Source organism: Nonomuraea sp. NPDC049400, from assembly GCF_044466425.1.
Classification (GTDB): domain Bacteria; phylum Actinomycetota; class Actinomycetes; order Streptosporangiales; family Streptosporangiaceae; genus Nonomuraea.
The window spans coordinates 55,431-109,732 of the sequence record NZ_JBITMP010000009.1 but is presented as its reverse complement, the minus strand read 5'-3'; the positions used below and the strand labels follow the sequence as shown (position 1 = coordinate 109,732).

Genomic DNA, 54,302 nt, shown 5'->3' with positions numbered 1-54,302 from the left:
AGTCGCCCACCTTGTCGCCCTCGTAGGTGAAGGCCACCGACGTCACGCCCCCCGAGCCGCCGCTGGTCGCGGTCGGTTTGGCGGTGGTGGGCCTCGTGGTGGGCCTCGACGTGGGCTTTCCGGTGGGCTCCGTCGTGGGGTGGGTGGTTGCGCTGGTCTTGGGGGCCTTCGGGGTCTTCGTGGTCTTGGTGGGGCGGGGCTTGGAGGTCGGGTGCGGGCTTTTGGTGGCCTTCGTCGTCCCAGTGGCGGGGGCGGAGGGAGTAGGGGTCGGGGTTGTGACGATGGCGGCGGTGGTGGTCCGGCCGGGCCATATGGGTGACCAGAGCCAGGCCGCCGCCACGGCACCGGCCACGACGACCGCGGCTCCGCCGGCCAGCAGGGCCGTTGTTCGCCTGTTGCCGGGATTCGCTCGAACGGGTCCGGTCTGGAGGTGGTGGACCGGAGGCTGCCGCGGATGCCCGGGACCGACGCCCGGCCCGGGGAAGGGCGCGTGCGAAGGGCCGCCCGGGAAGGGCGCGTGCGAAGGGCCGCCCGGGAAGGAGGCGTGCGGAGGACCGCCCGGGAATGCCACGTGCCCGGGTCCGCGGCCCGGGGCTGGGGGTGGAGGTGTCTGGCCGCCGATGAGCCGGAAGAGGACGTCCTGCATGGCCGGGCGAGCTGCGGGGTCCTTGGCGAGGCACGCGTACACGATCGAGCGCAGCGGCTCGGGCACCCCGTCGAGGCGCGGCTCCTCGTACTGGATCCGCCTGAGCACCGCGGGCACGGAGTCGTTGCCGAACGGCGGGGCGCCGGTGGCCGCGTACACCATGACGGCCCCCCACGCGAACACGTCCACCGCCGGGCCGGCGGCGGCCCCCATGAACTGCTCGGGCGCCATGTACGCGGGCGTCCCCACGATGCTGCTGGTACGGGTCAGCGAGGCATCCATCGCCCGGGCGATGCCGAAGTCGATGACGCGCGGCCCGTCCCGCCCGAGCAGGACGTTGGCGGGCTTGAAGTCCCGGTGGACGACGCCCGCGCGGTGGACGGCGGCCAGCGCCGTGGCCGTCGCGACCGCCAGTCGCTGCAGGTCGGCCCCGGCGTGGAGGCCCGCGTTCTGGAGCGAGGGGCCGTCGACGTACTCGGTCACGATGTACGGCCGTGCGCCCAGGGAGGCGTCCAGTACCTGCGCGATGCAGAACGGCTCGACCCGGCGCGCGGCCGCGATCTCCTTGGCGAACCGGCCGTCACCGGGCAGCCCCTCGCGCAGCACCTTGACGGCGACCCGGGTGCCGTCGGGGGCGGTGGCCAGGTAGACCACACCTTGGCCACCCTCGCCGAGCTGCCTGACCACCCGGTACGGGCCGATGGCCTCCAACGTCATGAGTTTTCTATGTCGCAGACGTTGAACGAGACGCTCTTCTGCGTCACGGACGGCGCGGTGACCTTGAGGGTGACGGTGTGGCGCCCGGCCTTGAGCATGTACATCCCGGACGAAATGAACGCGGTGTATTGGTCCTTCGGCACCCACGACCTGTCTCGCGCGATCGTCCTGCCGTCGACCAGCCAGGCGGCGGAGACCCACACCTCACGCCGGGTCGACTCCACATTCGTCTGGAAGTGCACCGGCGGCATGTAGCAGCCCTCGGCGTGGTTCTGGCCGGGACCGCCGGACAGCTCGATCGCGAGGATGCTGGCCCTGGCGGTCGTGGCCGGTCTCTTGGTGGTGCGGGTAGCGGTGGGGGTCTTGGTCGGGGTCTTGGTCGGGGTCTTGCTCGGGCGCGCCGTGGTGACCTTGGGGGTGGGGGTGGCCGAGGGCGTGGGAGTGGTCTTCGGAGTGGTCTTTCGCGCGGTGGGCGTATGGGTGGGCTTGCGGGTCTTCCGCGGCGGGGGCGTCGTGGCCGGGTTTTTCGTGGTCCGGGTGGCGGAGGGGCTCGTGGAATCGGCGGCGAGGGACGCCGAGGTGGCCGGGTTCGACCAGGGGGCCAGCCAGACGACGCCGCCGACGAGCGACACCACCACGACACTCGACACGCCGACCGCCACCGGAATGCCGATCTGCCGGCCACCCGCCGCCCGAGCCCGCCGCCCCGGCCCTCGCCCCGCCCCAGGGACCGGCCCGTGGCCCGGCATCGGCCCGTGGCCCGGTGTCGGTGCCTGACCCGGCATCGGTCCGTGGCCGGGTGCCGATCCGTGGCCGGGCACCGGCCCAAGCCCCTGACCCGGCATCGGTCCGTGGCCGGGTGCCGATCCGTGGCCATACATTCGCTCAGCTCCGTACCCAGCCCCAGCCCCCGGCCGCGGTCCGAAGAGTCCTTGCGCCTGTGCCTGTGCCTGGAAGTCCTGGTGGTACGGGGGAGGGCTCGGGACCGCGGAGTTCTGCCCGCTCAACAGCCGCAGGATCACGTCCCGCATGGTCGGCCGGGCACCGGGATCCTTGGCGAGGCAGTCGTACACGATCGACCGCAACGGTTGCGCCAGGTCACCGAGCTGCGGTTCGTTGTGCAGGATGCGGTTGATGATGGCAGGCAACGTGTCCTGCCCGAACGGCGGCGTCTCGTTGGCCGCCCACGCCATGACCGACGCCCAGGCGAACACGTCGGTGGGCGGCCCCACCGGCTGCCCTGCCAACTGCTCGGGAGCCATGTACGCAGGCGTGCCGACGATGCTGCTGGTGTGCGTGACGGCGTCGTCCATGGCCCGGGCGATGCCGAAGTCGATGACGCGCGGCCCGCCGGGGCCGAGCAGCACGTTCGCGGGCTTGAAGTCCCGATGCACGATGCCCGCCTGATGGATGGCGGCCAGCGCGGTGGCCGTCGCGACCGCCAGCCGCTGCAGGTCCGCCCCGCTGTGGCGACCTGCCTGCTGCAGGGAGGGCCCGTCGACGTACTCGGTCACGATGTACGGCCGTTCGCCCAGCGAGACGTCCAGCACCTGCGCGATGCAGAACGGCTCCACCCGCCGCGCGGCCGCGATCTCCTTCGCCAGCCTGTCGTCGAAACCCGCGCCCTCGCGCAGCAGCTTGACCGCCACACGCTGCCCGTCGGGCGTCTGCCCGAGGTAGACGGTCCCCTGGCCGCCCGCTCCCAGCCGGCCGAGCAAGCGATATGCGCCTAACGCCGCTGGGTCATCCTCCCGGAGCGGTTCGACATGCGCCATGAGAGAAGTGACTCCTGAGACGGGGGCGGGTGATCTTTACGTACCATAGCGACTGCAATACGGATTTGTAGTGATGTTCCGCTGTCGTCGAAAACCTTTCGGTTGCCGCAATATGTGGCCCAGTTGGCGAGACGTACGGGGCCAGACCCAGGTCAACGACGCTGCAAAGCGAGCAACTCTGAGACCGTGACGAATCGGTATCCCTGGTCACGGAGGCCAGTGATCAGGCCTTTGACGGCCTCGCGAGTGTTCCGCCCATTGGCATACCAGGGGTGGAGCAAGATGATCGACCCTGGCCTGGTCTCCTCGCGCACAGTCGCGACGATCTCGGTGGCGGTTGGAGTCTTGCCCGAGTCCGGTTCCACATCCCACATCACCGTGCGCCTCTGGTTGTCGGCCAGATACAGCGGTAGCAGCAGCAATTTCTTGCCCGTCGGCGGACGGAACAGGATCTCGCCGCGCTGCCCCGCCCTCCGGATGGCCGCGTCGGTGCGTTCAACCTCACTCGCCACGGTGGCGGGCGAAACGAAGACCATTCGCCGATGGGTGTAGGTGTGGTTGGCGAGCTGATGGCCGGCGGCGACCAGCGCCCGCGCGTCCTGCGGCCGGGCCTCGACCTGTGCGCCGATGACGAAGAACGTCGCGCGAACGCGCTGCTCGGCGAGGATGTCGATGATCTCGGGGGTGTTCTCGTCAGGGCCGTCGTCGAAGGTCAGGGCAACGACCTTCTCATCGGTCGCCACACGGTCGGTCAGTTCTCCCGCCAGTTGGAAGGTCCGGGCGTTCATCAGCTGATACAGGCCCATCGCGCCAAGGAGAAGGATGGCGAGAGGGGCCACGAGAAGCTTGATCCATCTTTTCCGCACAGTCGTTTCGGCTGCGTTCATGGATGATCATGGAATCACAATCTCCGCGTTGCTCCGCCCAAGAGTCACTGAGTGGGGCGCGGCAGCGACGCGGTCACGATCAGGCCGCCGCCCTCCCGCGGCTGCGCTCTGACGTCCCCGCCGTGCGCGACCGCCACCGACCGTACGATCGACAGCCCCAGCCCCGCGCTCCTCGCCGTGACCACGCGCTCGGCCCCGTGCCGGTGGAACGGCTTGAACAGCAGCGGGATGTCGTACGGCGGCACACTCGGGCCGGTGTTGCTGACCTCGACTTCCACCTTCCCGTCGGACACGGTGCGGCTCGCCACGCGCACCCACCCGGTCCCGTCGTCCACGTTGTGCCGGATGCCGTTCTCGACGAGGTTGTGCACCAGCCGTTCAAGCAGCAGCGCGTCCCCGGTGGTGGGCGCCTGGGCGGTGACCTCGTACACGGTGACCTTCGCCTCGTGAGCGTCCCCGGCGGTCTGCGCGACCACGTGCGTCACCACGTCCGCCAGGTCCACCGGCGAGCGGTCCGCGATCTCCTGTTCGGAGCGGGCCAGCAGGAGGAGGCCGGAGATGAGCCGTTCGTGGCGGGCGTTGATCTCCAGCAGGCTCTCGCCCAGCTCCTTGATCTCGGGAGGGGCCGTACGGCGGTGCATGGCCAGCTCGACCAGCGCCCGGTTCAGGGTCAGCGGCGTACGCAGCTCGTGCGAGGCGTTCGCCACGAACCTGCGCTGCCCGTCGAAGGACTGGTCCAGCCGCTCGACCATGGTGTCGAACGTGTCGGCGAGCTGCTTGACCTCGTCATCGGGTCCTTCCAGCGCGATCCGCTCGTGCAGCCCGCGCTCGGCCATGGGGGCGGCCGCGATCCTGCGCGCCGTGTCGGTCACCCGGTGCAGCGGGGCCAGCGCCCGGCCCGCGACCACCCAGCCGAGCCCCAGCGCAGCGCCGCCGACCACGACCAGCGCGATCGCGCCCTGCGCGATCAGCGACGTGACGGCCGCGCTGCGCAGCTCTTCCTCCTGCTGGCGCAGCCACTCCACCGCGGCGTCGCCGGTGACCACGACGCCGTCCCGGGCCAGGAGCAGCTTCTTCATCCTGCCGGGCTCGGGCTCGAACCGGCTCTCGAACGACTGTGTCAGCTGCTGGTTGAACAGGAGATAGGTGACGCCGAGCAGGGTGAGCCCGGCGACCAGGAAGAGGCCCCCGTACATCAGCGTGAGGCGCAGCCGGAGGGTCATGCGATCCGGTACCCCACCCCCGGCACGGTCTCCACGACCGGCGGGTCGGCGAGCTTGCGGCGCAGCTTGAGAATGGTGAGCCGGACCGCCCCGGTGAACGGGTCCGCGTTCTCGTCCCACGCCTTCTCCAGCAGCTGCTCGGCCGAGACGACGCTCCCGTTCGCCCGCAGCAGCTCGGCCAGCACCGCGAACTCCTTCTTCGACAGCGGCACGAACCGCCCGTTCCTGAACACCTCCCTGCGCGCCGGGTCGAGCGTGATCCCGGCCCGCCGCAGCACGGGCGGGACGGCTGGGCGCGAGCGCCGCCCCAGGGCCAGCACGCGGGCGGCCAGCTCGGGGAAGGCGAACGGCTTCGTCAGGTAGTCGTCGGCTCCCAGGGACAGGCCGGTCACCCGGTCGTCGAGCTGGGCGGCGGCCGTCAGCATCAGCACCCGCGCGTCCCGCTCCGACTCGACCAGCTCCCTGCACACCTCGTCGCCGTGCACCCGCGGCAGGTCCCGGTCCAGCACGACCACGTCGTAGTCGTTGACGGCGATCCGTTCCAGCGCCGCCTCGCCGTCGTGCGCCAGATCGACCGCGTGGGTCTCCTCACGCAGCCACTCGGCAATCGCGTCGGCGAGCAGCCGCTCGTCCTCAACCACCAGCACCCGCATGGCGCACCTTTCATTCGCTTACGGAGCTGAGTGTGGCCTAGGCGGCATTTGCTCAAAATAAGCGCGAACGGAAACGCTGAGGAAACAGCGGCCCCTATTGCATCTCCCCTCGAGACGGCATCCATCCGACAGAGGGAAGATCTCATGCGAGTACGAGTCCTCGGCGCGCTGGCGGCGGCCGCACTGTTCCTGGCCGGCTGCGGTGCGGACGACGGCGGCGGAGCCGAGGTGGCGTCGGTCAGCGGCACCGGCACCCAGGCCGCCTCCAGCGCGAAGCCGAGTGAAGACCCGCACCAGAAGATGCTCAAGTTCGCCCAGTGCATGCGCGAGAACGGCGTGCCCATGGACGACCCGCAGCCGGGCAAGGGCATCATGATGAAGCTCGACGGGAGCATCCCGAAGGAGACGGTCGACAAGGCCCAGGAGACGTGCAAGGAGTACGCCCCGAGCGGCGAGCGCGCCGGCCAGCCCGACCCGAAGCGCGGCGAGGCGCTGCGCAAGCTCGCGCAGTGCATGCGTGACAACGGCGTCGAGAGCTTCCCCGACCCCGACGGCGGCGCCATGCGCATCACCGGCGAGGTCGGCAAGGACCCCGACTTCAAGGCCGCCCAGCAGAAGTGCCAGAAGGAGTCCGCCGAGGCCGGTATGGGAGGTCTTTGATGGGCCCGGTGACAGACGGGGCCACCCTTGGGGGGAGGGCGGAGCCGGACGCGCCGGCCTCCAGGCCGCGCCGGCGCCGCGGCCGGGGCAGGCTGGTCGCCGGGCTCCTGACCGTGGTGGCCGTGGCCGGAGGCGGGTTCGTGGCCGTCAACAGCGCGGGCCTGCTCCAAGGCAGCGCCGGCCCGACCGCGTCGGCCGGCGCCCTGCCCCCGGCCACCACCACGGTGACCAGGCAGACCCTGAACGACACCAGGGACGCCGACGGCGAGCTCGGCTACGGCCCGGTGACCACGGCAATGAGCAGGAAGCCCGGCACGGTCACCTGGCTGCCCGACAGCGGCGCGCAGATCACCCGCGGCAGGTCGCTGTACCGGGTGGACAACAAGCCGGTCGTGCTCATGTACGGCTCGACGCCCGCGTACCGCGACCTCAAGGTCGGCGTGGAGGGCAAGGACGTCGAGAACCTGGAACGGAACCTCAGCAAGCTCGGCTACGACGGGTTCACGGTCGACGACGAGTACACCTATGACACCGCCGAGGCGGTCATGGAATGGCAGGAGGACCGCGGCCTGGACGAGACGGGCGTGGTCGAGCTGGGCCGGGTCGTGTTCGCCCCCGGCAAGGTGCGGGTGGAGAGCCTGGAGTCCGAGGAGGGCCAGCCGACCGCTCCGGGGCAGAAGGTCCTGACTTATACGGGCACGTCCAAGGTGGTCACGGTCAAGCTGGAGGCCGAGGACCAGCGGATGGCCAAGAAGGACGCCAAGGTCGAGGTCACGCTGCCGGACGGCAAGAGTGTGCAGGGCAAGGTCACCGAGGTGGCCACGGTCATCGAGCCGGCCGAGAGCCAGAACGCGGACCCGGAGACCCGGGTGGAGGCGCTCGTCTCGATCGGGGCCGCCAAGGCCGCCAAGGGGCTGGACAAGGCGGCGGTGGACGTGACGTTCACGGCCTCCAAGCGCAAGAACGTGCTGACCGTGCCGGTGGCGGCGCTGGTGGCGCTGCAGGAGGGCGGGTACGGGCTGGAGATCATCGAGGGGGGCAGGTCACGATATATCAAGGTTGAGACAGGTTTGTTCTCCGGGGGGCGGGTCGAGGTCAGCGGCGACGGGCTGGCCGAGGGCATGACCGTGGGGATGCCGAAATGACGTATCCCATGATCGCTCTGACGGACGTGTGCAAGACGTACCCGGGCGGCGTGGCGGCGCTGGCGTCGGTGTCGTTGCGGATCCAGCACGGCGAGCTGGTCGCCATCGTCGGCCCGTCCGGGTCGGGCAAGTCGACGATGCTCAACGTCGTCGGCACCCTCGACCGGCCCACGTCCGGGTCCATCCACATCGACGGGTACGACGTGTCGAAGCTGTCCGACAGTCAGCTGTCGGCGCTGCGGGCCACCACGATCGGGTTCGTGTTCCAGTCGTTCCACCTCGCCGCGAAGGTCCCGGCGCTCGACAACGTGGCCGACGGCCTCGTCTACACCGGCCTGGGCAGGTCGGAGCGGCGCCGCCGCGCGGCCCAGGCGCTGGAGCGGGTGGGGCTCGGGCACCGGACGGACCACGAGCCGCACGAGCTGTCCGGCGGCGAGCGGCAGCGCGTGGCCATCGCCAGGGCCGTGGCGGGCGACCCGCCGCTGCTCCTGGCCGACGAGCCGACCGGGGCCCTGGACTCGGTGTCGGGCACGGGGGTGATGGAGCTGCTGCACGAGCTGAACGCGAGCGGCACCACCATCGTGATCATCACGCATGACCGGGAGATCGCCGCCAGCCTGCCCAGGCAGGTGCGGATGCGCGACGGCCAGATCATCTCCGACACCGCGCGGGTCCCCCTGGAGGCGGTGTGATGTCCATGGTGGAGGTGGCGCGCCCGAAATTGCGCCCGGCCAGGATGCGGTCCCGCGACGTGATGCGGGTCGGGGCGGTGGGCCTGCGCACCCGGCCGCTGCGGGCGTTCCTGTCCGCGCTGGGCATCGCCATCGGCATCGCGGCCATGGTGGGCGTGGTCGGACTCTCGTCCTCCTCGGGCGCCGAGCTCGACCGTACGCTCTCCGCGCTCGGCACCAACCTGCTCACGGTCTCGTCCGGCACCACGCTCACGGGCGAGGCCGCGCAGATGCCGAAGGAGGCGGAGTCGATGATCGAGCGCATCGGCCCCGTCCAGGCCGTCTCGTCGATCGGGCGCATGGGCGACGTCAAGGTCTACCGGTCGGAGGAGATCCCCGAGGCCCAGACCAGCGGCATCGCCACGTACGCGGCCCGCCTCGACCTGCCCGCCACCGTGGGCGCGACCCTGCGGAACGGCACCTGGCTCAACGCGGCCACCGAACGCTACCCGGCCGCCGTGCTCGGCTCCTTGGCGGCCCAGCGGCTCGGCGTGGGCTCGGCCTCGCCCGACACGCAGGTCGTGGTGGGAGGGATCCGCTTCACGGTCATCGGGGTCCTGGAACCGGTGGCGCTCGCCACCGACCTGGACAGCGGCGTCCTGGTCGGCTGGCCGGTGGCGGAGTCCAGGCTGGGCTTCGACGGACACCCGACGACGCTCTACACCCGCTCCGACGAGGCCAAGCTGGAGGCCGTACGCCAGGTGCTGGCCGGGACCGCCAACCCGGAGGCGCCCAACGAGGTGGACGTCTCCCGGCCCTCCGACGCCCTCGCCGCCAAGCAGGCGACCAGCCAGGCGTTCGCCAACCTCCTGCTGGGGGTGGGCGCGGTGGCGCTGCTCGTGGGCGGGGTCGGCGTGGCCAACACCATGGTCATCTCGGTGCTGGAACGCCGCGCGGAGATCGGCCTGCGCCGCTCCCTCGGAGCCACGCGCGGCCAGATCCGCACCCAGTTCCTCGCGGAGTCGCTCCTGCTGTCGGCTCTTGGCGGGGGTGGGGGGATCCTGCTGGGGACGGGTGTCACGATGGGGTACGCGCTGTACAGCGGCTGGCCCTCGGTGGTGCCCGCCTGGGCCACCGTCGGCGGCCTCGCGGCGACCCTGGTCATCGGCGCGGCAGCGGGGCTCTACCCGGCGATCCGCGCCTCCCGCCTGTCCCCGACCGAAGCCCTCTCCACCCCCTGACGCCGCACGGCCCCCGCACTCGCACACGACCACGCCGCTCGGCCCCCGGCCCCGCGCACTCGCACTCGACCACGCCGCACGGCCTGGGTGCGCCGTCTCATGCGCGTCGGGGGCTCGGACGCGACGCCTGGCTCGGCTGAGCGGTCACTTGTCCGGCCCGGCCCAGGCGAGGGCGTTGCGGAGCCGGGCGATCAGGCCCAGGTCGTCCACGAACCGGCCCAGGCCGAGGGCCACGCACTCCAGGGGCCGCTCCGCCCTCCGTACCGGCATTCGCAACGACGCCCGCAGCCGCCGCGCGAGCCCCCGCAGCAGCGCGCCGCCTCCTACCAGCACCGCGCCCCGCCCCCCGAGGTCCGCGGCGAGCTCGGCCGGGCATCGCTCGACCGTGTCCATCGCCGCCCGCACGATGGCCTCGACCGGCTGCCTGGTCGCCTCGTAAACCTGCTGGACCGGCAGCCGTACCTCGCGCTCCTGGCCGGTGTCCGGGTCACGGGCACGCATCGTCACGTGCCGGTTCAGCGGTTCCCACTCGGCGCCGATGTGGCGTTTGGCCGACTCGGCCTCGTGCTCGTCGAGGAGGAGGCAGTGTTTGTGCTCGACCAGGCGGACGATGGCCCTGTTGACGGCCTCGCCGCCGCCGGGGACGGCCGTCGTGGCCACGGCGGCCCCGGAAGAGAGCACGGCGATCCTGGCGGAGTCGCGCCCGATGTCGATCACCATGTGCCCCGCGAAGCTGTCGACCGGCAGTCCGGCGCCGAGCGCCGCCGCGAGCGAGTGCGGGATCAGCTCGATCCGCCTGGCGTCCGCCTCGAACGCCAGGTCGCTCAGCGCCGTCCGCTCGATCGGGGTGGAGCTGTCGGGCAGCGCCATGACCAGGCGCGGCCTGGCGAACGGATTGCGCTGCACCTTGCTCAGGAAGTGCCTGACCATGCGCCAGGTGAGCTCGCCGTCGACCGGCAGGCCGCCGCTGACCGGCCAGCACGTCTCGCCGTCGGTCGCGTCCGCGCCGTACGCGATGACCTTGCCGGTGCGGTCGTCGAGCACGACAGCCGAGGGCTCGTCGAGCACGATGCCCTTGCCCCGGGCATAGATGCGCGTGCTCGTGCCTCCCAGATCCACCGCCAGGTCACGGCCGAGGAGGCTCATGGCAGGACCGGGGGCTTGACCATCATGCCGGGTCTATTTCCTGAGCTGCTCCAACCCAACACCAGGAACCGAACGGTTCCCTTTTACCTAGGCGTATCTTGTCCGGCAGCACCCCGACGCCAGGAGGACCGGCAGTGCTCGACTACGACCTCGAGGCCGAACACTACGACGAGACCCGGGGCGGGCTGCCGCGTGCCGTGGCCGCCGCCGACGCCGTGCGCCGCCTCGTATCCGGTGGCACGCTGCTCGACATCGCCTGCGGCACCGGGCTCGTGACGAGGGAGCTGGCCGGTCGGGGGCTGCGGGTGCTCGGGGTGGACGCCTCCGCGGGGATGGCGCGGATCGCCGCCGGGCGCGTGGACGTCGTGCTGGGCGACGCCCGTACGCTGCCCGTACGCGACGGCTCGGTCGACGCGGTCACCACCATCTGGCTGCTGCACCTGCTGGACGACGCCCGCCCGGTGATCGCCGAGGCCGCCCGCGTGCTGCGGCCAGGCGGAGTTTTCGTCACGACGGTCGACAAGGGAGCCGCGCACGGTACGGGAGGGCGCAGGGAGCCGTCCGACCGGGCCGGCCTGGTCGTCGAGGAGGCGGCCAGACACGGGCTCCGGCCGAGCGGCGAGACCCGATTCGTGGGACACGGGCAGGGCTGCTCAGGCCCGGACCCGGTGTTCCGCCTGATGGCGTTCACCCTCGACTGAACGTTGTCGGGTGGGTGGCAGTGCAGTCCCGCAAAGCCGGTGGGGAAGCCGGTTTCGCGTCATAAGCGGGGCCATGCGAAGCTGTGACTGTCCCCAACACCATGGAGGTCCTCATGGCGGATACACCGGAGCAGGAAGTCAGCGAAACTCCCGAGGACGAGATGAAGCGCAAGTTCCGCGAGGCGCTGGAGCGCAAGCGCAACCAGCACGCGGGCTCGGGCGCGGGTGGCAGGGGCGGTGACCCGTCGAAGATCCATGGGTCGCACGGTCCGGCTGCGAGTAAAAGATCGTTCAGGCGCAAGAGCGGCGGCTGAGGCTGGGATTTCCCAGGGGGGTACGGCACTGCCGTGCCCCCTTTTTTCTTTGTGCGGGAAGGTAGATCTTCTGCCCGATTCATGACGAAGTGTTTGCGTATGTCCGGAATGCGTGGTTAGAGTGTTGCCCAATTCACAGCCGGTGGCGTGGACCTCACCCAGGAGGGACAGCCGGCTGGCGCCGAATCCCGATCACTCGGGAACCGGGGACCCATCGCAGTTGGGGTGAATCCGACCACGTGTCGGTAGGGCATCTCCACGCCCGAACCCGCCAGCTAACCCGGTAGGCGAGATGGAGAGGACATATGAACCGCATGCCCGACCGCGTCGCACCCCCGGACAGCGTGATAGCCGCCGCCTACTGAGCGGTCCCTTCCTCAGGCTCGTTTCGCGCTCCGCGTAGCTATCTCCCCTTTGCCAGGTGCTCTGCCTAGCTACGCCCTTTTTCGAGCGAGCGCAACTCCCTGCCCCCGTCGCGAAGGACTTTACTTTTCATGTCTGCACGTTTTGGCCTGCGTTCTCTTGTCCTGCTCACCGCCTGCACCGTAAGTGCGCTCGCCGTCGCCGGCACCGCGGCTCACGCCGACTCGAACGATGATGAGAAGGTCCTGCTCAAGGGCTCGACAACGGCTTCGTACTTCTGGGACGACGCCTCCGGCCGCGCAGGTGACACCGGGCTGCCCGCCAGCGGCAAGCCCATGCAGAAGGGCCTGGCCGCCAGCCCGAGCTGGCCGCTCATGACCGAGGGTTACGTGGTCTACAAGGGCAAGAAGATGCCGTTCTTCGTCGGCGACCGCGGCCCGGGCGTGCCCTCCAACCGCGGGATCATGCTGGACCTGGACGCCAAGACGTTCGCGGAGCTCACCGGCGGCACGTTCAACTCCGACACGCTGCATGTCGACGGCAACGGTGGCCAGGGGCACATCAAGGTCGACTACGTCATCACCAAGTGGGGCAAGGGTCCGGGCAAGAAGAACTACCCCGTTCCGTTCTCGACCCGCGCCTGGGCCGAGCAGGACAACAACCCGGCCGAGCCGCCGCCCGCGGCCGCTGAGACCGCGCCCACCGAGACCGCGCCCACCTCGTTCTCGAAGACCACGGCCGCCGTCCTGGCCGGCGCCGTGGCCGTGGCCGGCGGCAGCGCGGCGCTCACCAGCGACCGCATCCGCGGCCTCATGAATCTCTGACTTCACGGGCTTTACGGGTCGCTACCAGAATGTCATTCTGGTCCTCGTGACCACCCGGGTAGCCGCGAACGGCATCGAAATCGCCTACGAGAGTTTCGGTTTGCACGAGGGCCGTCCCCTGCTCCTCATCATGGGCCTCGGCGCGCAGCTCATCCACTGGGACGAAGGGCTCTGCGAGCTGCTGGCGGAGCAGGGACACCACGTCGTACGGTTCGACAACCGCGACGCGGGCCTGTCCACGCACTTCCACGACAAGGGCGCTCCCACTTTTGGGGCGCCCTCGCCGTACCTGCTGGACGATCTGGCCGACGACGCCGCGGGGCTCATGGAGGCACTCGGATGGCCCGCCGCGCACGTGGTCGGCGCCTCGATGGGCGGCATGATCGCCCAGGCCCTGGCCATCCGCCACCCGGACCGGGTGCTGACCCTGACCTCGATCATGTCCACGCCCGGCCCCTCGGTGGCCCCGCCGACGGAGACCGCGCTCGCCGCCCTCATGGCCAGGCCCCCGGCCGACCGCGAAGCCGTGCTCGCCCAGGCGGTGCAGACCTGGTCGGTCCTCGGCTCGCCCGGATACGAGCTGGACCGCGAGAGGATCCGCGAGCTGGCCGGGCTGGCGTTCGACCGCTGCTTCGACCCCGACGGCACGGCCAGGCAACTCGCCGCGATCATGGCTTCGGGCGACCGCACGGCGCTGCTCGCGGGCGTACAGGTGCCCACGCTGGTGCTGCACGGGGAGGTCGACCAGCTCATCCCGGTCGCCGCCGGCCACGCCACGGCCGCCGCCGTCCCCGGCGCTCGCCTGGTGACCTACCCGGGCATGGGCCACGACCTGCCGCGCCCGCTCTGGCCCGCCATCGTGGCGGAGATCGCCAAGCTCACCGCCGCCTAGCCCGGTTCCGTGGGGGAGCGGGCCTAGCCGAAGTGGGCGCGGGTCTCGGCGAACGCCTGATCCGTGCCCTCCAGGGCCTTCGCCACGTCCGCCTCCGTGTGCGCGGCCGACATGAACCAGTTGTGCCACGGGTGCAGGTAGACCCCGTGCCGCAGGCAGGCGTCGCTCCAGTACATCGCGACGGAGAGATCGGCGTCCCCGTCGAAGCTGAGCCACGGGATCGTCACCGGTCCCGTCTGGTTCACCACGAACCCGTGGGACTTGGCCTGCGCGTACAGCCCCTCGCGGAGCTGCGTGCCGGCCCGCTCCATGGCCCCGATGCCGTCCGTGTCGCGCAGGGTCTCGATGGTCGCCTTGGCCGCCGCCATGGCGACCGCCGAGAACCAGAACGAGCCCGTGGAATACAGCGTCTGCGCCGGTCCGCGCAGCGCGTCTGTGCCGGTGACGGCCGCGATCGGGTAGCCGTTGGCCATGGCCTTCGACCAGGCCGTCAGGTCGGGGCGTACCCCATAGGGCTCCCAGGAGCCGCGCAGGTCGATCCGGAACCCCGCCCGCACGTCGTCGATCACCAGCGCCGCCCCGAGCCGGTCGGCCAGCGCGCGGGCGCCGCGCGCGAAGACGGGCTCCACCAGCTCCTGGTCCTCGAACGAGTCGTGCTTGAACGGCGTCACGATGATCGCCGCCACGTCCCCCTCCGCGGTCGCCGCCGCGGCCTCCAGCGACTCCAGGGAGTTGTACGTGAACTCCACCAGGTCCGCCCGCTCGTTGGGCGTCGTGCCCGACAGGGACGGCGTGCACCAGGGGTCCGCCCCGTGATAGGCGCCATGGGCCATCAGCACCTTGGTCCGGCCCGTGGCGGCCCTGGCCACCATGAGCGCCTGGGTCGTGGCGTCGGTGCCGTTCTTGGAGAACATCGCCCAATCGGCGCTGGGCACGGTCTCCACGAGCAGTTCGGTCAGCTCCACCATGATCGGGCCTGGGCCGTTGAGGCAGTCGCCGAGCGCGGCCTGCCTGGCGGCGGCCTCCTCCACACGCGGGTGCCGGTGCCCGAGCACGACCGGGCCCCAGCTGCACATGAAGTCGATGTACTCGCGCCCGTCCACGTCCCACTGCCGGCAGCCCTCGCCGCGTTCGAAGAACTGCGGGAAGCCCGGGGCGAAGAGAGCGGCGTTGAGGTGCCCGTACATGCCGCCGGGGACGACCTTCAAGGCCCGTCGGCGGAGTTCTGCGTCGGTCATCCGAGGATCCTTAGAGTCGAGTCGAGGTCGGTGAGGCCGGCGTCCGAGCCGAGCCCCGTGGCGACGCGGGCGGCGGCGGCCGTGCCCCAGCGGGCCGCGGTCAGCACGTCCTGTCCGTGCAGGAGCCCCGTCAGGAAGCCGGCGCAGTACGCGTCTCCGCAGCCGGTCGTGTCCGAGACGTCCGTCTTGATGGCGGGCACCGGCTCCGTGCCGTCGGGAGTGACCACGAGGCTGCCCGACGCGCCGAGCGTGACCAGCACACCGCGCGGCCCGTCCGCCAGCAGCGTCTGAGCGGCCTCCTGGACGTCGGAGCAGCCGGTCATGAGCAGCGCCTGCGACTCGTTCGGCAGCACGTAGTCCACGTGCGGCAGAAAAGCTCGGGCCATTCCCAATAAATCAGGCATCTCTGAAAGGAGGTCCATCGTGACGATGGTGCCCGCGGCCCGTACCGAGTCCAGGAGGGCGAAGAAGGCCGGGTCGCCCAGGCCGAACGTGACATCCATGCCGCCCAGGTGGATCGCCCGCACGCCGCGCAGCAGCTCGGCGTCGAGGTCCGCGTACGTCACCGTGAGGTTCGCCCCGGGCACGTGGAAGCTGGGCCGCCCGCCATCCGGCCTGATGGGCAGGATCGAGGCGGCCGTCTGCTCGCCCGCCCTGCGCACGAGACGTGAGGCGTCCACGCCGCGCTTGGTGAGCACCGCGACCAGGAAGTCGCCCAGCTCGTCATCGCCGATCGCGCCCATGGTGACCACGGAGTTGCCCAGCTTGACCAGGTCGACGGCCGTCCCGGCGGCGGCGCCCGCGGCGGTGAGGCGGATCTGGTCCACCAGCACGGTGTCCTGGCCCTGGGGAATGTGATCGACGGGCCTGGTGAGGATGTCGACGATGTGGACGCCGACGGTGGCGACGGTCATAGTCTAAATAGACAGACGTCCGAATAAAAAGTCAATGGAGGAGCCGATGCCCAAGATCGTCGATCACGACGAGCGCAGGCGCGAGTTCCTGTCAGCCGCCCGCCGGGTGATCGTCAGGGACGGCATCGACGCCGCAACCACGCGGGCCATCGCCAAGGAGGCCGGATACTCCAACGGCGTGCTCGCCCACTATTTCGCCGACAAGGACGAGATCCTGCTGTCGGCGCTGCGCCAGTCGCACCAGCGCATCCGAGACCGGCTCACCAGCAAGGTCGAGGGCGTGACCGGGCTGGCCGCGCTGCGCGAGCTGCTGCTGGACAACCTGCCGCTCGACGCGGAGCGCACCCAGGAGACCCGGCTGGAGGTCAGCTTCTGGAGCCGCAGCCTGGCCTCGGAGCGCCTGGCCGAGGTGCAGCGCACGGAGGCGGGCGAGCTGCGCGCCGCCGTACGTGACCTGCTGGGGCAGGCTCGCGCGGCCGGCGAGCTCCGCACGGACGACAACCTCGACGACCTGACCGAGCACCTCCTCGCCCTGATGGACGGCCTCAGCCTGCACCTGCTCCTCTATCCGGGGCGGCTCAAGCGCGTCGACATCGAGCGGCTCATGCTCCAGGCCCTCGACCGCCTGTGAGGGAGCGCCAGGATTGCTGTAATTCGGACGACCGACTACATTCGAAACGCATGAGCCTGCGCGAGCAGTTGTGCGAGTACGGCCGCCGCGCCGTCGAGCTGGGCCTGGTCATCGGCACGTCGGGCAACCTGAGCGTGCGCCAGGGGGAGCTGGTCGCGGTCACGCCCTCGGGGGTGGCGCTCGACCGGCTGACCCCGGAGATGTGCCCCATCGTGGACGTCGAGGGCCACCTCGTGGAAGGCGAGCTCCAGCCGTCCAGCGAGACCCCCATGCACCTGGCCGTCTACGAGACCACGGACGCCCAGGCCATCGTGCACACGCACTCGGTGTTCGGGACGGTCGTGGCCACCACCATGACCGAGCTGCCGCCCGTGCACTACAACGCGCTGCTGCTCGGCGGCACGGTCAGGGTGGCCGCGTACGCCACCTACGGCACCCCCGAGCTGGCCGCCAACGTGCGGGCGGCGATGGCGGGCAAGCGGGCCGCCCTCATGGCCAACCACGGCGGGGTGACCATCGGGGCGACGATGGAGGAGGCGTTCGAGGCCACCCGGCTGCTGGAGTGGCTGTGCGAGGTGTACGTGCGGGGGCTCAGCGTCGGCAAGCCGACCGTGCTCACCGACGAGCAGCTCAACGCGGTGGTCGAGCGCGCGCTGAACCCTCCCACGTTCCCGCGCCGCCGGTGACGGCGCGGGAAATGACAGTGCGGGTCATGACAGCGCCACCTGCTCGGCCAGCCCCAGGGGCAGGCCGCCCGATCCGGCGATCCGGTCGTGGAACTCCTTGAGCGACCCCTTGAACGACTGCCGGATGCGGTCGATCTCGATCGCGCCCGTGAGGTAGGAAGGCGCCTGCGTGGGCCAGGCGCAGTAGCGGTTCACCTCGCCCTGGGCAGTGCCGGGGGACAGCGACGCCTTGCTCGCCATGAACGTCTCCGCCTCCTCGATCGACATGTCCTCGCAGTGCAGCGCCGTGTCCACGACGATCCTGGCGGCGCGGAAGATCCGGCAGTCCAGGTGGGCCAGCTCGGTGGCCGGGGTGTCGAAGTAGCCCTGCTCGTGCAGGAGCTTCTCGACGTACAGGGCCCAGCCCTCCGCGAAGTACGGGGTGCGGAAGACCTTCCTGACGGTACGGGGGTTGCCCGCCATGTACGACAGGTGCCAGTGATGCCCCGGGTAGGCCTCGTGCACGGCGATCGAGGGCATCTGGGCCCGTGAGTTCGTCCGCAGGCGCTGGCGTACCTGCTCGGGGGTGAAGTCGTCAGGCGTGTAGGGGACGAAGAAGACGCCCTTGCGCGAGGCGCTCAGCGGGGGCGGCGCGAGGTAGTGGGCGACGGCCAGGATCGGGCGGGTGTACTCGGCCGAGGGGAGCACGTCGCACTCCTCGCCCTCGGCGAACGTGACCAGGTCCCGTTCCCGCACGAACTCCCTGGCCCGCCGGGTCTCCGCCGCGTACTCGGCCCGCATGTCGGCCAACGTCGGCGGATGGTCGTCCATGAGGAACTCCATGGCCGCCCGCCAGTCCGCGCTGCCGTTGACCTTGACCGCCACCTCGCGCATCCGCGCGTCCAGCTCGGCCCAGGCGGCCTTGCCCTTCTCGTGCAGCTCGGCGGCGCCGTACCCGAGCAGCTCCTTCTCGCGCAGCAACGTGGAGTAGAGCCGCTCGCCCATCCGCCAGGTGCCGCCGCACTGGAAGCCCTCGAGGAACGTGACAATTTCGTCGAACGCTCGCGCGGCCGGTTCGGCGGCCTCGGCCAGCCTGGCGGCGAGCTCGGGGTCCTCGACCATCGACGGGATCGTGCGGGTGAGGAAGTTGCGGCCGGTGCGCGCCTGGCCGAGCCCGCGCTTGATCAGCAGCGGCGCGGCGAGCTCGGGGTCCAGGTTGGCCTGGCAGGCGGCCAGCACGCCGGGCACCTCGGCCAGCCGGGAGACGGCCGACGACACCAGCTCGGGCTCCGGCTTGAGCCGCCGCTGGAACGGCGTGTACATCGAGGTGAAGATCGCCACGAGGTAGACGGCGGGGTCGCGCCGCCACTCGGGCCAGGACGCGAGCGCGATCGAGCCCCTCAGATGCGAGAGGACCAGTTCCTTGTCGATCGCGTCGTCCAGGGACGTCGTCCGGATGCTCGAGAGGTGTTCGAGCCAGCGGACCTCCTCCCGCGCGCGGGCGGTCCAGGCGGAGGCGGTGAAGTCGCCGAGGGTGTGGTCGTAACCGTCGGCCCCTAATGAGGCGGCCACGACGGGACGGTCGGAAAAGTACCACTTGAGAAACTCGTCCACCGATGCACCATATCCTGAGCAAATGCCCCTGCAGATCACCGGCGCGCTAGGCGATCCTGACCTGATCCGCCTCCCCTGGGAAGTGCCGCTCCAAGACTGGCCCGAGTACCATCTCGTCGATCTACCTCGCGGCATATCACGGCACGTCGTGCGGTTCGCGCGGCTGTCCGGCAAGGTGTACGCGATCAAGGAGATCAGCGAGCGTTACGCCAAGCGGGAGTACCAGTTGCTCTGGGATCTCGCCCGTCTCGACGCCCCCGCCGTGGAACCGGTCGCCTACGTCACCGGCCGCGAGGAGGGGCTGGACGCGGCGCTGATCACCAGGCACCTGCAGTTCTCGCTTCCCTACCGGGCGGTCATGTCGGGCACGCTGCGCCCCGACACGCTCACCAGGCTGCTGGACGCGCTGGCCGTGCTGCTGGTGCGGCTGCATCTGAACGGGTTCTACTGGGGCGACTGCTCGCTGTCCAACACGCTGTTCCGCAGGGACGCGGGGGCGTTCGCGGCCTACCTCGTGGACGCCGAGACCGGTGAGATGCACCCGATGATCAGCGAGGGCCAGCGGCTGGCCGACATCGACGCCGCGCACACGAACATCTTCGGCGAGATGCTCGACCTGGAGGCGGGCGGGCTGCTGCACCCGTCCATCGATCCCATGGACACCGCCGAGGACGTCGTCGCCCGCTACCACCGCCTGTGGGACGAGATCACCCAGAGCGAGATCATCGACGAGGTCGACTGGCACCGGGTGGAGCAGCGGATCCGGCGGCTGAACCTGCTCGGCTTCGACGTGGCCGAGATGATGGTGCGGCGCAAGGTCGGCACCGGGCGGCTCATCGTCCGGCCCAAGGTCGTGGACGCCGGGCACCACCAGCGGCGGCTGCTCCGGCTGACCGGTCTCGACGTGGAGGAGAACCAGGCGCGGCGGCTGCTCAACGACCTCGACGGGTTCCGGGTGGCCAAGGGGCTGCGGCACGAGGACGAGGCCATCGTGGCGCACCGGTGGCTGGCGGAGGTGTTCCAGCCGACGGTCGATGCCATTCCCGCGGAGCTGCGCGGGAAGCTGGAGCCCGCGCAGCTCTTCCACGAGATACTCGATCATCGCTGGTACCTGTCGGAGGAGCAGGGCGCCGACGTGGGGCTGGCCACGGCCGTGAAGTCGTACGTGGACAACGTGCTCGTGCACAAGCCCGACGAGAAGGCGCTCCTCCCGGACGAACCGCCTCAGTAGGCCACCGTGATGCGCTTGCGCGGGTGGGCGCCGTTCTCCAGCTCGTCCGCGACGGCGACCGCGTAGTCCTCCGCCCAGATGAAGCTGCGGCCCTCGGCGTCGGCCAGCAGCGTGTCGCCGCCGATGCGGTAGACACCGGTACGCTCACCCGGCGCGATCTCGGCGGCGGGCGAGATGTAGGTCCAGTCGAGGTCCGCGACGTCCCGGTAGAGGCCGAGGGCGGATCTCTGGGCCAGGGCCTCCTTTTTGTAGATCTCCGGGAAGCCGGGCGTGTCGACCAGGTCCTGGCCGGGCCCGACCTGGAGGCTGCCGGCACCGCCCACGACGATCAGCCGGCGCACCCCGGCCGCCCGCACACCGTCGATGAGGGCGCGGTTGGCGTCGAGGAACGGCGGCTCGGGCTCGGTGCCGTCGCGCGGCGGGGCGATGGCGGAGACGACGGCGTCGTGGCCCTTGGCCAGCGTGGCGGCGTCGTGGACGTCGCCCTTGACCGGGCCCTTGCGGCTGACGGCGGTCACCTGGTGGCCGCGGTCGGTCAGCTCGGCGGCGATGCGCTGACCGATCATGCCGGTCGCGCCAAAGAGCAGGATCTTCATGTGCGCCAGAGTATCCATCGGATACTGGTTACTTCATCGTGCTATAAGTACCTTATGGATACCGGCGATGTCTTCGACCCTAACTGTCCGACGCGAGTGGTTTTGGATCGGATTGGCGATAAGTGGTCGGTGCTCGTGCTCCTCAGCCTCACTGAAGGGCCGATGCGCTTCACCCAGCTCAGGGCACGCATCGGCGGGGTCACGCCGAAGGTGCTGACGCAGACGTTGCGGGCCATGGAGCAGGACGGGCTGGTGACGCGGGAGGTGTTCGCGGAGGTGCCGCCACGGGTGGAGTACGAGCTGACCACGCTCGGGCGGTCGCTGCGCGATCCTGTCTCGGTGGTGGCTTCGTGGGCCGAGGAGCACGTGGGCGAAATCCTCAGCTGCCGCGCCCAGTCCGCCTGAACCGTGCAGCAATCGGTAACGTGACGCCATGGACAAGAATCTGCCCGAATGGCGGCGCGAGGGCGACGAGATCCGGCGCACGGTCACCGCGCCCGACTTCCCGACCGCCATCCGCATCGTCGACGAGATCGCGGTGAAGGCCGAGGAGCTCAACCACCACCCCGACATCGACATCCGCTGGCGTACCCTCCATCTGACCCTCACCACCCACGACAAGGGCGGTCTCACCGACCTCGACTTCACGCTGGCCGCGATCATCGACGACATCGCGGCGAAACACGGCGCCTGAGCGCGAATACGAACCGTAGTAGGTCGGTTACTCGTTAGAGTGGGTGCCCTCCCGGAGCCCGCAGTGCCGTCAGGGCTCGAACCATGGAGGGTTTCATGCGCATGCCCGCACTCCTGCTCGCCATGCTCGCCACAGCCTGCGCGGGGCCGCCCGCCTCGGTCCACGGTTTCGCGGGCCCCAGCGAAGCCCCGACGGGGGAGGTCAAACTGTCCGGTGGGGGCGAGTTCAGCACCTCCGACACCTCCGCCATCGCCTACGATCGCAAGCTGGCCCCGCAGGGAGCCCAGGCGAGCGTCACCGTCGAGTCGTCCGGCAACAAGACCCGCACCGCTCTCGTGGTCGAGGGCCTGCTGCCGAACCATCACTACGGAGTCCATCTCCACACCAAGCCCTGCGGCGCCAAGCCCGACGACTCCGGGCCCCACTACCAGCACCGTCGCGGCGAGATCAGCCCGAGCAGCGAGGTCTGGCTCGACGTGACCACGAACGGCGACGGCGGAGGCCGCTCGACCGCGCGCAACGACTGGGCCCTCGACCCGGCCAACCTGCCTGGCTCGCTCGTCCTCCACTCCCAGCCCACCAAGACCTCGGGCCCTGAGGTGGGCACCGCCGGGGTTCGCGTCGCCTGCCTGACCCTGAAAAAGGCCTCCTGACCGCCAGAACCCGGGCATAATTACACAATTACATAGCGAAGTCAGGAGTAGTTGTGACCCAGTGGCAGCCCCCCAGATTACGGCTGTTCGAAGACGTGCACCGCCGGGCGACCTGGCTGGAGCTACTCTACGACCTTGTCTTCGTCGTGGCCGTCGCCGAGCTGGCCGACGTGCTCACGGAGAGCCCTCTGGCGTTCGTGGGCCTGTTCGTGCCGGTCTGGTGGGCCTGGGCGGGATACGTCTTCTACGCCAACAGGTTCGACACCGACGACGTCAGTCACCGGCTGCTCGCGTTGCCGCAGATCCTGGCCGTGGCGACGATGGCGGCCAGTGTCGGCGACATCGGCCAGCGTTCAGGGCTTTTCGCCATCTCGTACGCCGTGGCCAGGGTGCTGCTCGTCGTGGCCTATGTCCGCGCCGGCCGCCACGTCCCCGAGGCCAGGCCGCTGACGACCCACTACGCCGTCGGGTTCACGGTGGCCGGGCTCATCTGGCTGGCCTCGCTGGCCGTCGAGCCGCCCCAGCGTTACGCGTTCTGGGCCGTCGCGGTCGTGATCGACCTCGCCACGCCCCTCCTGGGCAGGCGCCACCAGGGCAAGCTGCCGCCGCAGACCGAGCACCTGCCGGAGCGCTTCGGCCTGTTCGTGGTGATCGTGCTGGGCGAGGTGGTGGCGGCGGTCGTCGTCGGGCTGAAGGGCCACGACGTCACGCCGGGCACGCTGCTGATCGCCCTGGCGGGAGTGGCGATCGCGATGGGGTTCTGGTGGCTGTACTTCGGCCACATCGACGAGTCCGTCGTGCTGCGTACCAGGCTGGCCGGTCAGGTGTGGGTCTACGCGCACCTGCCGCTCTCGCTGGGCCTGGTGGCGTTCGGGATCGGGATCGAGCACGCGATCGAGCACCCGGCCTCGACGAGCTGGTCCGTCGGGCTGCCCGCCGCCCTGGTGCTCGCCGTACTCGGCCTGCAGCATCTGTGCTCGTCCGACAGGCGCGCGGGCACGATCCGCCTCGCCGCGGCGGCGCTCACGCTCGCCACCTCGGCGCTTCCGACCGTGGCCGCGCTCCCGCTCATCCTCCTCTACGCTGCGGCGCAAGTGACGTACGACCTGATCAACCGCTCCCAGCCGGAAGGTGCCGCATGACCGCCCAGGACCTGTTCGACCGCCAGCTGGCCGCCATCGCCGACCGCGACCTGGAGGCCCTGCTGAGCCAGTATCACGACGACGCCACGGTTGTCCGCTTCGACCGCGTCGCCCGGGGGCTCGCCGAGATCAAGGACCTGTTCGCCGCGTACTTCTCGGTGGAGCCCCGGGTCGACGAGATCGTCTCGGCGCGGACGACCGACGACGTGATCTTCTACAACGCCCTGATGACGATCAACGGGAACCGCGTCACCACGTACGGCACCCTGGTGATCAGGGATGGCAAGATCTGGCGCCAGACGGCGGCCGCCATGCCGCTCACCTGATCGCCGCCGCCATCGGCTGCCATGGCGCCGCGTCGAAGATCAGCATGATCGTGGTGATCTTGCCGTCGTGCAGCCTGAAGTGCTCGGCCGTCCGCTGGATCCCGGCGGGCGTCGCCGTGTGCACGGCCAGCTCTCCGATGCTGAGGCCGTCGTCGCCGGCGGCGCTCAGTCGCAACAGGACGTCCATCGCCCCCGAGCTGAGCCCGCGGGCCCTCGCTGCCGTGGGAGCGAGGGCGTTCGATGGCCTGGAAGGCGGTGCGCACGGCGGCCGCGGCCTCGAAGGCGAGGGTGTCGTCCAAGTCCGGTCAGCGCCCCTTGGCGAGGTTGAACGCGCCGCGGGTCAGGGCGAGGAGCTCCTGGGCCGCCTTCGTGTCGTCGAACGGCCTGCTCGGGTTGATCGCCATCGTGGTGACGAAGTACTTTTCGCCGTCCGACGTCCGAGCGAGGAAGCTCATATCGAGCACGCCCGGCTCCGAGCCGCCCTTGAACCAGACCGACGGCCACCGGCCCTTGTCCAGCCGCAGCCCGGCGTCGTTGATGGACAGCACCTGGCCGATGTGCTCGTCGGGCAGCTTGGCCAGCCGGGAGTAGACCTCGCAGAGGCCGGCGGGGGAGCCGTACCACTCGATCGTGTCCAGCTCGCGCGGCGCGGTCCACGGAGTGATGCCGGACAGTGGCACCTTGGCGACGACCTCGTCCAGGTACGCGCGCCGCTCCGCCGTCCCCAGCGACAGGTAGCGCTTGGCGTGGCGGGGATAGCCGGCGCCCTTGAGCACGAACAGCTCCCTCGTCGTGAGGAAGGGCATGTTGCGCTTGTCGTGCCCGCCCCAGGCCCGCATCGTGCGCTCGACCGCCTTCCGGCCCACCTTGTGGATCAGCAGGTCGGTGGCGGTGTTGTCGCTGATGGAGATCATCAGCTTGGCGGCCTCCAGGACGGAGACCTTGCTGCCGTCCGGGCGGTCCTGCAACTGGCCGGACGGCAGGCTCTTCAGCTCGGGCGTGATCGTGAGCTGGGTGTCCCAGCCGAACGCGCCCCCGCGGATGCGCTCGGCCACCGCGCCCAGCACGTACAGCTTGAACATCGACCCGAGCGGGCGCGCCACGCCGCGGGCGGCGGCGTGCACGGGGCGGCAGGCGCCGCCCTTGCCGAGCTCGGCCGCCATGAAACCGACCTGGGGTGCCACCTTGCGGAGGCGTTCGTCCAGCTCGGCCCAGCTCTTGGGCACCGGGACGCGGAACTGCAGGCCGTTGATCAGGCCCGCGGCGTCCACGAAGAGCGGGACCTCGTACGACGTGCCGCCCGCCACGACCACCGCCACCAGCGCCCGGTCCTGCGACTGCGCGAGTCGTTCCAGCCGCATGCCCTTGTAGGCCGACAGGACCTGGTTGATCTGGTCGGCCGGGATGTCTTTGAGGAAGTCGGCGGCGAAGTGCCCGGCCAGCTCGCTCTCGGCGATCGGTGTGCGGGAGGCGGCGTCGAGCAGCCAGCGCAGCTGCCTGCCTGCAGGCGTGTCGGGGATCTCGGGCGCGGCCACGGCGGCGGTGGTGGTGACGGTGGCCTGGACCGGGACGGGCTGATTCACGCACGCGGTCATGGTGACCGCCACCGCAGCCGCCGCCAGAACGCGGGTGGGTTTCGACATCAGAGGCTCCTCCTTGACTCGGACTTCGCGTATCCAGCGAACCGGGGCACGAGGTCGCGGGCCACCAAGCAGGCCGCCGTTCTGGCAGGTGAGGATGGCCGCAGGAAATATGCGGATAACCTCATAGACGATCTCCCGAACGCCCGCGACGATGGGGGCCTATGAGTTCCAGGCTGGTGGCCGGGCTGCTGGCGACGATCGCGGCCGGGAGCATCGTGACCGGCACGTTGCTGGCGAGCAGGTGGCCTGTCCCGGCGACCGAGTGGATGTTCATCGTGCTCGGCCTGGTCCTGCCCGCGCTGGGCTGGTTGCTGGCGTTCAGGCGTCCGGAGGTCCGCTACGGCTGGCTGCTGCTGGCCGGCGGGTCATGCCTCGGGCTCGGCACGCTCGGCGTGGGGTTGTCGGTCCGCGGCGGCTATCCCGAGCTCCTGGTCACCCTGCTCGGCTGCATGTCCGCCGGATTCTACGGCCTGACCTGGATCTTCGTACCGCTGCTCTTCCCCGACGGGCGGCTGCCCTCGCGCCGGTGGCGGCCCGTCGCGTGGATCTCGGGCGTCGCCGTCGCCGCGCACTCCGCCGGGGTCGCCTGGATCGGCATCAGCCCGTACGGCATGGTGGACGTGTCCCCGGCGGCCGCTCTCCTGGCCGGTGGCGGGCAGTTCGTCACATGGATCATGGCGGCGATCGTGTTCTGCGGGCTCGTGGTCCGCTGGCGACGCAGCGAGCGGGCCGAGCGCGGGCAGTACGCCTGGATGGTCGGGGGCGTGGCCGCGACCATGGCCGGAGGCGTGCTGGTGTTCAGCTCCGGGATGGGGGTGTTCGGGCTGGCGGGGGTGATGATGTTGATCGGAGCGCTGCCGGCGGCCATCGGGGTGGCGCTCGTCCGGCACCGGCTGCTCGACATCAGGATCCGCATCAGGGGATCGCGGCTGCTCCTGATGTTCGACGTGCGCCCGACGGTGGGCGAGGTGCTGTCCGACCTCGGCACGGCGCTCGACGACGCGCCCGAGCCCGTGGAGCTGCTCGGCAGGCTGGCCGCGGCCGTGCGTACCGGTCTGGAGGTCAGGTGGGCGGCCGTGGCGCTCGCGGACGGCCGGCGCGTGGTCGCGGGCAAGGAGGAGGGCGCGGCGGTGCTGGCGGTGCCGGTGCGCGGGGGTCTCGGGCAGATCGAATGCGGCCCACCGCTCGTCACGGGCTCGCTGCCCGGCTCGTCGCCCCGCTCGCTGACCCGTGAGGACCGGCGGCTCCTTGAGGCCCTGGCCGTGCCCGCCGGCCTGGCCATCCAGAGCGCCGGGCTGGTCACCCGGCTGGTCAACGCGCAGGAGGCGGAGCGCCGTCGCATTGAGCGCAACATCCACGACGGCGTGCAGCAGCAGCTCGTCGCGCTCATCGCCGGGCTCGAGCTGGCCCGCGCCACGGGAGCGGGCCCCGACATGTTCGCCCACCTGCGCGAACAGGCCCGCCAGACGCTCGCCGACCTGCGCGAGCTGGCGGCCGGCATCCATCCGTCCGCGCTCAGCCAGGGCGGCCTGGTGGAGGCCGTGGAGGAGCGCTGCTCCCGCCTGCCCGTGCAGACCACGGTGACCGTTCCGCCCTCCTTGCGCTCCAGGCGGTTTACCGACGAGATCGAGGGCGCCATGTACTTCACCGTGAGCGAGGCGGTGGCCAACGCGCTCAAGCACGCGGCGGCCGCCACCATAGACGTACACCTGTCGCAGGCGGACGGGCGCCTGTGTGCCACGGTCGCCGACGACGGCACGGGCTTCGACCCGTCCGCCACGGATCGCAGAGGATTGGCGACGCTGTCCGACCGGCTGGACGCCCTCGGCGGCGGCCTGACCGTGGACAGCTCGCCGGGGAAGGGGACACGTTTGACCGCGTGGGTGCCGGCCGATGAATGACCTCGCGCGCATCCGTACGGTGGTGGCGGACGACCACTACCTGGTACGCGAGGGCACCCGTCAGTTGCTCGACACGTCCGGCGAGGTGACCGTCGTCGGCGCGGTGGGCGACGCCGACGAGCTCATGGACGCCGTCCGCCGCCTCGCCCCCGACGTCGTGATCACCGACATCCGCATGCCGGGCGGGGACTGGCGGCCCGGTTTCGAGGGCATAGACGCGGCCCACCGCATCCGCGCCGCCCACCCGGCGGTCGGGGTGGTGGTGCTCTCGCAGTTCTCGGACACCTTGTTCGCGTTCGAGCTGTTCAAGCACGGCACGGCGGGTTACGCGTATCTCCTCAAGGATCGGGTGGGGGACCTCGACGAGCTGCTGGGAGCGATCAGGGCGGTCGCCTCCGGCGGCTCGGTCATCGACCCGAAGGTGGTGGAGGGGCTCCTGGCCAGGCGCGACGTACGAGGGCAGCGGGAGGCCCTGACGGCGCGTGAGCGGGATGTGCTGAGGGAGATGGCGCACGGGCGCTCCAACTCGGCCATCGCCCGGGCCCTGCACCTGTCGATCTCGTCGGTGGAGAAGAACGTCAACGCCATCTTCACCAAGCTCGGCCTGGAGAACAGCGGCGACGTGCACAGACGGGTGGCCGCCGTGCTCGCCTACCTCGGGCCTGACGTGGCCTGAGCAGCCGTTCCAGAAATCGACCGACAGGCCCCTAGCCGGTCACCTCGGCCGGTTGAACGGCTCGATGTCCAGCTGCTCCGGCGTGGACAGCGGCCGCCACACGCGGAAGCCGGCCGTCGGCACGAAGCCGATCAGCTGCTTCTGCATGACCGGGCTCAGCCTGCTCCACTGGGGAACCAGGGAGATCAGCCCGTTGCGCAGCGCGACGTAGCCGCCGAACGACGCGGACGACTCGACGATCTGCCAGCCGGACTTCACCAGCGTCGCCGCCCACGCCGCCCCGGACGCGCCCTGCAGGAGGCCGGCCCCGAACTCCCACTTCGTCGCCGCCAGCCTCGTGCCGAGCAGCCTGGCCTTCCCGGCCGCACCGAGCGCGCCACCGACCGTGCCGAACGAGGCCGCGGCCGTGGAGATCCTGGCGGCCTGCGCGAACGACGTCAGGTTGAGGTTGAAGATGCTGTTGCCGGACAAGCCCTGCCCCAGCATCTCGGTGCCGATCACCGCGGGACCGAAGGCGATCTTCCACGTCTTCTTGAACGTGGCGAGGTTGGTGAGGAACTTCTGGGTGAAGATCTTGTCGAACTCCGCGCCCTTGCCGGCCAGACCGCGCGGCGCGACGTTCAGCCGGCCCAGCCTGGCCAGCCTGCTGATCTTGGGCAGGGCGCTGAGCGCCAGCCTGAGCGAGCGCATCATCAGGCCGAGCTTCTCCAGCAGCGTGACGCCCTGCCAGGCCACCTCCATGGCCCGCTTGTACTGCGCGATGGCCGAGAACCAGGCGGACACCATGGACAGCGCGTAACCGATCGCGATGGCCTCCAGGACCGCCCTGATGATCTCGATGACCGCTTCCCTGGTCTGGTGCGCGGCGTACGCGGCCTGCTCCAGGACCTCTGCGACCTTCTCGCTGCCCTCGATGACGTCATCGAGCACCTTCGTGTCGGCGACCTTGCGCCAGTGCCGCCTGAACTCGTTCGCCGCCGCGCCGCGCCACTCCTTGAGCGCGTTCATGACCGGGTCGATCCGGAGCATGTCCAGGTCCCGCGCGAGTTGCCGGTGGGCCTGCGCCGCGTCCTTGAGTCGCTGCTCGTCGCTGGCGTCGCCGAGGTTGGACACCGCGGCGATGAGGTTGATGACGAGGTCGCGCAGCGGGGTGAGGTCGAAGGTGTTCATCGCGGCTATTTGACCTTGTCGTAGTTGCGCTTGCTGGCTGCGATGCCCTCGGCTGCCTCCTTCATGGCCCTCTGCAGATCGTCCAGGTACGCGCAGACGTCGGCGTGGCGCTCGTGGTAGGCGTCGGCTAGATCGATCGTGCCGGACACCATCGCGAAGTTCCACGTGCTGAGATGGGCGTCTTGCTTGAAACGCTCGGCGATGATGCGCATCGCCTCGCCCTCGTCCAGATAGCCCTTCATGCCGTCCAGGAGCCCGGACGCCGAGTACGTCAACCCGTCTTCGCGATCCGCCACAAAAGCCCCCTCTGTCGCATCTGTCGCATTGGTGGCATATGTAGCATATTCACGGCCGCTCTCAGCGGGCTAGTGGGACATTTTTAACCTGGCGATTACATTTGAGATGGTCTCGCGCGCTGGAGCCGCGGCGCGGTGCGCGTGCGGGCGCCTGTCGTCAGCCCGTCTGCCCACAGCCAGGGATCAGCCGAAGACAGCTGGTGGAGGGACCGGGGTCAGGACCGGGTCGCCGTCCTTGATGGGGGAGGCGCCCGCGATGAAGTTCGTCAGCGCCTCCCCGTGCACGCATCGAGCCTGCGTGAGGCCGCCCGCGGCGCGTCGCGTCAGCAGGTCCACGGGCAGCGCCGTACGGGAGGCCGCCACGATCAGGTTGCCGAAGCGGCGGCCACGCATGATGCCCGGCTCCGCCAGCAGGGCCACGTGGCCGAACGTGCGCGTCACCGTGGCGAGCAGGCGCTTGGCGAAGGCGAGGCCCTTCCCGTCGGCCATGTTGATCAACAGGGTGCCGGACGGCCGGAGGACCCGGGCGAGGTCCCCCATGTACTCCAGTGTGGCCAGCTCCACGGGCATCGTCGCCCCGGTGAAGGCGTCGAGCACCACCAGGTCCGCCGATGCGTCCCAGATCTTGCCGGTGCCCTCCCTGCCGCCCTCCACGATGACCTTCAGCTTGGGCACCGACCGCAGGTCCAGCTGCTCGCGTACCAGATTGATCAGGAGACCGTCGGGCTCGATGACGATGTGGCGGGAGCCCCGGCGGGTGGCGGCGATGTAGCGGGGGATGGTGCAGGCGCCCCCGCCCACGTGTACGCAGCTCAGCGGCCCCTCAGGCAAAAGGTCGATCACATCCGCCATGAGTCGTACATACTCAAATTCCAGAAATGTCGGGTCTTGTAGATCAACGTACGACTGAGGTACGCCATCTTTGGACAGCACCCAGCCGTCCTGCCTGTCCAGATCCCGGAGCAGCTCGATCTCGCCGAACGTCACCGGATACAGGCCAGGCATCGGTTCCCGCTGTCCACGTGCCACGCTGATCCCCTCCTGGGAGAAACCGTATGCGACGACGAAGGCTGATTGTGCTCGTTATCGCTCTTGTCGCGGTAGTTGGGGCGGGTGCTTTCGCCGTCATGGCGTCGGACCGCGTCAAGGGCAGCGCTTCCCAGACCGCCGCGGCATACTTCGACGCTTGGCGCAAAGGTGACGTGTCTCGCATGGCGCGCCTGGCGTACCAGCCGCCCGCGGACTTCGCCGTCCGGCATTACCGGTTGACGGAGGACCTCCACGTCGAGTCCATCAAGCTGACTCCCGGGCAGTTGAAGAGCACGGGGGAGGGGGCGGCCGAGGTGCCGTTCGCGGGGGTGCGGCAGCTCGCCCAGTTCGGGGCGTGGCCGTTCGACAGCACATTGCGGCTCGGCGTACGGGATCGGGCCTGGAAGGTGTTATGGGCCCCGGAGACGCTGCACCCCCTGCTCAAGGACGGCGGCACGCTGGAGCTGGACGAGATCGACGCCGCGGCGGCCGAGCTGGTCACCAGCGAGGGCGACAGGATCCCGAACGACAGCTACGCGGACTCGTACCTCAACCAGCTCAAACCCGAGTTCGCGCAGGCCGGGCACGGCTGGGAGCTCGTCTCGAAGATCCCGGGACAGCCCGTCAGGCAGCTGATGACCCGTCAGCCCAAGGCGAACGTCGAGCGCACCACCCTGTCACGCAGCGTCCAGGCGGCCGCCGCCAGGGCGCTGGACGGGGTCGACGACTCCACGATCATCGCCATCCGGCCGAGCACCGGCGAGATCCTCGCGCTGGCCGACCGCCTCAAGGACAACTACAGCGCCGTACGCGACGTCTTCCCGCCCGGGTCCGTCTTCAAGACGATCACGGCGGCGGCGCTGCTCGCGAACGGGCTCGACCCGGCGGCCCAGGTCCAGTGCCCGGGCACGTACACGATCCCCTTCCACCGCCCTTTCGACAACGACGGCAAAGTGGACCGCGGCCTCGTCAGCTTCACCGACGCGTACGCCTACTCCTGCAACACGACGTTCGTCGAGCAGGCCACCACCAGGCTCACCGCGGACCAGCTCCGCGAGACGGCCGACGAGTGGGGATTCGGGCGGCCGATCGCGACCGGCATCGGCGGCACCTGCGGCACCATGCCGGACACCGACGACCAGGACGTGTTCGGGGCGGACGCCATCGGCCAGGGCCAGGTCGTCGCCACGCCGCTGTGCATGGCCGCGCTCGCCGCCGCCGTGCAGAGCGGCACCTGGCGCTCGCCCAGGCTGCTGTCGGAGTCGCAGGTACGCCGCATCGACGGCGCTCCGCACAAGGACGTGCCGATGGACGGGCAGGTCGTGGCGGCGCTCAGGGGCATGATGGCCGCCGTGGTCGATCACGGCACGGCCAGCGACATGGGGCTGCCGGAGGGCGTGGCGGGCAAGACAGGGACGGCCGAGGTGGATGACGGCGACGGGTCGCATGGGTGGTTCATCGGCTACCGGGACGATCTGGCCTTCTGCGTCTTCGTACGGCACGGCGGCTCGGGCCGCCAGGCCGCCGTCCCTGTCGCCGCCCGCTTCCTCAACGGCCTCTAGCGCGAGGCCTTTGTCACAGATACCAGCGTCATAACCTATGGTGGGCCGCGTTCAGCGGTCCGCCACAGGTAGCGAATTTCGCACCTACGGTACCGTAGGTTTCATGACGACCATCACCGTGAAGCCGAGGCTGCGAGGCTGGTTGCACACCGGAGCGCTGCCCGTGGCGCTGCTCGCGGGGTTCGTGCTCGTTGCCCTCGGCCCGACCCTGCAGGCGCGGCTGGCCGCCGCCGTTTACGCCATAACGTCCGGTTTGTTGTTCGGGATCTCGGCCACCTATCACCGGGGCACGCTGGGTCCGAGGTTGGCGGAGTTCCTGCGCCGGTTCGATCATGCGAACATCTATCTGATCATTGCCGGCACGTACACGCCCTTCGCCCTGCTGGCGCTGGACGGGGCGGCGCGGATCGCGGTGCTCTCCGTGATCTGGGGCGGGGCCATGGCCGGGGTGCTGTTCCGGGTGCTCTGGATGGGCGCGCCGCGCTGGCTCTACACCGTGCTCTATCTGGCGCTGGGCTGGACGGCGATCTTCGTCATGCCGCAGTTGCTGCAGGGCGCGGGCGTGGCCGCCGTCGTGCTGGTGGCCGTCGGCGGCGTCTTCTATTCGGCCGGAGCCATCGTGTACGGCCTGCGCCGCCCGGACCCGTCGCCCCGGTGGTTCGGCTTCCACGAGGTCTTCCACGCGTTCACCGTCGCCGCGTACCTGGTGCAGTACATCGCGGTGTCGATTGTGGTTTATTCGCACATGTGAATCTCGGGACAGAGCAGTACATCTCGGTGACGACGTACCGCAGGGACGGCACGCCTGTCGCCACCCCGGTGTGGGCCGCGCAGGACGGAGACGCGGTGGTCATCTGGACTGTCGCCGACTCGGGGAAGGTCAAGCGCATCAGGAACAACCCGGAGGTCAGCGTGGCGGGGTGCGACTTCAGGGGCAATCTCAGGACCGAGCCGGTCAAGGGGCGGGCCGTGGTGCTGGACGCCGCGGAGACCGAGCGCGTGCGCGGGTTGCTGCGGCGCAAGTACGGGCTCATGGGGCGGATCACCCTGCTCGGCAGCAAGCTCCGCAGGGGGAGCACCGGCACCGTGGGAGTCCGCATCACCGACATTTGACCCCGTGCTGGTCTGTTTCCGGGCACTGCTCGGAAAGCAGATCAGCATGGGAGATATCGCTCGATCGTGGTGGCTGCTGCTCCTGCGCGGCCTCGCGGCCATTCTGTTCGGTTTCCTGGCGCTCATCTGGCCCGGGATCACGCTGTTCGTGCTGGTGATCTTCTTCGGTGCGTATGCGCTGGTGAGTGGAGTGTTCGAGCTGTTCGCCGGGTTCCGGCACGGGGCGAGGTCGAGGGCCTGGCTCATCATTTCTGGAATTATCGGCATATTGATCGGCATAGCGACGTTCGTCTGGCCGGCCATCACCTCCCTCGCCCTGCTTTACCTCGTGGCCTTCTGGGCCATCGTCACCGGCGTTCTGGAGATCGTCGCCGGGATCCAGCTGCGCAAGGTCATCGACAAGGAGTGGATGCTCATCGTCGGCGGCATCCTCTCGGCGATCTTCGGTGTCCTGCTGCTCATCTGGCCTGGCGCGGGCCTGCTCAGCCTCGTCTGGCTGGTCGGCGTCTTCGCGATCCTGCACGGCATCGCCGAGATCGCCCTGGCCTTGCGTGTGAAGAACTTCACTCCTGGGGTAGGTATCCCGTAAATTTTATGTAGATGCCCGCCTTTCACAAGAGGAACATAAGCTGTTCGACGCACGTGGAGTCGCCATGGACGTACACGCCCGCCTTGCCCGCCACCTGCTCGTCGATGGATACCGCCTCGTGCTCGACCTGGAGCTCAGCCGTGGCTCCTGGCTGGTCGACGCCCGAAACGGCCGCCGTTACCTGGACTTCTACACGTTCTTCGCCTCAGCGCCGCTCGGCGTGAACCCGCCCTTCGACCCCGACTTCGCCCACCTGCTCGGCCAGGTCGCCCGGAACAAACCGGCTAACCCCGACATCTACACCGAGCACCTTGCGGACTTCGTCGAAACCTTCGTGCGGGTGCTGGGCGATCCGGCGCTGCCGCACCTGTTCTTCGTCGAGGGCGGCGCGCTGGCCGTCGAGAACGCCCTCAAGACCGCCTTCGACTGGAAGAGCCGCCGCAACGAGGCCGCCGGCCGCTCGCGCGACCTGGGCACCAAGGTTCTGCACCTGACGAAGGCCTTCCACGGCCGCAGCGGCTACACCCTGAGCCTGACCAACACCGAGCCGGGCAAGACCGACCGCTTCCCCAAGTTCGACTGGCCGCGGATCGACGTGCCCGCCATCCACTTCGGCGACGTCGAGGCGGCCGAGGAACGTGCGCTGGCGCAGGCGCGTGCGGCGTTCGAGCGGAATCCGCATGACATCGCCTGTTTCATCGCCGAGCCCATCCAGGGCGAGGGCGGCGACAACCACATGCGGCCCGAGTTCCTGCAGGCCATGCAGCACATGTGCCACGAGTACGACGCCCTGTTCATCCTCGACGAGGTCCAGACGGGCGGCGGCACGACCGGCACGCCGTGGGCGTACCAGCAGCTGGGTCTTGCTCCGGATGTGGTGGCGTTCGCGAAGAAGATCCAGGTGGGCGGGATCATGGCGGGGCGCAGGGTCGACCTGGTGCCGGACAACGTGTTCCAGCAGAGCGGGCGCATCAACTCCACGTGGGGCGGCGGCCTGGTGGACATGGTCCGCAGCCGGGGCATCCTGGAGATCGTCGAGCGCGACGGCCTGATCGCCCGAGCCGGCACGCTCGGCACCGCGCTGCTCGACGGCCTCACCAAGCTGGAGGCCGAGCGCCCGGAGCTGGCCTCCAACGTCCGTGGCAGGGGCCTGATGTGCGCGTTCGACCTGCCGGACCAGGCCACGCGCGACGCGCTGGTGACCCGGCTCAGGGAGGATCACGGGGTGCTGGTGCTGCCCTGCGGTCCCCGTTCGGTACGCGTGCGCCCGGCGTTGAACATCCCGGAGGCCGATGTCGACCACGGCCTGCAGGCGATGTCGGAGGCGCTCACTGAGTGACGCTGGTGGCCGCGCGGCGGGGGCCGAAGTAGCGCCAGAAGAAGTTGAGCAGCACGGTCATGCGGTTGCGGCCGCCCAGCAGGTATGCCAGATGCACGAAGATCCACACCAGCCAGGCGGGCAGCCCGTGCACGGTGAGCCCGTTGGACAGCTGCAACACGGCCTCCGCCTTGCCCACGGTGGCCATGATGCCTGGATCGCGATATGAGAACCCCTCCAGCGGCCGCCCCTGCGCGGCCGCGAGGATCTGCGTGGCCACATGCTTGCCCATCTGCATCGCCGGCTGGGCGAGCTGTGGCAGCGGGTTGGGCGGCCCGGCCAGGTCTCCGGCCACGAAGATCTCGGGATGCTCGGGCACGTTCAGCGCCTCCGTGACCCTGATCCTGCCGCCCTTGCTCTGCGGCAGGCCCCAGCTGCCCACCTGCTTGGGGGCGGCGACGCCGAGCGCCCATACGGTCACGTCGCTCGGCAGCCGCGTGCCGTCGGCCAGCACCACCGCGTCCGGCTCGACGGACGCCACCGTGGCGCCCAGCCGCAGTCGCACCCCACGCCGGCGCAGCGCCCGCGCCGCCGTGTCCCGCAGCCTCGGCTTGTACGGCGCCAGCACGTAGTCGAACCGCTCCACCAGCGTCACGCTGGTCTGGTCAGGGCGGATCTCGGGATGAGTCAGCGGCAACGTGCGCCGCCGCAGCTCGGCCAGCGTGCCGGCCATCTCGACCCCGGTCGCGCCCGCGCCGACCACCACGACGTGCATGCTCTTGCGCCGGCCCGACGCGGTGTCCTCCAGGTGGTGCTGGAACCGGCGGCGCAACGTCGCCGCGTCCCTGAGCGAGTAGATCGGCAGCGCGTTCTCCCGCGCGCCCTCGATGCCGAGCCAGTTGGTGGTGACGCCGGTGCCCAGCACGAGGTAGTCGTAGTCGACCACGCTGCCGTCATCGAGCTCCACGCGCCGCTCGGCCGGGAGGATCTTGCTCAGGGCGGCCCGGCGTGTCCGCACGTTCGGCCACTTGGCGGCGAACGTGCGGATGGGGTACGACACGTCCCCGCTGCCCAGGCTGGCGGTGGACACCTGGTAGAGGAGCGGTTGGAAGGTCGCGTACGGGTTGCGGTCGACGAGCGTCACCAGCGCCCCCGCCTTGGCCAGCTCCTTGGTGGCGGCCAGCCCGGCGAACCCCGCCCCCACCACCACGACTCGCGGTCTCTGCACCATGTCAAGGTCCATGGCCTGGTCGGCGCCTCTTAAACCAGCGTGCGACCTTCTTGCCTAAAAGGCATTTTTGCCCTTTCGGCAAGATCTGTTACGGTGACGCCATGCAGACCAGCAACGGGTTGCGCGAACGCAAGAAGCGGGAGACCCGAGTCGCCTTGAGTCTCGCCACGATCCGCCTGTGCGTCGAGCGCGGCTGGGACAACGTCACCATCGAGGACATCGCGGCAGCGGCCAACGTGTCCGTGCGCACCTTCCGTAACTACTTCTCGAACAAGGCTGAGGCCATCGCCGCCGCCCACGTCGAGCGCACGCTGCGGATCGCGGACGAGATCCGCGCCAGTCCGCCCGGCGAACCCCTGTGGGAGTCGGTCGTGGCCGCGGTGCGGGCGAACTTCGCACCGGGCGACAGCACGGGAGCCGAGTTCGGGCGCTGGCGGGACGGGGTCGGGCTCATGCTGGCCGAGCCGGCGCTGCAGGGCGAGGTGCTCAAGGCGAACGCGGTCGCCCAGGACGAGCTGGCCAGGGCGATCGCCGAGCGCACGGGCACCGATCCCGCGCAGGACGTCTACCCGAAACTGGTCGCCGCGGTGATCGGCGCCGGCAGCGCCGTGGCCATCGAGCACTGCCTGCGCGCCGAGCGGCCAGAACCGCTCGACCAGGTGCTGCGCGAGGTGTTCGACCGGCTCGCCGCGGGTCTTCCCATCCCGTCCGACACAGGAGAACACCGTGATCACTGACGTCGTCATCGCCGGCGGTGGCCCCAACGGGCTCATGCTGGCCTGCGAGCTGACCCTCGCGGGAGTCCGCCCCATCGTGCTGGAACGCCTGGCCGCGCCCAGCACGGAGCCCAAGGCGAACGGCCTGCTCGGCCAGGTGGTGAGGTTGGCCGACCGCCGGGGGCTCCACGAACGCCTCAGCGGCATGCAGGGACCGCCGCAGCCGAATTCCGCGTACTTCATGTTCGCCGCGATGGGTCTGGACCTGAGCGTGCTGGCGGACAGCCCGATCTACGGCCTGGCGGTGCCGCAGCTCCGCATCGTGCAGGTGCTGGAGGAGCGCGCCCGCGAGCTCGGCGTGGAGATCCGGCGGGAGCACGAGGTCACCGGCCTGGCGCAGGACGACGACTCGGTCACGGTGGACGTCTCGGGGCCGGACGGGACGTACCGGCTGCGCGCCCGTTACCTGGTCGGCGCGGACGGGGCGCACAGCATCACGCGCAAGCTGGCCGGCATCGGCTTCCCCGGCGTCACCTACGACCGGACGACCGTCCGGTCGGCGCACGCGACCGTTCCCGCGGAGTGGGTGGACCCGGCCACCGGCGCGCTGAACGTCCCCGGCTACGGGACCGTCCCGCCGTTCCTGCCGCACCGCACCGAGCGCGGCGGGTTCTCGTACGCGCCCTTCCCCGGCCACCCGCCGCTGATCAACACCACCGAGTGGGACCAGCCGGAGCCCGAAGTCCCGATGAGCCTGGAGGAGTTGCGGGAGAGCATCGGCCGGGTGCTCGGCGTGGACGTGCCGCTCGGCCCGCCCGCCGGCGAGGGGCCGCACGTGCTGCGCCGGCTGACCCGCGGCAACACGCGGATGGCCGAACGGTTCTTCGACCGGCGCGTGTTCCTGGTCGGGGACGCCGCCCACGTGTACGCCGCCACGGGCGGCGGCCCCGGGCTCAACCTCGGGCTGCAGGACGCGGTCAACCTCGGCTGGAAGCTCGCCGCCGAGATCGCCGGCCGTGCCCCTGCCGGGCTGCTGGACAGCTACGAGACCGAGCGCAGGCAGGCGGCGAGCCGCATGATCATGAACGCCCAGGCGCAGTCCGCGCTGATCGGGCCGGGCAGCGACGTCACCGCGCTGCGCGAGCTGTTCACCGAGCTGCTCGGCCACCGGGACAACGTCCAGCACCTCGCCGAGCTCATCGCGGGCGCCGACGTCCGCTACGACATGGGGGAGGCGGGCGCGCACCCGCTCGTCGGCCGGTTCGCGCCGGACATGTCGCTGCTCACCCCGGACGGTTCCGTCCGGCTCGCGGAGCTGACCCGGAACGCGCGGCCCCTGCTCCTGGACCTGACCGAGTCCGGGCAGCTGTCGGGAACGTTGTCCGGACGGCACGAGACGGCCGTGGACCTCGTGACGGCCCGCCCCGAGCCTCCTGCGCCCGGTGCCACCGCCCTCCTCCTCCGGCCGGACTCCTACGTGGCCTGGGCGTCGTCCTCGCCCCGCCCGGAACCCGAGGAACTGAAGGCCCTCCAATCAGCCCTGGAACGCTGGTTCGGCTGACCCAACCCCCTATTCCACGGCCACCACCGGGCGTGCGCATATCGCCCCTCATGCGCACCGACGCCCCCAAAGGCGCCGCGACGGGGGGACGTCACACAGCCGAGGCAGGCGCCCCGGGGACGCGTGGGCGTGGCGGCGCGGCGAGACCCCTCGGCACACGGAAGCAGACCGGCGGAGCGGCTCGTGTCTCGGGGACGGACCGCTGCGCCGGGTGGGGCGATCCGGGGTCACTCCTGGCGGGACAGCCACAGCCCGATGGCGGTGACCCGGGAGTCCACGCCCAGCTTGGCGTAGATGCGGTTGACGTGGTTCTTGACCGTTTTCTCGCTGAGGAACAGCCGTTGCGCGATCTGGCCGTTGGACTGGCCGGTCGCGATCAGGTCCATGACCTCGGCTTCGCGCTTGCTCAGCGACGTGAACACGCTATCGAACGCTGCGTCGTCGACTCTCATCCGGCCTCCGGGGGCGCGCAGACGGTCAGATCGCCGATGGCCCCCGTGCTTCCGGCGTGAGCGGTAGACAGCGAGCATAACTCGCATTGTCGTGTTTTGGGGCCATTGTCGGGAGAAAACGCCAACGGCCGGTCCTGAAGGACCGGCCGTTGCACCTGGGGTGAGTGAAGGGACTTGAACCCTCGACATCCAGGACCACAACCTGGCGCTCTGCCAACTGAGCTACACCCACCATGAACCGCCCTCGCGTGGCGGCACAGGAAAAGTGTAGCGGGAATCGGGAGTCTTTACGCCACTCCTTTAGCCGCTGACATGCTCTGCCAGCGATCTCGCGGTCGCCGAGTCGGGTCCCGGCTGCGCCACGAAGATCGCCGCGCGGTAGTAACGCAGCTCCCTGATGCTCTCCGTGATGTCCGCCAGCGCCCGGTGTCCGCCCTGCTTCTCCGGCGCGGCGAAGTAGACCCGCGGGTACCAGCGGCGGACCAGCTCCTTGATCGACGAGACGTCGATCATCCGGTAGTGCAGATAGCCATCGACCCCCGGCATGTCACGCGAGATGAACGTGCGGTCGGTGCCGATCGAGTTGCCGCACAGCGGCGCCTTCTTCGGCTCGGGGATGTGGCGGCGGATGTAGTCGAGCACGAGCGACTCGGCCTCCGACAGCGTCACCCCACCGCCCAGCTCGGGCAGCAGCCCAGAGGCCGTGTGCATCTCGCGCACGATCTCCGACATCTGCTCCAGCGACTCCGGCGGCGGCTTGATGACCACGTCGACGCCCTCGTCCAGCTGATTGAGCTCGCTGTCGGTGATGACGCACGCCACCTCGATGAGCGCGTCGCGGCTCAGGTCGAGCCCGGTCATCTCGCAGTCGATCCAAACCAGCAAGTCACTCATTCGATCTCCTCGCCCAGCGGCTCGGAGCAATCCGCCCGCTTGTTACCCCACCAGCCTAGTGCCACCGGTCAGGCGGGCTTGAGCGAGCTGAGAACCTTGCCGAGCACGTCGGTCCCCAGATTGTCAGGTACGGACGCGTACACGATGGCAGGTCGCTCGCCCTCGCCGCGATCGATCAGCACGACCGCGCCGTTCTCCTTCTTCCACTTGTAGCCCTTCTCCTGCGAGACCTTCGAGAAGTCGAGCTCGAACTGCAGCACCCACGCGTCCTTGCCGCCGACCTTCATCGCCTTGTCCTGCACGACCTTGGTCTCGTGGGGGAGCTGGTAGTACCTGGTGGTGAAGTCGACGAAGACCGCCTTGGCCGTCTCGCCCAGCCCCGAGGCGCCGGTGTAGGGGTAGAGCTCGTTGAGCAGCCCCGTGTAGACGTTGCCGACCCAGTCGCCCTCGCCGTCGTACTTCTCCTGCGAGGTGGCCTGCACCCCGCTCGACCACGTCTGCTGGGTCGGGTCCGTGCCGTTGATCTCGTTGGACGGGGGCACCTTCCAGTTAGCGGGCACCTCGAAGGAGAGGCCGGCCTGCGCGTCGGTGATGCGCCCGTCGACCGGCTGCGGCAGCTCGACGGCGCCCTGGGTGGGCGGCGGGTTGGACGGCGGCTCGTTGCTGGGAGGCGGCTGCTGCTCGAACGTGTCCGTCGGAGTCGGCAAGGCGGTCACCGAGCTGTACCCGTTGATGAAGAAGATGCCGGCCACCACGATCAGCGCGACCACCACCAGCGCGGCCAGCCCCCCGAACACCCACGGCAGCGGATTGCCCTGCTTGGGCGGCGGGCCGTAGCCGGGACCCTGCAGGGGAGCGCCCGGCCACTGGGCGGTCGGCGCGGGCTGGCCGTAAGCCGACTGGCCGAAGGTCGGCTGGCCGAACTGGAGCGTGGGGTTCGCGGGCGTCGCCGACCAGTTGGGGCCCGACTGCGGCCCCGAGCCCGGCTGCTGCTGGGGCTGGGGCTGGGGTGGAGGCTGGGGTCCGGAGCCGGGCTGGGGCTGGCCCTGCCCCGGCTGCTGCGCGTGGACGGCGTCGGTCCACTGGTTGCCGTCCCACCAGCGGAGCTGGGGCTCTCCGTAGGGGTCCGGGTACCAGCCCGCGGGGGTCTGCGTGGTCATGCTGGCCAGATTAGTAAGAACCGCTTTGATATGCATTGCTGGGACGGCATCAACACTTGTACGTGAAGCTGGCCTTGTCCGTGCGCACCGGGCCGGGCGTCAGGATCCGCAGCGTGGCGGTGGCTTTGACGTTGCTCTTGCCCTGCAACGTCCACCTGAACGGCACCTGGTACGTCGTCTGATCCGACTTGGTGCGCAGAGTTCCCTTGACGACCTCCTTGTCCAGATTCTTGCGCCATTCGTAGGTGATCTCGCCGGGCGCCCCGTTGGTGACGACCGTGCCGCTGATCAGGACGGCCTTGCCGCAGCCCTGGGTCTTCTTCGGCGCCACCACGTCGATCGACATGACCGCCAGCTCCGGCGAGTTGCCCGCGTAGAACCAGGCCAGAACCGCCCCCGCCATGATGGCGGCGAAGACGGCCGAGGAGATGATCGTGCGCCGCCGCCGTGCCCGCGAGGCCCTCGTCAGCCTGGTCGCGGGGCGGTGCTCGGTGGCGGCCTGGTCGCGCCCGGCCCGCCAGATTCGCTCGGCCGTCGTCTCCGGCCGCTGCACCTGCGTGCCCACCCCCGGCCCGAACTGCACGGACCCCGAGGACCGGCCGGGGACGTGCAGCAGCGTGACGATGTCGCCCTCGTCCCTCGGCGGCAGGACGGGCGGCTGCGCGTACGACCGCGCCTGCGCGAACGCCGAGCGCCCCCGAGCGGCCTGCGCCAGCCCGTCCCGGCCGGCCGCCTCGCCGGTCAACACATCGCGGGCGGCGGCCAGGCCCAGGGTGCCGGCCGTGGCCGCGGCACGTTCCAGCAGCTCGGCGAGGCGCGCGTGGCCCTGCCCGAGCGAGGCGGCCAGCCCGCGTGCCAGCGACGCCCAGCCGGCCGCGTCCCGCTCACGTGGGGAGGCCTGGCCGCGGATGGCGTCGGACAGACCGCGCTCGGAGAGCAGCGCGGCGCCCTCCGCCGTGATCACCACGGTGCCCGGGTGAACCGAGCCGTGGGTGACCTGCGCCGTGTTCAGCGCGAGCAAGGTCTGAGCGGTCTCCATCAGCACGGACACCGCGCCGGGCGGGTCGATCGGCCCGGTGGCGAGCAGCTCGGACAGCGTGGGGCTGACCGCCTGCGCGGTGAGCAGCCACACCTGGTCGCCCGCCGCCACCACGTCGGCCACCGGGATCAGCCCGGTCAGCCCGCCCAGCACGAGCCGCTGGTCGGTCATGACCGCGTGCACCACGCGGTCGCGCACGCCGGGCAGAGCGATGATCTTCGGATCGAACAGCAGCGCCCCCGCCCTGCGGCCGTCGGGTGAGATGGCGTCGATCCAGTTGCCGAGCTCGGTCATCCAGGTGTGCTCGGTGAGCCGGAATCCGGCGATACCGTGTGCAGCGTTGCTCATCGCCGTCCCCCCGGCGCTTCCTAGCACTTCCTTCGGTGCCGTCCCGCCATACGGCGTTTCACCGCAAGTGTGACCGGAACCGCGCCGGACGTCATCAGGCCGAAGGCGATGAGCGCGGCCGACGCCTTGCTCGCGCCGTCGAGCCGCGGCTCCTCGCCCCCTGTCGGCTCGCCCCTGCCCGTCGGCTCCTCACCCCCGGTCGGCTCGCCCCTCGTGGGCGCCTCGCCTCCGGCGTTCCCGCCGCCCTCAGGCACCTCGCTGGGCGCCTCGGAGGGCTCGCTCGGCCGGCTCGTGGGCGTCGTGGGGGGCGGCGGCGGGGTGGGAGCGGACGAGGACGGCGGCTGCTGACCCTCCGGATCCTGCGCGTTCCCGGTGATCGGGGGCTGCTCCGACGTGGCCGCCGGGGTCGGCTTCCTGGCCTTGGCAGGCGGAGTCCTGACCGGGGTGCGCGTGCGCCTGGGGGTGGGAGTGCGCGTGGACCGCGTGCTCGCGGTCGGCTGGACCGGCGGTGGCGCGGCGCTCTGCGTCTGCGTCGGCGTCGGCGTGTGCGTCGGCTCGGGCGTGCTCTCTTCCGGCGTGGTCTCCTCCGGGGTCGGCGCGGGCTCCTCCTCCGTCTCCGCCGGCTCGAGCGTGGACGGGGTGGCCGTGGTCGGCGTGACCGCACTGGTCTGCGCCCGCAGCGCCGGCTCGTCCGAAGCGACGTTGGCGATGACCACGGCGGAGACGGCCAGCACGGCGACGGCGCTCGCGCCGACGGCGATCTTCGCGGGCACCTTGCCGAGGCTGCGGAACGGGCTGCGGAACCGGGTCTCGGCCAGCGAGGTCTGCGCCTGGCCCGGTTCGGCGAGCTCGCTCGGGAAGAGCAGGACCAGCAGGCCGGCGAGCGCGGCCAGGCGGCGGCGTCCGCGCTCCTCCCAGTCGCGTCCGTACCCCTCGGCCGCGACCGCCTCGAGCTCGGTCAGGAACGCCTCCGCGGACGGCGGCCGCCCGGCCGGGTCCTTGGCCAGGCCGCGCTCGATCAGGCTCCGGAGCTGCGCGGGCACCTCGTGCACCGGCGGCGGCGTGGCCTGGTGCTGGCGGGCCAGGGCCGCGATGTTGGCCGCCCGGAAGGGCCGGGTGCCGGTCAGGCACTCGAAGAACACGACGGTGGCCGCGTACACGTCGGTCGCGGGTGCCGGGCGCCCGCCCGACCACTGCTCGGGCGCCATGTACGGCGGCGTGCCGGCGGCGCCGGCGCCTTCGCCCGCCCTGACCGCGATGCCGAAGTCCACGAGCTTGCTGGTGCCGTCGCCCTGGACCATCACGTTCTCTGGCTTGAAGTCGCGGTGCACGACGCCGATCGCGTGGGCCGAGGCCAGACCCTGGAGCGAGCCCTTGAGCACGGCCAGCGCCGCCTCGGGCCCTGTGGGGCCCTCGGACCTGAGGATCTCGCGCAGCGAAACCCCGTTGATCAGCTCCATGACGATCGCCGCGCCCTGGCCGGTCTCGACGTAGTCGATCAGCCGGGCGTGGTACTTGCTCTGGAGCGTGCTGAGCAGCCTGGCCTCGTGCCGGAACCGGGCGACGAACGCCACGTCGGACCTGAGCTCGTCGCTGAGGTACTTGATGGCCACCTCGGCGCCGTCGTGGTGGCGCCTGGCCAGGACCACGCGACCGGCCGCCCCCGAACCGAGCTGGCGTACCTCGGTATAGCCGGGGACCCCCCACCGCCCATCACCGTGCATAACGGTTCTCCTCTGGACTATTCCGGGCCCCCACCCTCATCAACCGGCCGTAGCTTAACCAGAGGGAACCGCTTTCCCGCTACTGGTATCCCGATTAGTCAGGAATGTCACCCGATGTGTCATCTGGACGGGGACTCGGGGTCCTGCTCGGCTCCTCCTCCTTGGGACATTCCTGCGTGGCGCCGCCCGCGCTGTCGCTCCCGTTGCCCGCCGCCGGGTCGGTGGAGGCCGTCACGGACCACTTGATGCCGCACGGGAGTCGGACGGAGCGGCTCAAGGTCCTGGTGTACGAGGTGTCGCCGGACAGCGTGACCGACTCGGCGCCCCCGCCCTCGCCGGCCGCGAACGACACGACGAGCCGTACCGGCTGGGTGTTCGACGTGGTCACCGAGACGGTCGCGACGAGCCCGCCCTCGCCCGCACCGGCCCTGACGATCGACACCCGCTCCACCTGCGGCGGGCAGGGCACCGAGGCCCGCGCGGTGGCGGTCCGCCCACCCGCGCTCACCCGCACCGACAGCGTCGCGCCGCAGGGACGGGACTTGAAGGTGTGGGCGAACGACCGCGAGTAGGAGGTCCGGCCGGACAGGCTCGCGGTACGGGTGCCGACCGGGTCGCCGTTCACCGCGAACTCGGCCGTCACGGGGATCTGCCCGGTGCCGCTCGCGGTCACCCTGACCAGGGCGTTCGCGGTACGGCCCGGCGCGGCGGGCAGGTTCAGCGACACGCTCAGGCCGCTCACCCTCGTGGGGCAGGACGGCACGGAGAACGAGGCCGACCTGGCGCCGCCCTGGGCTGCGGGGGAGGTGGTGACAGTCAGCGTGACCGTGCTGCCGCACGGGCGCTCGCCCATGTCCCAGGTGAGCGCGCGGGTGTAGGACCTGGCGCCGGACAGGCGCAGGCGCTGGACGCGGCCGTCCGTGCCGGGAGCGGTCCAGGCCGCGGTGGCGGTGACGGCGGCGGTGCCGCTGGTGCGCACGGTGACCGTGGCGGCGGCGACCCCGTCCTCGTCGACCGTGAGGCCGCCCACGCTCACCCCGAGCACCTCGGTCACCGGCGCGGGAGTGGGCGTCGGCGTCGGAGTCGGCGTCGGCGTCGGCGTGGGGGTCGGCGTGGGGGTCGGCGTCGGCTTGGGAGTGGGCTTCGGCGTGGCCTTGGGGCTCTTCACCGGCTTGACGTCCGACGGGGTGCTGACCGGGCTCTTTGCAGGGCTCTTCACAGGGCTCTCGACGGGTACGACCGCCTCCGGCGTGCTCGTCGGCGTCGTCGGCGGAGGGGTCGTCTCGGGAGTGGTCGGCGGATCCGTCGGCGGCTCCGTCGTGACCTGCGAAGGCGGTACGGCCGCCGCGGCGCCGATGGGCTCCGTGGGCGGTGGCGGCGACTGGCGGTTGGCCAGCACGACCACCACCACCGCCACGGCTGCCGCCACGGCCAGCGCGCCGCCCATGGCCACGCGTGCCGTGTTCGAGCGCAGGCCTCGGAACACCGTCCTGGCCAGCGAGGTCGTCGCCTCGGGCGTGGTCGTCTGCGGCGCAGGGAGCAGTAAGGCGAGCAGGGCCACGAGCGCCGCCAGCCGCCGCTTGCCGCGCTCCTCCCAGTCCTCGCCGTACGCCGCCCTGGCCGTGGCCTCCAGCTCCGCCACGAACGCGTGCGCGCCGGCCGGTCGCTGCGCGGGATCCTTGGCCAGCCCGCGCCTGACCAGCTCGCGCACCGGCTCAGGCGCGTCGTGGAAGGGCACGGGCGCGTGGATGTGCTGGTAGCCGAGCACGCTCGGCTCGGTCGACCGGTACGGCCGATGCCCGGTCAGGCATTCGAAGAAGACTGCCGTGGCCGCGTACACGTCGGTCGCCGGCGAGGCGGGCAGCCCCTCCCACAGCTCGGGCGCCATGTACGGCGGCGTGCCCTCCGGATGCGCGGCCGTGCCCTGCCGCACCGCGATCCCGAAGTCGACCAGCTTGCTGACCCCATCGTCCCGGACGAGCACGTTCTCCGGCTTGTAGTCCTTGTGCACCAGCCCGAGGTCGTGCGCCCTGGCCAGCCCCAGCAGCGAGCCCTTCAGCACGGTCAGCGCCGCCTCCGGCTCGGTCGTGCCGTTCTCGCGCAGCAGGGCCCGCAGCGAGACGCCGTTGACCAGCTCCATCACGATGCAGGCCCCGTCGGCCTCCTGGATGTACTCCCACATCGTGGCGATGTTCGGGTCGCGCAGCGTGGTCAGCAGCCGTGCCTCCGACTGGAACCTGGCCAGCGCGGCGGGATCGCGCCGCAGCTCCCCGGAGAGGTACTTGATCGCGACCTTGACCCCGGTCTCGTCGTGCAGGGCCAGCGCCACCCGCCCGCTGGCGCCCGCACCGAGCTGCTTGACTTCGGTGTAGCCGGGAGCGCTCCACTCCATCGCCGTCTCCCATCAGGAGCAGGTGGTGCCTGCTTTATGGAACTACTCCCGATGGAGGATGTGAACCGGTACATCGATACCTTCTGGGAGCACCGGATCTGGCTCCGGTTCGCCCCAAGAGGTGACCAGGGGCAGCACCCCGGCCCATACCGGCAGGTCGTAGTCCTCTTCCTCGTCCTTGGGCGCCCCGCTCCTGATCTTGACCGACGCCTCCTCCAGCGACAGCGCCAGCACCGCCGTGGCGGCCAGCTCCTTGCGCGACGGCCGTCTGACGTAGTCCCACTGGCCGGGCACGAGCTGCTCGGACAGGGCCCGCAGCCCCGCCATCCGCTCCTCAGGGTCCGTCACCAGCCTCGCCGGCCCGTAGATGATCGCCGAACGGTAGTTGACCGAGTGGTTGAAGATCGAGCGGGCCAGCACGAGGCCGTCCAGGTGCGTGACCGTGACGCACACGTCGCTCCCGTCGCCCGCGCGCAGGGACGTGGCTCCGGTGGAGCCGTGCAGGTAGAGGGTCTCGCCGATGCGGCCGTAGCCCGTGGGCACGACCATGGGATGGCCGTTCACGACCACGCCCAGGTGGCAGATCAGTCCGGTGTCGAGCACCTCGTAGAGATCGTTCCTGTCGGTGCTGCCGCGCTGCTTCTCGCGGCCGAGCGTGGTGCGGGGAGTGGTGGAGAGCATGATTCGACCGTAACCACGAAGTGGACCTATCCTGTATGGCCACTATCGAGCCCATCGCGGAGACCACTTCCGTGCGTACCCATGTTGACCTGCCCGTATCTCTCTCGCGCGACTCGGACACGCCGCTGACCGCGCAGCTCGCCGACTGGCTGCGGCGCGCCATGCTGGACGGCACGCTGGCGCCCGGCGAGCGGCTGCCGTCCACGCGTTCCCTGGCGGCCCAGCTCGCGGTGAGCAGGACCGTGATCACGGAGGCGTACCAGCAGCTGTACGCCGAGGGCTGGCTGGACGGGCGGCACGGCTCCGGCACGTTCGTGGCCGACATGGAGGTCACCAGCCCGCAGCCCAGTGAGAGCACGTACGTGCCCGCGCCGCCGCCGGCACCGGCCGACTCGATCGACCTCATGCCCGGCGAGCCCTGGGTTCGCGACTACGACCGGGCGGCGTGGCGGCGGGCCTGGCGCAAGGCCGCCGACCTGCCGCCGGGCGCCTCGCCCAACCCGTACGGACTGCCCCGGCTCAGGGAGCTGCTGGCCGACCACCTGAGACGGGCCAGAGGCATGGCCGTCGGCCCGGAGAACATCCTGGTCACCAGGGGCACCGGCAACGGGCTCGACCTGTGCGCGCTGGCCCTGCTCGGCGGCGGCGCGCGGGCCGGCGTCGAGGACCCGGGCTACCACGTGGCGCGGACGGTGTTCGCGGCCAGGGGGGCCGAGGTGGTGCCGTGCCCCGTGGACGAGGACGGCGTGATCGTGGACGGGCTGCCCGGCGATCTCCGCGTGCTCTACACCACCCCCGCGCACCAGTACCCCCTGGGCGGGCGGCTGCCGATCCCGCGCAGGGAGCGGCTGCTGGCCTGGGCCAGGAGCACCGGCGCGACGATCGTCGAGGACGACTACGACGCCGAGTTCCGCTACGACGTGGCCCCGCTGCCCGCCCTGTACGGCCTGGACCCGTCCCGGGTGGTGCTCCTCGGCACGCTGTCCAAGACCCTCGCGCCGGACGTGGGCGTCGGCTGGCTCGTCGGCGACCCGGAGCTGGTCGCCACCATCGCCCGGCTGCGACGCAGCGTCGCCGACCGCACCAGCGGCCCCGTACAGCAGGCTGTGATCACCCTGCTGGAGCACGGCGACCTCGACAGGCACCTGCGCAGGATGCGCCTGGAGTACGCGCGCCGCCGCGCCGCGGTCGTCGAGCTCCTCGGGCCCGTCTGCCGCCTGCGCGGCGACACCGCCGGGCTGCATGTCCTGGCCGAGTTGCCCGCCTCCGTCGCGCCGGACGTGATCGCGCGGGCCGGTGAGCGCGGCGTCCTGCTCGACTCCGCCATGCGCCACCACCACGGCCGGGCCCACCTGCACGGCCTGGTGATCGGGTACGGCTCCGCCTCGCTCGCCGAGGTCCGGCGCGGCTGCCGGATCCTGGCCGAGCTCATCCGCGACGCCCAGGACCCCGGCTGAGCGACAACCAGGCCGAAGGAACGCCTTCGGAGTCAGGGCGGACCCTGCGCAGGGGGCTCCAGGCCGCGCAGGAGCGGGAGGGCGCGGCCGGCGTAGACCGGGTCGACCGGGAGCACATGCCGCGCCCACCAGCGCGCGGGGCCGGGGTCAGGGGACGGCTCGGTGAAGGCGGGGGCGTAGTCGTCGTACGGCGGGTCGTACAGGTAGCCCGTGGCCACCCCGTGCCGCTCCAGGTCGGTGATGGCCGTGTCCCGGTCCCGCACCAGGAACGGCACGCGGAACAGCGGCCGGCGCACGTCGTCGCGCACGGCGGGGGCGACCGTGGGCAGCTCGGCCAGGCGCGCGACGCCCATCAGCCTGCACTCGTTGTCCGCGGGGACCTCGGCCAGGCGCCTGGACTGGTGCCAGCGGGCCACAGGGCCGCGCCGCGCACGGTAGCCGTGCAGGTCGGCGCGGACCCAGCGGTCGAAGGGCGGCAGGTCCGGGGCCTGTTCGAGCGCCCGCTCCAGGGACCGCGGGTCCAGGGGGATGCGGTAGCCCTCGCGCTCCTCCTGCATGCCGAGGGTGCGCATGAGCCAGAGCGCCGGGCGCACGAGGTCGAGCCTGAGGGCCGCCTGGCGGGCCACCGAGGTGGCCACGCTGATCAGGTCGGCCCGCAGCGAGCCGGGTGCCAGCAGGGCGTCGCGGGCGCGTTGGAGCGCGCGCAGGTCGCACTCGTGCTCGACGGCCAGCACGCCGCCCGAGCCCGCCCCCGGATGCTTGCCCAGGCTGAAGACCCCGGCCTGGCCGAAGGTGCCCAGGGGCCGGCCGCCGAGGCTCGTCTCCATGGCGTGCGCCACATCCTCGATCAGCACTTTTCCGGACAAGGCGGGGGCGTTGTCGGGCAGGCCGTACAGGTTGGTCGTCAGGACCGCGTCCACCTCGGCGAGGTGGACGCGGGAGACGTCGATGTTGCCGTCGCGGGCGGACAGCGGCGCGATCACCGGGCGCAGGCCGGCCGCGAGCACCAGGAACAGGATCTCGTCGGCCGAGATCGGCGACATGAGCAGCCGCTGCCCCGGCTCGCACCAGTGCCGTAACGCCAGGTAGAGGCCGAGGCGGTTGGACGGGAGCGGCAGGCAGCGGCGGCCCGTGCGCTCTTTGATGAGCCTCACCCTTGCAGGACGGTGCGGAGCCGCCCGTAGGTCTTCAGCGCCTTGTCGGCCGTCTTGAGCAGCAACGGGTTGGCCAGCACCGTGGCGCGCGTCTTGCGCACCGGCACGCGAACCATCCAGTGGAGGCCGGCCGCCGCGCCGACCCTCGCCACGCGCCCTTCGGCCACCTCGAGCTGGCCTGTCTTGAGCTTGTCCTTGTACTCCTTCTCGCCGCGGCCCATGTCGATCACCTGGATGCCGTGCTCCGCGGCCCGCTCGGCCATCGCCAGGTGGTGGATGAGGCCGGGGGAGTACTTGGCGAAATGGGGATCGTAGGCGGGGAACCACCCGGCGAGCGTCGTACGCGTACGAAGCCCGAAATGCCCGGCCATCGGCCGGTCGTCCACGTACACCATGTCCAGCACCCCGGCGAAGCTCTCCGACTGGCTCGCCAGCAGCCGCTCGACCAGCTCCACGATCCAGCGGTGCGCGAACCTGTCGGTGCGGCCCGTGCGGCGGTATTGATCGGTCTTCCAGCCGAGCAGCGTGTGGAGGGGCGCGAGGTCGGTGGTGGCGTAGTCGTGGCGGATCGTCCCGGCCTCGCGCTGGAGCTTGCGGGACTTGGCCAGGGTGGACTTGTACGTCTTGCCGGAGTGCTTCTTGAGCTCCTCCGCGTAGTGGTCGTAGCCGCCGCGCAGGTCGATGATCGGCGACGGGTGCCGCGCGTGCCGCTCGCTCAGCAGCGGCTGGCCGGACACCAGGTGGTCGAACTCGTACACCGCGAGCCCGCAGGCCTTGATCAGGCTGCGCGGTTCGATCTCGAGGTCCTTGGCGCGGATCAGCCCTTGCGCGTCGGTCAGTCCCGCGGCGACCGGTTTGCCGATCCCCATGGGGTGCCGTTCAAAAGGGAAAAAACCCACAATGTCAGGACCGTCGTAAAGAACGGCGACTCGTACGATATTTCGAAGTTCGCCCACCGTGATGGTGAATTCTGGCGACAGGAAGGGGCTGTCGACCGATGGGTCCGCCTCCTGCAGGTCCCGCCATCGGTTCAGTTCGGAATGTCCCAGCTCATGGGGCAGGGCAAGGGTGACGCGCATGGGCTCCTACCGTTGGCATGCCGCTGTTTTCGAAGTTGAGGGGGGACCATTACGGTCAGCGTAAAGACTATTACTCGGAGCGTCATCGCCGCAGGTCGGAACGTTACAGAACTCCCAGCTGGTGTTCAGGACCGAGTGACGTTCTAATGTGTGTGCATGACCGTACCTGGCATTGACTGGCCCGCTCTGGTCGCGTGGATGGGCCGGAACGTGCCCGACGCCGGCGAACCGCTGTCCGTCTCGCTGATCTCGGGCGGCAGGTCCAACCTGACTTATCTTGTCGAGGCCCGCGACCGCCGCCTGGTGCTGCGCCGGCCGCCGCTCGGCCACGTGCTGCCCACCGCCCACGACATGCGGCGCGAGTGGCGGGTCATCTCGGCGCTGGCGCCCACGCCCGTCCCGGTGCCCGCGCCGGTCGCCTTCTGCGGGGACGAGTCCGTCATCGGGGCGCCGTTCTATCTCATGGGACACGTGGAGGGGGTCGCCGTACGGACCCGGGAAGAGCTGGGTTCGCCTCCGCCTTCGCCCGAGCGGACGCGGCGGCTGTCGGAGCGGCTGGCCGAGGTGCTGGCGGCCATCCACGCGGTGGACTACCGCGAGGTGGGGCTGGCGGACTTCGGGCGCCCCGAGGGGTACCTGGCCAGGCAACTCGACCGGTGGGGGCAGCAGTGGGAGCGGTCGAAGACGGCGGACCTGCCCGAGTACGACCGGCTCGTGGAGCGGCTGCGGGAGCGGCTGCCCGCCTCGTCCGACAGCACGCTGGTGCACGGTGACTACCGGCTGGACAACACGCTGATCAAGCTGGGTGACTCTCTGGAGATCACGGCCGTGGTGGACTGGGAGATGTCCACGCTGGGGGATCCGCTGGCCGATCTGGGGCTGACGCTGACGTACTGGCACGATCGGGGGGACTCGGAGCGGGCGGGGATTCCGGTGGCGGGGGATGTGACGGTGGCGCCGGGGTTCATGAACTCGGCGGAGTTCGCCGCGCACTACGCAAAGGCATCAGGCCGGGATATTTCAGATCTTGGGTTTTATGTAGCTTTTGGAAACTTCAAGCTCGCGGTCATCGTGGAGGGTATCCACGCCCGGTTCCGGCAAGGTAAGACCGTTGGGGAGGGATTCGACCGCATCGGCTCCGCGGTGCCCACGCTGATCTCCCGCGCACATCGCATGCTCGACCAGCCCTGACCGTACGGGGGCGCCTTCCGTACCCCTGATCCTCAGCCCTCAAGGAGCGTCATGAGCACTGTTGCACTCATCACCGGAGCGGCGAGCGGCATCGGCGCCGCCGTGGCGCGGCGGCTGTCGGCGGGCGGTGTGAAATGCGTCCTCGTCGACCTCGACGGCGAAGGCGCCGAGCGGCTGGCCAAGGAGCTGGGCGGCGTATGGCTGGCCGCCGACGTCAGCCACGAGGAGGCGTCCCTGGAGGCGGTGGCGCTGGCCGAGCGGAGCTTCGGCCGGCTCGACCTGGTCCACCTCAACGCGGGCATCTCCGGCCGGGTGGACCTGGCGGACTTCGACGTGGCGCGGTACCGCCAGGTGGTCGGCGTGAACGTGGACGGCGTCGTGTTCGGCGTGCGGGCCAGCGTTCCGCTGCTCGTCCGGTCCGGCGGGGGAGCCATCGTGGCCACCTCGTCGCTGGCCGGCCTCGTGGGATTCTCCGGCGACCCGATCTACACCATGACCAAGCACGCCGTCGTCGGCCTGGTCAGGGCGCTCGCCGAGCCGCTGGCCGTCCAGAACATCCGGATCAACGCCGTCTGCCCGGGCTTCACCGACACGCCGCTGGTGGCCGAGTCGCGGGAGATGTTCGTCAATGCGGGGTTCCCGCTGCTCACGGCGGAGGACGTGGCCGCCGCCGTCGAAAGCGCCTTCTACGCCGACACCCCCGGCACGCTCCTGGTCGTGCAGCCCGGCAGGCAGCCGGTTCCGTACCGCTATGCCGGGGTGCCGGGCCCCGCGGGCGGCCAGCGCCCACCCGCGCTCTGATAAACCGCAAGTGGCTTGCAAGCGGGACGAATAACGTAATTAGTGCTGGGGACTACCCGGCTCTTGCACGTTTCCTTATGTTCGCGAGCCGTGAAAAACCTTCGCCGGCTCGCGAGTCCTTGTACATTTGCGCAGGATGAGGAGCGTCCAGTGATTCCCACCGACGGCCGGCACGCACGCCGACGATCGCCATGGCCGCTTGCACTGGGAGCGGGCATTCTCGCGGTAATCCTGGTGGCGGGCATCATGGTTTATGCCTCGATGCGCACCAAGGCCCGCAGCGTTTTCCAGGGCGCCGAAGCCGCCCCGGCCATGCCCAACGAGCCGGCGCCGCGGCTGGAGCAGCCACCCGCGCTCGAGAACTGGCCGCGCTGGGGCATCACCCACACCCAATACAGCGCCGACAACGAGCCGCCGCGGGTCGTCGGGCAGGCCAGGGGCATGCTCGGCCGCGTCCCGATGCTGCAGAACCAGCACATCATGGGCTGGGGCGTCGGCAACCCCGAGCCCAGTCCTGGGCAGTTCAACTTCCGGGATCTGAACCGGCGGCTGAAGTTCATGGCGTCGTCGCGGGCCGTGCCGGTGATCACGCTGTGCTGCGCGCCCGACTGGATGAAGGGCGGGCGAGCCGGGCACACGGACTGGAGCAAGAACCACACGGTCGCGCCGAAGCGCGAACATTTCGATGACTACGCCAAACTGGCCGCCAGGGTTGCCAGGCAGTATCCGACCGTAAAGCATTATTTGGTGTGGAACGAGTTCAAGGGCTTCTGGGACCCGAGCACGAACCGTTGGGACGCCGAGGCTTATACCGAGCTTTACAACAAGGTCTACACGGCCTTGAAGAAGGTCGACAAAGGCATCCAGATCGGCGGCCCGTACGTCCCGATAGAAAGCAGCGCAAAAGGCGGCCCTTCCGAGCTGAGCGGGCCGTGGGGCACGGTCGACCAGAGAGCGCTGGACGCGGTCCAATACTGGCTGGACAACAAGAAGGGCGCCGATTTCGTCGTGGTGGACGGCGCTTCCATGACGAAGGACCGGGGCAATGTCCCCGATGATTTCGCGGCTCTGGGCAAGTTCAGCGCGATCACGACGTGGCTGCGGCAGAAGAGCCGCGACCTGCCCGTGTGGTGGGCGGAATGGTACGTCGAGCCGGAGAATTCGGGCTGGTCGGAGGAGAGGCGCACGGCGGTGCAGGCGGCGGCGCTGATGGAGTTCGCCAAGAGCGGCGTGACGAGCGCTCTCTACTGGAACCCGCAGCAGCGGGACAGGGGCGCGTGCGCAGGCTGCCTTTGGGCTCCGAAGGTCGGCGGGGAGATGCCGATGGCGGGCCTGCTCAGCGGCTTCACGAAGTGGTTCCCTGCGGGGGTGCGCGTGGAGCAGGTGGCCACCTCGGACCCCGAAGTCAGGGCACTCGGCCAGGAGCGTCAGGTGGTCATGGTGAACACCTCGGACCGGCCTGTTTCCGCGACGGTGGACGGCAAGCGGGTGACGCTGAAACCGTACGAGATCAAGTGGTCCGGTCGCGGCGGCGCCTGAACGCACGTCCCGGGTGTTGTGGCG

At 70.4% G+C, this 54,302-nt stretch carries 54 protein-coding genes, 1 tRNA gene and 1 riboswitch (1 of these 56 only partly in view); of the genes, 29 read left to right on the top strand and 26 right to left on the bottom strand.

Going from position 1 to position 54,302, the window contains the following annotated elements; genetic code table 11:
* From ACIBVN_RS15875 to ACIBVN_RS15855, 5 genes are all read right to left on the bottom strand, one after another.
* Positions 1-1,363 carry the 5' portion of a serine/threonine protein kinase gene (locus ACIBVN_RS15875; protein ID WP_397136844.1) on the bottom strand. It extends 254 nt beyond the left edge of the window, so 1,363 of the gene's 1,617 nt are visible here — the first part of the coding sequence; it begins with the start codon at positions 1,361-1,363; its stop codon lies off the left edge, out of view.
* On the bottom strand, positions 1,360-3,081 hold the full coding sequence (locus ACIBVN_RS15870; protein ID WP_397136842.1) for a protein kinase: 1,722 nt from the start codon (positions 3,079-3,081) through the stop codon (positions 1,360-1,362). The genes ACIBVN_RS15875 and ACIBVN_RS15870 overlap by 4 nt, the downstream gene beginning before the upstream one ends.
* Positions 3,082-3,290: 209 nt before the next feature.
* Positions 3,291-4,025 carry a polysaccharide deacetylase family protein gene (locus ACIBVN_RS15865; protein ID WP_397136840.1) on the bottom strand — a complete coding sequence of 245 codons (735 nt, stop codon included), beginning with the start codon at positions 4,023-4,025 and terminating at the stop codon, positions 3,291-3,293.
* A 44-nt stretch (positions 4,026-4,069) separates the two neighbouring features.
* Positions 4,070-5,248: a sensor histidine kinase gene (locus ACIBVN_RS15860; protein WP_397136838.1), complete on the bottom strand. Its 1,179-nt coding sequence runs from the start codon at positions 5,246-5,248 to the stop codon at positions 4,070-4,072.
* On the bottom strand, positions 5,245-5,901 hold the full coding sequence (locus tag ACIBVN_RS15855; RefSeq protein WP_397136836.1) for a response regulator transcription factor: 657 nt from the start codon (positions 5,899-5,901) through the stop codon (positions 5,245-5,247). Before ACIBVN_RS15855 ends, ACIBVN_RS15860 begins: the two co-directional genes overlap by 4 nt.
* 144 nt (positions 5,902-6,045) lie before the next feature.
* On the opposite strand from ACIBVN_RS15855, the gene ACIBVN_RS15850 reads away from it, so the two are divergent.
* The 4 genes from ACIBVN_RS15850 to ACIBVN_RS15835 are packed head-to-tail and all read left to right on the top strand — an operon-like array spanning position 6,046 to position 9,618.
* The gene (locus tag ACIBVN_RS15850; protein ID WP_397136834.1) at positions 6,046-6,561 is read left to right on the top strand and encodes a hypothetical protein; all 516 of its coding nucleotides are present in this window, start codon (positions 6,046-6,048) and stop codon (positions 6,559-6,561) included.
* The gene (locus ACIBVN_RS15845; RefSeq protein WP_397136832.1) at positions 6,561-7,706 is read left to right on the top strand and encodes a peptidoglycan-binding protein; all 1,146 of its coding nucleotides are present in this window, start codon (positions 6,561-6,563) and stop codon (positions 7,704-7,706) included. Before ACIBVN_RS15850 ends, ACIBVN_RS15845 begins: the two co-directional genes overlap by 1 nt.
* An 8-nt stretch (positions 7,707-7,714) precedes the next feature.
* Positions 7,715-8,398 (top strand): ABC transporter ATP-binding protein, encoded by a 684-nt coding sequence (locus tag ACIBVN_RS15840; protein ID WP_397136830.1) that lies wholly within the window; start codon positions 7,715-7,717, stop codon positions 8,396-8,398.
* Entirely contained in the window at positions 8,398-9,618 is a 1,221-nt protein-coding gene (locus tag ACIBVN_RS15835) for an ABC transporter permease (protein WP_397136828.1), read from the top strand. The genes ACIBVN_RS15840 and ACIBVN_RS15835 overlap by 1 nt, the downstream gene beginning before the upstream one ends.
* Before the next feature lie 144 nt (positions 9,619-9,762).
* Here the strand turns inward: ACIBVN_RS15835 and ACIBVN_RS15830 are convergent, their stop codons facing one another.
* Positions 9,763-10,764 (bottom strand): rod shape-determining protein, encoded by a 1,002-nt coding sequence (locus ACIBVN_RS15830; protein WP_397136826.1) that lies wholly within the window; start codon positions 10,762-10,764, stop codon positions 9,763-9,765.
* Positions 10,765-10,898: 134 nt separating this feature from the next.
* On the opposite strand from ACIBVN_RS15830, the gene ACIBVN_RS15825 reads away from it, so the two are divergent.
* From ACIBVN_RS15825 to ACIBVN_RS15810, 4 genes are all read left to right on the top strand, one after another.
* Positions 10,899-11,465, top strand: a complete 567-nt coding sequence (locus ACIBVN_RS15825; RefSeq protein ID WP_397136824.1) for a class I SAM-dependent methyltransferase — start codon at positions 10,899-10,901, stop codon at positions 11,463-11,465.
* A 113-nt stretch (positions 11,466-11,578) separates the two neighbouring features.
* Positions 11,579-11,779, top strand: a complete 201-nt coding sequence (locus ACIBVN_RS15820; RefSeq protein ID WP_397136822.1) for a DUF5302 domain-containing protein — start codon at positions 11,579-11,581, stop codon at positions 11,777-11,779.
* Between the two features lie 169 nt (positions 11,780-11,948).
* Positions 11,949-12,084: riboswitch (cyclic di-AMP (ydaO/yuaA leader) on the top strand.
* 189 nt (positions 12,085-12,273) lie between these two features.
* A complete protein-coding gene (locus ACIBVN_RS15815) occupies positions 12,274-12,966 on the top strand; it encodes a hypothetical protein (RefSeq protein WP_397136821.1) in 693 nt (230 codons plus the stop codon).
* Between the two features lie 46 nt (positions 12,967-13,012).
* Entirely contained in the window at positions 13,013-13,858 is an 846-nt protein-coding gene (locus ACIBVN_RS15810; protein ID WP_397136819.1) for an alpha/beta fold hydrolase, read from the top strand.
* A 23-nt stretch (positions 13,859-13,881) separates the two neighbouring features.
* Here ACIBVN_RS15810 and ACIBVN_RS15805 read toward each other — a convergent pair whose 3' ends face one another.
* Together ACIBVN_RS15805 and ACIBVN_RS15800 are read right to left on the bottom strand one after the other, a co-directional pair.
* On the bottom strand, positions 13,882-15,096 hold the full coding sequence (locus ACIBVN_RS15805) for an aminotransferase class III-fold pyridoxal phosphate-dependent enzyme (RefSeq protein ID WP_397136817.1): 1,215 nt from the start codon (positions 15,094-15,096) through the stop codon (positions 13,882-13,884).
* Positions 15,093-16,010 carry a carbohydrate kinase family protein gene (locus tag ACIBVN_RS15800; protein ID WP_397136815.1) on the bottom strand — a complete coding sequence of 306 codons (918 nt, stop codon included), beginning with the start codon at positions 16,008-16,010 and terminating at the stop codon, positions 15,093-15,095. Before ACIBVN_RS15800 ends, ACIBVN_RS15805 begins: the two co-directional genes overlap by 4 nt.
* Positions 16,011-16,056: 46 nt before the next feature.
* On the opposite strand from ACIBVN_RS15800, the gene ACIBVN_RS15795 reads away from it, so the two are divergent.
* The gene (locus ACIBVN_RS15795; protein ID WP_397136813.1) at positions 16,057-16,641 is read left to right on the top strand and encodes a TetR/AcrR family transcriptional regulator; all 585 of its coding nucleotides are present in this window, start codon (positions 16,057-16,059) and stop codon (positions 16,639-16,641) included.
* 50 nt (positions 16,642-16,691) lie between these two features.
* Positions 16,692-17,327 carry a class II aldolase/adducin family protein gene (locus tag ACIBVN_RS15790; protein ID WP_397136811.1) on the top strand — a complete coding sequence of 212 codons (636 nt, stop codon included), beginning with the start codon at positions 16,692-16,694 and terminating at the stop codon, positions 17,325-17,327.
* Positions 17,328-17,351: 24 nt separating this feature from the next.
* On the opposite strand, the gene ACIBVN_RS15785 is transcribed toward ACIBVN_RS15790, so the two are convergent.
* Positions 17,352-18,920, bottom strand: coding sequence for a DUF885 domain-containing protein (locus ACIBVN_RS15785; protein ID WP_397136809.1), 1,569 nt, complete (start codon positions 18,918-18,920; stop codon positions 17,352-17,354).
* Between the two features lie 22 nt (positions 18,921-18,942).
* Between ACIBVN_RS15785 and ACIBVN_RS15780 the strand changes: the two genes are divergently transcribed.
* Positions 18,943-20,151 carry a DUF4032 domain-containing protein gene (locus ACIBVN_RS15780; RefSeq protein ID WP_397136807.1) on the top strand — a complete coding sequence of 403 codons (1,209 nt, stop codon included), beginning with the start codon at positions 18,943-18,945 and terminating at the stop codon, positions 20,149-20,151.
* Here the strand turns inward: ACIBVN_RS15780 and ACIBVN_RS15775 are convergent.
* Entirely contained in the window at positions 20,145-20,747 is a 603-nt protein-coding gene (locus tag ACIBVN_RS15775; RefSeq protein WP_397136805.1) for an NAD(P)-dependent oxidoreductase, read from the bottom strand. The two genes, ACIBVN_RS15780 and ACIBVN_RS15775, sit on opposite strands and share 7 nt — an antisense overlap.
* A gap of 54 nt (positions 20,748-20,801) precedes the next feature.
* On the opposite strand from ACIBVN_RS15775, the gene ACIBVN_RS15770 reads away from it, so the two are divergent.
* The 5 genes from ACIBVN_RS15770 to ACIBVN_RS15750 all read left to right on the top strand — a co-directional run bounded on the left by ACIBVN_RS15770 (position 20,802) and on the right by ACIBVN_RS15750 (position 23,562).
* Positions 20,802-21,152: a winged helix-turn-helix transcriptional regulator gene (locus tag ACIBVN_RS15770; protein ID WP_397136803.1), complete on the top strand. Its 351-nt coding sequence runs from the start codon at positions 20,802-20,804 to the stop codon at positions 21,150-21,152.
* Between the two features lie 28 nt (positions 21,153-21,180).
* Positions 21,181-21,441: a 4a-hydroxytetrahydrobiopterin dehydratase gene (locus tag ACIBVN_RS15765; protein WP_397136801.1), complete on the top strand. Its 261-nt coding sequence runs from the start codon at positions 21,181-21,183 to the stop codon at positions 21,439-21,441.
* A gap of 95 nt (positions 21,442-21,536) precedes the next feature.
* Positions 21,537-22,094 (top strand): hypothetical protein, encoded by a 558-nt coding sequence (locus ACIBVN_RS15760; protein WP_397136799.1) that lies wholly within the window; start codon positions 21,537-21,539, stop codon positions 22,092-22,094.
* 53 nt (positions 22,095-22,147) lie between these two features.
* Complete coding sequence (locus ACIBVN_RS15755; protein ID WP_397136797.1) at positions 22,148-23,236, top strand: low temperature requirement protein A; 1,089 nt, start codon at positions 22,148-22,150, stop codon at positions 23,234-23,236.
* Positions 23,233-23,562, top strand: coding sequence for a nuclear transport factor 2 family protein (locus ACIBVN_RS15750; RefSeq protein ID WP_397136795.1), 330 nt, complete (start codon positions 23,233-23,235; stop codon positions 23,560-23,562). Before ACIBVN_RS15755 ends, ACIBVN_RS15750 begins: the two co-directional genes overlap by 4 nt.
* On the opposite strand, the gene ACIBVN_RS15745 is transcribed toward ACIBVN_RS15750, so the two are convergent.
* Together ACIBVN_RS15745 and ACIBVN_RS15740 are read right to left on the bottom strand one after the other, a co-directional pair.
* Positions 23,555-23,749 (bottom strand): hypothetical protein, encoded by a 195-nt coding sequence (locus tag ACIBVN_RS15745; protein WP_397136793.1) that lies wholly within the window; start codon positions 23,747-23,749, stop codon positions 23,555-23,557. The genes ACIBVN_RS15750 and ACIBVN_RS15745 overlap by 8 nt on opposite strands.
* Positions 23,750-23,867: 118 nt before the next feature.
* On the bottom strand, positions 23,868-25,205 hold the full coding sequence (locus ACIBVN_RS15740) for a serine hydrolase (RefSeq protein WP_397136791.1): 1,338 nt from the start codon (positions 25,203-25,205) through the stop codon (positions 23,868-23,870).
* Between the two features lie 161 nt (positions 25,206-25,366).
* On the opposite strand from ACIBVN_RS15740, the gene ACIBVN_RS15735 reads away from it, so the two are divergent.
* Positions 25,367-27,106, top strand: coding sequence for a sensor histidine kinase (locus ACIBVN_RS15735; RefSeq protein WP_397136789.1), 1,740 nt, complete (start codon positions 25,367-25,369; stop codon positions 27,104-27,106).
* Positions 27,099-27,782 carry a response regulator gene (locus ACIBVN_RS15730; RefSeq protein WP_397136787.1) on the top strand — a complete coding sequence of 228 codons (684 nt, stop codon included), beginning with the start codon at positions 27,099-27,101 and terminating at the stop codon, positions 27,780-27,782. The genes ACIBVN_RS15735 and ACIBVN_RS15730 overlap by 8 nt, the downstream gene beginning before the upstream one ends.
* Positions 27,783-27,821: 39 nt before the next feature.
* Here ACIBVN_RS15730 and ACIBVN_RS15725 read toward each other — a convergent pair whose 3' ends face one another.
* From ACIBVN_RS15725 to ACIBVN_RS15715, 3 genes are all read right to left on the bottom strand, one after another.
* The gene (locus tag ACIBVN_RS15725; RefSeq protein WP_397136785.1) at positions 27,822-28,952 is read right to left on the bottom strand and encodes a hypothetical protein; all 1,131 of its coding nucleotides are present in this window, start codon (positions 28,950-28,952) and stop codon (positions 27,822-27,824) included.
* A 5-nt stretch (positions 28,953-28,957) separates the two neighbouring features.
* The gene (locus ACIBVN_RS15720; protein ID WP_397136783.1) at positions 28,958-29,248 is read right to left on the bottom strand and encodes a hypothetical protein; all 291 of its coding nucleotides are present in this window, start codon (positions 29,246-29,248) and stop codon (positions 28,958-28,960) included.
* A 183-nt stretch (positions 29,249-29,431) separates the two neighbouring features.
* Positions 29,432-30,277: a spermidine synthase gene (locus tag ACIBVN_RS15715; RefSeq protein WP_397136781.1), complete on the bottom strand. Its 846-nt coding sequence runs from the start codon at positions 30,275-30,277 to the stop codon at positions 29,432-29,434.
* 26 nt (positions 30,278-30,303) lie between these two features.
* Here ACIBVN_RS15715 and ACIBVN_RS15710 point away from each other — a divergent pair, with 26 nt between their 5' ends.
* The 5 genes from ACIBVN_RS15710 to lat all read left to right on the top strand — a co-directional run bounded on the left by ACIBVN_RS15710 (position 30,304) and on the right by lat (position 34,880).
* Complete coding sequence (locus tag ACIBVN_RS15710; RefSeq protein WP_397136779.1) at positions 30,304-31,839, top strand: penicillin-binding transpeptidase domain-containing protein; 1,536 nt, start codon at positions 30,304-30,306, stop codon at positions 31,837-31,839.
* A 103-nt stretch (positions 31,840-31,942) separates the two neighbouring features.
* Positions 31,943-32,590 (top strand): hemolysin III family protein, encoded by a 648-nt coding sequence (locus ACIBVN_RS15705; protein ID WP_397136777.1) that lies wholly within the window; start codon positions 31,943-31,945, stop codon positions 32,588-32,590.
* Complete coding sequence (locus ACIBVN_RS15700) at positions 32,587-32,952, top strand: PPOX class F420-dependent oxidoreductase (RefSeq protein WP_397136775.1); 366 nt, start codon at positions 32,587-32,589, stop codon at positions 32,950-32,952. The genes ACIBVN_RS15705 and ACIBVN_RS15700 overlap by 4 nt, the downstream gene beginning before the upstream one ends.
* 46 nt (positions 32,953-32,998) lie before the next feature.
* Positions 32,999-33,541, top strand: coding sequence for an HdeD family acid-resistance protein (locus ACIBVN_RS15695; RefSeq protein ID WP_397136773.1), 543 nt, complete (start codon positions 32,999-33,001; stop codon positions 33,539-33,541).
* A gap of 64 nt (positions 33,542-33,605) precedes the next feature.
* Entirely contained in the window at positions 33,606-34,880 is a 1,275-nt protein-coding gene (lat, locus tag ACIBVN_RS15690; RefSeq protein WP_397136771.1) for an L-lysine 6-transaminase, read from the top strand.
* On the opposite strand, the gene ACIBVN_RS15685 is transcribed toward lat, so the two are convergent.
* Positions 34,870-36,090 (bottom strand): NAD(P)/FAD-dependent oxidoreductase, encoded by a 1,221-nt coding sequence (locus ACIBVN_RS15685; protein WP_397136769.1) that lies wholly within the window; start codon positions 36,088-36,090, stop codon positions 34,870-34,872. The two genes, lat and ACIBVN_RS15685, sit on opposite strands and share 11 nt — an antisense overlap.
* A 101-nt stretch (positions 36,091-36,191) precedes the next feature.
* Between ACIBVN_RS15685 and ACIBVN_RS15680 the strand changes: the two genes are divergently transcribed.
* Both ACIBVN_RS15680 and ACIBVN_RS15675 read left to right on the top strand, forming a co-directional pair.
* On the top strand, positions 36,192-36,827 hold the full coding sequence (locus ACIBVN_RS15680) for a TetR family transcriptional regulator (protein ID WP_397136767.1): 636 nt from the start codon (positions 36,192-36,194) through the stop codon (positions 36,825-36,827).
* A complete protein-coding gene (locus tag ACIBVN_RS15675; RefSeq protein WP_397136765.1) occupies positions 36,817-38,367 on the top strand; it encodes an FAD-dependent monooxygenase in 1,551 nt (516 codons plus the stop codon). The genes ACIBVN_RS15680 and ACIBVN_RS15675 overlap by 11 nt, the downstream gene beginning before the upstream one ends.
* Positions 38,368-38,594: 227 nt before the next feature.
* Here the strand turns inward: ACIBVN_RS15675 and ACIBVN_RS15670 are convergent, their stop codons facing one another.
* The 8 genes from ACIBVN_RS15670 to ACIBVN_RS15635 all read right to left on the bottom strand — a co-directional run bounded on the left by ACIBVN_RS15670 (position 38,595) and on the right by ACIBVN_RS15635 (position 47,057).
* On the bottom strand, positions 38,595-38,819 hold the full coding sequence (locus tag ACIBVN_RS15670) for a helix-turn-helix transcriptional regulator (protein WP_344990895.1): 225 nt from the start codon (positions 38,817-38,819) through the stop codon (positions 38,595-38,597).
* Between the two features lie 156 nt (positions 38,820-38,975).
* Positions 38,976-39,051, bottom strand: a tRNA-His gene (locus ACIBVN_RS15665).
* A 68-nt stretch (positions 39,052-39,119) separates the two neighbouring features.
* Positions 39,120-39,713 (bottom strand): oligoribonuclease, encoded by a 594-nt coding sequence (gene orn, locus ACIBVN_RS15660; RefSeq protein WP_397136763.1) that lies wholly within the window; start codon positions 39,711-39,713, stop codon positions 39,120-39,122.
* 68 nt (positions 39,714-39,781) lie between these two features.
* A complete protein-coding gene (locus tag ACIBVN_RS15655) occupies positions 39,782-40,873 on the bottom strand; it encodes a DUF2510 domain-containing protein (protein ID WP_397136761.1) in 1,092 nt (363 codons plus the stop codon).
* Between the two features lie 49 nt (positions 40,874-40,922).
* The gene (locus ACIBVN_RS15650) at positions 40,923-42,260 is read right to left on the bottom strand and encodes a hypothetical protein (protein WP_397136759.1); all 1,338 of its coding nucleotides are present in this window, start codon (positions 42,258-42,260) and stop codon (positions 40,923-40,925) included.
* A 20-nt stretch (positions 42,261-42,280) separates the two neighbouring features.
* Positions 42,281-43,984 carry a serine/threonine-protein kinase gene (locus tag ACIBVN_RS15645; RefSeq protein ID WP_397136757.1) on the bottom strand — a complete coding sequence of 568 codons (1,704 nt, stop codon included), beginning with the start codon at positions 43,982-43,984 and terminating at the stop codon, positions 42,281-42,283.
* 94 nt (positions 43,985-44,078) lie between these two features.
* Entirely contained in the window at positions 44,079-46,376 is a 2,298-nt protein-coding gene (locus ACIBVN_RS15640; protein ID WP_397136755.1) for a serine/threonine-protein kinase, read from the bottom strand.
* 42 nt (positions 46,377-46,418) lie between these two features.
* On the bottom strand, positions 46,419-47,057 hold the full coding sequence (locus tag ACIBVN_RS15635) for a pyridoxamine 5'-phosphate oxidase family protein (protein WP_397136753.1): 639 nt from the start codon (positions 47,055-47,057) through the stop codon (positions 46,419-46,421).
* A 35-nt stretch (positions 47,058-47,092) separates the two neighbouring features.
* Here ACIBVN_RS15635 and ACIBVN_RS15630 point away from each other — a divergent pair, with 35 nt between their 5' ends.
* Positions 47,093-48,514 (top strand): PLP-dependent aminotransferase family protein, encoded by a 1,422-nt coding sequence (locus tag ACIBVN_RS15630; protein ID WP_397136751.1) that lies wholly within the window; start codon positions 47,093-47,095, stop codon positions 48,512-48,514.
* 32 nt (positions 48,515-48,546) lie between these two features.
* On the opposite strand, the gene ACIBVN_RS15625 is transcribed toward ACIBVN_RS15630, so the two are convergent.
* A complete protein-coding gene (locus ACIBVN_RS15625; protein ID WP_397136749.1) occupies positions 48,547-49,668 on the bottom strand; it encodes a DegT/DnrJ/EryC1/StrS family aminotransferase in 1,122 nt (373 codons plus the stop codon).
* Positions 49,665-50,537: a GNAT family N-acetyltransferase gene (locus ACIBVN_RS15620; RefSeq protein ID WP_397136747.1), complete on the bottom strand. Its 873-nt coding sequence runs from the start codon at positions 50,535-50,537 to the stop codon at positions 49,665-49,667. Before ACIBVN_RS15620 ends, ACIBVN_RS15625 begins: the two co-directional genes overlap by 4 nt.
* A 366-nt stretch (positions 50,538-50,903) precedes the next feature.
* Here ACIBVN_RS15620 and ACIBVN_RS15615 point away from each other — a divergent pair, with 366 nt between their 5' ends.
* From ACIBVN_RS15615 to ACIBVN_RS15605, 3 genes are all read left to right on the top strand, one after another.
* On the top strand, positions 50,904-51,938 hold the full coding sequence (locus ACIBVN_RS15615; RefSeq protein ID WP_397136745.1) for a phosphotransferase family protein: 1,035 nt from the start codon (positions 50,904-50,906) through the stop codon (positions 51,936-51,938).
* A 51-nt stretch (positions 51,939-51,989) separates the two neighbouring features.
* Complete coding sequence (locus ACIBVN_RS15610; RefSeq protein ID WP_397136743.1) at positions 51,990-52,739, top strand: SDR family oxidoreductase; 750 nt, start codon at positions 51,990-51,992, stop codon at positions 52,737-52,739.
* Between the two features lie 150 nt (positions 52,740-52,889).
* Positions 52,890-54,278, top strand: coding sequence for a xylan 1,4-beta-xylosidase (locus ACIBVN_RS15605; protein WP_397136741.1), 1,389 nt, complete (start codon positions 52,890-52,892; stop codon positions 54,276-54,278).
* The last annotated feature ends 24 nt before the right edge of the window (positions 54,279-54,302 follow it).

What these genes read in the sequence shown, in the direction of transcription:
- ACIBVN_RS15865 (WP_397136840.1), bottom strand. Translation starts at nt 4,025, where the DNA reads ATGAACGCAGCCGAAACGACTGTGCGGAAAAGATGGATCAAGCTTCTC.
- ACIBVN_RS15860 (WP_397136838.1), bottom strand. Translation starts at nt 5,248, where the DNA reads ATGACCCTCCGGCTGCGCCTCACGCTGATGTACGGGGGCCTCTTCCTG.
- ACIBVN_RS15855 (WP_397136836.1), bottom strand. Translation starts at nt 5,901, where the DNA reads ATGCGGGTGCTGGTGGTTGAGGACGAGCGGCTGCTCGCCGACGCGATT.
- ACIBVN_RS15850 (WP_397136834.1), top strand. Translation starts at nt 6,046, where the DNA reads ATGCGAGTACGAGTCCTCGGCGCGCTGGCGGCGGCCGCACTGTTCCTG.
- ACIBVN_RS15845 (WP_397136832.1), top strand. Translation starts at nt 6,561, where the DNA reads ATGGGCCCGGTGACAGACGGGGCCACCCTTGGGGGGAGGGCGGAGCCG.
- ACIBVN_RS15840 (WP_397136830.1), top strand. Translation starts at nt 7,715, where the DNA reads ATGATCGCTCTGACGGACGTGTGCAAGACGTACCCGGGCGGCGTGGCG.
- ACIBVN_RS15835 (WP_397136828.1), top strand. Translation starts at nt 8,398, where the DNA reads ATGTCCATGGTGGAGGTGGCGCGCCCGAAATTGCGCCCGGCCAGGATG.
- ACIBVN_RS15830 (WP_397136826.1), bottom strand. Translation starts at nt 10,764, where the DNA reads ATGAGCCTCCTCGGCCGTGACCTGGCGGTGGATCTGGGAGGCACGAGC.
- ACIBVN_RS15820 (WP_397136822.1), top strand. Translation starts at nt 11,579, where the DNA reads ATGGCGGATACACCGGAGCAGGAAGTCAGCGAAACTCCCGAGGACGAG.
- ACIBVN_RS15815 (WP_397136821.1), top strand. Translation starts at nt 12,274, where the DNA reads ATGTCTGCACGTTTTGGCCTGCGTTCTCTTGTCCTGCTCACCGCCTGC.
- ACIBVN_RS15805 (WP_397136817.1), bottom strand. Translation starts at nt 15,096, where the DNA reads ATGACCGACGCAGAACTCCGCCGACGGGCCTTGAAGGTCGTCCCCGGC.
- ACIBVN_RS15800 (WP_397136815.1), bottom strand. Translation starts at nt 16,010, where the DNA reads ATGACCGTCGCCACCGTCGGCGTCCACATCGTCGACATCCTCACCAGG.
- ACIBVN_RS15795 (WP_397136813.1), top strand. Translation starts at nt 16,057, where the DNA reads ATGCCCAAGATCGTCGATCACGACGAGCGCAGGCGCGAGTTCCTGTCA.
- ACIBVN_RS15790 (WP_397136811.1), top strand. Translation starts at nt 16,692, where the DNA reads ATGAGCCTGCGCGAGCAGTTGTGCGAGTACGGCCGCCGCGCCGTCGAG.
- ACIBVN_RS15780 (WP_397136807.1), top strand. Translation starts at nt 18,943, where the DNA reads ATGCCCCTGCAGATCACCGGCGCGCTAGGCGATCCTGACCTGATCCGC.
- ACIBVN_RS15775 (WP_397136805.1), bottom strand. Translation starts at nt 20,747, where the DNA reads ATGAAGATCCTGCTCTTTGGCGCGACCGGCATGATCGGTCAGCGCATC.
- ACIBVN_RS15770 (WP_397136803.1), top strand. Translation starts at nt 20,802, where the DNA reads ATGGATACCGGCGATGTCTTCGACCCTAACTGTCCGACGCGAGTGGTT.
- ACIBVN_RS15765 (WP_397136801.1), top strand. Translation starts at nt 21,181, where the DNA reads ATGGACAAGAATCTGCCCGAATGGCGGCGCGAGGGCGACGAGATCCGG.
- ACIBVN_RS15760 (WP_397136799.1), top strand. Translation starts at nt 21,537, where the DNA reads ATGCGCATGCCCGCACTCCTGCTCGCCATGCTCGCCACAGCCTGCGCG.
- ACIBVN_RS15750 (WP_397136795.1), top strand. Translation starts at nt 23,233, where the DNA reads ATGACCGCCCAGGACCTGTTCGACCGCCAGCTGGCCGCCATCGCCGAC.
- ACIBVN_RS15745 (WP_397136793.1), bottom strand. Translation starts at nt 23,749, where the DNA reads ATGGACGTCCTGTTGCGACTGAGCGCCGCCGGCGACGACGGCCTCAGC.
- ACIBVN_RS15740 (WP_397136791.1), bottom strand. Translation starts at nt 25,205, where the DNA reads ATGTCGAAACCCACCCGCGTTCTGGCGGCGGCTGCGGTGGCGGTCACC.
- ACIBVN_RS15735 (WP_397136789.1), top strand. Translation starts at nt 25,367, where the DNA reads ATGAGTTCCAGGCTGGTGGCCGGGCTGCTGGCGACGATCGCGGCCGGG.
- ACIBVN_RS15730 (WP_397136787.1), top strand. Translation starts at nt 27,099, where the DNA reads ATGAATGACCTCGCGCGCATCCGTACGGTGGTGGCGGACGACCACTAC.
- ACIBVN_RS15725 (WP_397136785.1), bottom strand. Translation starts at nt 28,952, where the DNA reads ATGAACACCTTCGACCTCACCCCGCTGCGCGACCTCGTCATCAACCTC.
- ACIBVN_RS15710 (WP_397136779.1), top strand. Translation starts at nt 30,304, where the DNA reads ATGCGACGACGAAGGCTGATTGTGCTCGTTATCGCTCTTGTCGCGGTA.
- ACIBVN_RS15705 (WP_397136777.1), top strand. Translation starts at nt 31,943, where the DNA reads ATGACGACCATCACCGTGAAGCCGAGGCTGCGAGGCTGGTTGCACACC.
- ACIBVN_RS15695 (WP_397136773.1), top strand. Translation starts at nt 32,999, where the DNA reads ATGGGAGATATCGCTCGATCGTGGTGGCTGCTGCTCCTGCGCGGCCTC.
- lat (WP_397136771.1), top strand. Translation starts at nt 33,606, where the DNA reads ATGGACGTACACGCCCGCCTTGCCCGCCACCTGCTCGTCGATGGATAC.
- ACIBVN_RS15685 (WP_397136769.1), bottom strand. Translation starts at nt 36,090, where the DNA reads ATGGTGCAGAGACCGCGAGTCGTGGTGGTGGGGGCGGGGTTCGCCGGG.
- ACIBVN_RS15680 (WP_397136767.1), top strand. Translation starts at nt 36,192, where the DNA reads ATGCAGACCAGCAACGGGTTGCGCGAACGCAAGAAGCGGGAGACCCGA.
- ACIBVN_RS15670 (WP_344990895.1), bottom strand. Translation starts at nt 38,819, where the DNA reads ATGAGAGTCGACGACGCAGCGTTCGATAGCGTGTTCACGTCGCTGAGC.
- orn (WP_397136763.1), bottom strand. Translation starts at nt 39,713, where the DNA reads ATGAGTGACTTGCTGGTTTGGATCGACTGCGAGATGACCGGGCTCGAC.
- ACIBVN_RS15655 (WP_397136761.1), bottom strand. Translation starts at nt 40,873, where the DNA reads ATGACCACGCAGACCCCCGCGGGCTGGTACCCGGACCCCTACGGAGAG.
- ACIBVN_RS15650 (WP_397136759.1), bottom strand. Translation starts at nt 42,260, where the DNA reads ATGAGCAACGCTGCACACGGTATCGCCGGATTCCGGCTCACCGAGCAC.
- ACIBVN_RS15645 (WP_397136757.1), bottom strand. Translation starts at nt 43,984, where the DNA reads ATGCACGGTGATGGGCGGTGGGGGGTCCCCGGCTATACCGAGGTACGC.
- ACIBVN_RS15640 (WP_397136755.1), bottom strand. Translation starts at nt 46,376, where the DNA reads ATGGAGTGGAGCGCTCCCGGCTACACCGAAGTCAAGCAGCTCGGTGCG.
- ACIBVN_RS15635 (WP_397136753.1), bottom strand. Translation starts at nt 47,057, where the DNA reads ATGCTCTCCACCACTCCCCGCACCACGCTCGGCCGCGAGAAGCAGCGC.
- ACIBVN_RS15630 (WP_397136751.1), top strand. Translation starts at nt 47,093, where the DNA reads ATGGCCACTATCGAGCCCATCGCGGAGACCACTTCCGTGCGTACCCAT.
- ACIBVN_RS15620 (WP_397136747.1), bottom strand. Translation starts at nt 50,537, where the DNA reads ATGGGGATCGGCAAACCGGTCGCCGCGGGACTGACCGACGCGCAAGGG.
- ACIBVN_RS15615 (WP_397136745.1), top strand. Translation starts at nt 50,904, where the DNA reads ATGACCGTACCTGGCATTGACTGGCCCGCTCTGGTCGCGTGGATGGGC.
- ACIBVN_RS15610 (WP_397136743.1), top strand. Translation starts at nt 51,990, where the DNA reads ATGAGCACTGTTGCACTCATCACCGGAGCGGCGAGCGGCATCGGCGCC.